The 47,828-nt window shown below is 62.3% G+C and carries 43 protein-coding genes (1 of these 43 cut by a window edge); 27 read left to right on the top strand and 16 right to left on the bottom strand.

Going from position 1 to position 47,828, the window contains the following annotated elements; genetic code table 11:
• Positions 1 to 181: 181 nt before the first annotated feature.
• Positions 182 to 1,504, top strand: a complete 1,323-nt coding sequence (locus tag RTP54_RS26200; RefSeq protein ID WP_312366595.1) for an MATE family efflux transporter — start codon at positions 182 to 184, stop codon at positions 1,502 to 1,504.
• Between the two features lie 379 nt (positions 1,505 to 1,883).
• The gene (locus tag RTP54_RS26195) at positions 1,884 to 2,999 is read left to right on the top strand and encodes a hypothetical protein (protein ID WP_312366593.1); all 1,116 of its coding nucleotides are present in this window, start codon (positions 1,884 to 1,886) and stop codon (positions 2,997 to 2,999) included.
• Between the two features lie 148 nt (positions 3,000 to 3,147).
• Here the strand turns inward: RTP54_RS26195 and RTP54_RS26190 are convergent, their stop codons facing one another.
• Positions 3,148 to 3,786, bottom strand: a complete 639-nt coding sequence (locus RTP54_RS26190) for a hypothetical protein (protein ID WP_312366591.1) — start codon at positions 3,784 to 3,786, stop codon at positions 3,148 to 3,150.
• Between the two features lie 30 nt (positions 3,787 to 3,816).
• Here RTP54_RS26190 and RTP54_RS26185 point away from each other — a divergent pair, with 30 nt between their 5' ends.
• Positions 3,817 to 5,088, top strand: a complete 1,272-nt coding sequence (locus tag RTP54_RS26185; protein ID WP_312366589.1) for a hypothetical protein — start codon at positions 3,817 to 3,819, stop codon at positions 5,086 to 5,088.
• A 26-nt stretch (positions 5,089 to 5,114) separates the two neighbouring features.
• A complete protein-coding gene (locus tag RTP54_RS26180) occupies positions 5,115 to 5,333 on the top strand; it encodes a hypothetical protein (RefSeq protein ID WP_112812319.1) in 219 nt (72 codons plus the stop codon).
• Positions 5,334 to 5,562: 229 nt separating this feature from the next.
• Here RTP54_RS26180 and RTP54_RS26175 read toward each other — a convergent pair whose 3' ends face one another.
• The 5 genes from RTP54_RS26175 to RTP54_RS26155 form a co-directional block, all read right to left on the bottom strand.
• Positions 5,563 to 6,618: a porin gene (locus RTP54_RS26175; protein ID WP_312366588.1), complete on the bottom strand. Its 1,056-nt coding sequence runs from the start codon at positions 6,616 to 6,618 to the stop codon at positions 5,563 to 5,565.
• 839 nt (positions 6,619 to 7,457) lie between these two features.
• Positions 7,458 to 7,736 (bottom strand): HU family DNA-binding protein, encoded by a 279-nt coding sequence (locus RTP54_RS26170; RefSeq protein WP_112811029.1) that lies wholly within the window; start codon positions 7,734 to 7,736, stop codon positions 7,458 to 7,460.
• A 55-nt stretch (positions 7,737 to 7,791) separates the two neighbouring features.
• Positions 7,792 to 8,085: a WGR domain-containing protein gene (locus tag RTP54_RS26165; protein WP_312366586.1), complete on the bottom strand. Its 294-nt coding sequence runs from the start codon at positions 8,083 to 8,085 to the stop codon at positions 7,792 to 7,794.
• 166 nt (positions 8,086 to 8,251) lie between these two features.
• Complete coding sequence (locus tag RTP54_RS26160) at positions 8,252 to 8,500, bottom strand: DUF982 domain-containing protein (protein ID WP_162704266.1); 249 nt, start codon at positions 8,498 to 8,500, stop codon at positions 8,252 to 8,254.
• Positions 8,501 to 8,551: 51 nt separating this feature from the next.
• A complete protein-coding gene (locus RTP54_RS26155) occupies positions 8,552 to 9,751 on the bottom strand; it encodes an MFS transporter (RefSeq protein ID WP_312366583.1) in 1,200 nt (399 codons plus the stop codon).
• 271 nt (positions 9,752 to 10,022) lie between these two features.
• On the opposite strand from RTP54_RS26155, the gene RTP54_RS26150 reads away from it, so the two are divergent.
• The gene (locus RTP54_RS26150; protein WP_312366582.1) at positions 10,023 to 11,531 is read left to right on the top strand and encodes a winged helix-turn-helix domain-containing tetratricopeptide repeat protein; all 1,509 of its coding nucleotides are present in this window, start codon (positions 10,023 to 10,025) and stop codon (positions 11,529 to 11,531) included.
• A gap of 23 nt (positions 11,532 to 11,554) precedes the next feature.
• On the opposite strand, the gene RTP54_RS26145 is transcribed toward RTP54_RS26150, so the two are convergent.
• Positions 11,555 to 12,472, bottom strand: coding sequence for a class I SAM-dependent methyltransferase (locus RTP54_RS26145; RefSeq protein ID WP_312366580.1), 918 nt, complete (start codon positions 12,470 to 12,472; stop codon positions 11,555 to 11,557).
• 162 nt (positions 12,473 to 12,634) lie between these two features.
• On the opposite strand from RTP54_RS26145, the gene RTP54_RS26140 reads away from it, so the two are divergent.
• Complete coding sequence (locus RTP54_RS26140; RefSeq protein ID WP_312366578.1) at positions 12,635 to 14,059, top strand: sensor histidine kinase; 1,425 nt, start codon at positions 12,635 to 12,637, stop codon at positions 14,057 to 14,059.
• On the top strand, positions 14,060 to 14,746 hold the full coding sequence (locus tag RTP54_RS26135; protein WP_312366576.1) for a response regulator transcription factor: 687 nt from the start codon (positions 14,060 to 14,062) through the stop codon (positions 14,744 to 14,746).
• 77 nt (positions 14,747 to 14,823) lie between these two features.
• Here the strand turns inward: RTP54_RS26135 and RTP54_RS26130 are convergent, their stop codons facing one another.
• The gene (locus RTP54_RS26130; RefSeq protein ID WP_312366615.1) at positions 14,824 to 15,039 is read right to left on the bottom strand and encodes a hypothetical protein; all 216 of its coding nucleotides are present in this window, start codon (positions 15,037 to 15,039) and stop codon (positions 14,824 to 14,826) included.
• Between the two features lie 203 nt (positions 15,040 to 15,242).
• Entirely contained in the window at positions 15,243 to 15,443 is a 201-nt protein-coding gene (locus tag RTP54_RS26125) for a hypothetical protein (RefSeq protein ID WP_112810963.1), read from the bottom strand.
• A gap of 376 nt (positions 15,444 to 15,819) precedes the next feature.
• Here RTP54_RS26125 and msrA point away from each other — a divergent pair, with 376 nt between their 5' ends.
• The gene (gene msrA / locus RTP54_RS26120; RefSeq protein ID WP_312366575.1) at positions 15,820 to 16,326 is read left to right on the top strand and encodes a peptide-methionine (S)-S-oxide reductase MsrA; all 507 of its coding nucleotides are present in this window, start codon (positions 15,820 to 15,822) and stop codon (positions 16,324 to 16,326) included.
• A 239-nt stretch (positions 16,327 to 16,565) separates the two neighbouring features.
• Here msrA and RTP54_RS26115 read toward each other — a convergent pair whose 3' ends face one another.
• From RTP54_RS26115 to RTP54_RS26095, 5 genes are all read right to left on the bottom strand, one after another.
• Positions 16,566 to 16,976, bottom strand: coding sequence for a PAS domain-containing protein (locus tag RTP54_RS26115; RefSeq protein WP_112810964.1), 411 nt, complete (start codon positions 16,974 to 16,976; stop codon positions 16,566 to 16,568).
• 274 nt (positions 16,977 to 17,250) lie between these two features.
• The gene (locus RTP54_RS26110) at positions 17,251 to 17,799 is read right to left on the bottom strand and encodes an NUDIX hydrolase (RefSeq protein ID WP_312366574.1); all 549 of its coding nucleotides are present in this window, start codon (positions 17,797 to 17,799) and stop codon (positions 17,251 to 17,253) included.
• Positions 17,800 to 17,929: 130 nt separating this feature from the next.
• Entirely contained in the window at positions 17,930 to 18,895 is a 966-nt protein-coding gene (locus RTP54_RS26105) for a magnesium and cobalt transport protein CorA (RefSeq protein WP_112810966.1), read from the bottom strand.
• A 79-nt stretch (positions 18,896 to 18,974) separates the two neighbouring features.
• Positions 18,975 to 20,873 (bottom strand): potassium transporter Kup, encoded by a 1,899-nt coding sequence (locus tag RTP54_RS26100; protein WP_312366572.1) that lies wholly within the window; start codon positions 20,871 to 20,873, stop codon positions 18,975 to 18,977.
• Between the two features lie 606 nt (positions 20,874 to 21,479).
• Complete coding sequence (locus RTP54_RS26095) at positions 21,480 to 22,502, bottom strand: LacI family DNA-binding transcriptional regulator (RefSeq protein WP_312366570.1); 1,023 nt, start codon at positions 22,500 to 22,502, stop codon at positions 21,480 to 21,482.
• A 257-nt stretch (positions 22,503 to 22,759) separates the two neighbouring features.
• Between RTP54_RS26095 and RTP54_RS26090 the strand changes: the two genes are divergently transcribed.
• The 10 genes from RTP54_RS26090 (at position 22,760) to RTP54_RS26045 (ending at position 31,679) form a co-directional block, all read left to right on the top strand.
• Positions 22,760 to 24,094 (top strand): ABC transporter substrate-binding protein, encoded by a 1,335-nt coding sequence (locus RTP54_RS26090; RefSeq protein WP_312366568.1) that lies wholly within the window; start codon positions 22,760 to 22,762, stop codon positions 24,092 to 24,094.
• Positions 24,095 to 24,199: 105 nt separating this feature from the next.
• Positions 24,200 to 25,147, top strand: coding sequence for a carbohydrate ABC transporter permease (locus RTP54_RS26085; RefSeq protein WP_112810970.1), 948 nt, complete (start codon positions 24,200 to 24,202; stop codon positions 25,145 to 25,147).
• Entirely contained in the window at positions 25,144 to 26,085 is a 942-nt protein-coding gene (locus RTP54_RS26080) for a carbohydrate ABC transporter permease (protein ID WP_112810971.1), read from the top strand. Before RTP54_RS26085 ends, RTP54_RS26080 begins: the two co-directional genes overlap by 4 nt.
• Positions 26,082 to 26,270 carry a hypothetical protein gene (locus tag RTP54_RS26075; RefSeq protein WP_112816333.1) on the top strand — a complete coding sequence of 63 codons (189 nt, stop codon included), beginning with the start codon at positions 26,082 to 26,084 and terminating at the stop codon, positions 26,268 to 26,270. The genes RTP54_RS26080 and RTP54_RS26075 overlap by 4 nt, the downstream gene beginning before the upstream one ends.
• A gap of 3 nt (positions 26,271 to 26,273) precedes the next feature.
• Complete coding sequence (locus RTP54_RS26070) at positions 26,274 to 27,371, top strand: ABC transporter ATP-binding protein (RefSeq protein ID WP_312366565.1); 1,098 nt, start codon at positions 26,274 to 26,276, stop codon at positions 27,369 to 27,371.
• Positions 27,364 to 28,359, top strand: a complete 996-nt coding sequence (locus RTP54_RS26065; protein ID WP_312366563.1) for an ABC transporter ATP-binding protein — start codon at positions 27,364 to 27,366, stop codon at positions 28,357 to 28,359. The genes RTP54_RS26070 and RTP54_RS26065 overlap by 8 nt, the downstream gene beginning before the upstream one ends.
• Positions 28,360 to 28,368: 9 nt before the next feature.
• Positions 28,369 to 30,054: a dihydroxyacetone kinase subunit DhaK gene (locus RTP54_RS26060; RefSeq protein WP_312366561.1), complete on the top strand. Its 1,686-nt coding sequence runs from the start codon at positions 28,369 to 28,371 to the stop codon at positions 30,052 to 30,054.
• A gap of 213 nt (positions 30,055 to 30,267) precedes the next feature.
• Positions 30,268 to 30,528, top strand: coding sequence for a type II toxin-antitoxin system ParD family antitoxin (locus tag RTP54_RS26055; RefSeq protein ID WP_112810976.1), 261 nt, complete (start codon positions 30,268 to 30,270; stop codon positions 30,526 to 30,528).
• On the top strand, positions 30,521 to 30,814 hold the full coding sequence (locus RTP54_RS26050) for a type II toxin-antitoxin system RelE/ParE family toxin (RefSeq protein WP_112816331.1): 294 nt from the start codon (positions 30,521 to 30,523) through the stop codon (positions 30,812 to 30,814). Before RTP54_RS26055 ends, RTP54_RS26050 begins: the two co-directional genes overlap by 8 nt.
• A 175-nt stretch (positions 30,815 to 30,989) precedes the next feature.
• A complete protein-coding gene (locus RTP54_RS26045) occupies positions 30,990 to 31,679 on the top strand; it encodes a gamma-glutamyl-gamma-aminobutyrate hydrolase family protein (protein ID WP_312366558.1) in 690 nt (229 codons plus the stop codon).
• A gap of 248 nt (positions 31,680 to 31,927) precedes the next feature.
• Here the strand turns inward: RTP54_RS26045 and RTP54_RS26040 are convergent, their stop codons facing one another.
• Positions 31,928 to 33,298: an enoyl-acyl carrier protein reductase FabMG gene (locus RTP54_RS26040; RefSeq protein ID WP_312366557.1), complete on the bottom strand. Its 1,371-nt coding sequence runs from the start codon at positions 33,296 to 33,298 to the stop codon at positions 31,928 to 31,930.
• Positions 33,299 to 33,686: 388 nt separating this feature from the next.
• Between RTP54_RS26040 and RTP54_RS26035 the strand changes: the two genes are divergently transcribed.
• The 9 genes from RTP54_RS26035 to RTP54_RS25995 all read left to right on the top strand — a co-directional run bounded on the left by RTP54_RS26035 (position 33,687) and on the right by RTP54_RS25995 (position 47,370).
• Complete coding sequence (locus RTP54_RS26035; RefSeq protein ID WP_312366555.1) at positions 33,687 to 35,804, top strand: carboxy terminal-processing peptidase; 2,118 nt, start codon at positions 33,687 to 33,689, stop codon at positions 35,802 to 35,804.
• A gap of 252 nt (positions 35,805 to 36,056) precedes the next feature.
• On the top strand, positions 36,057 to 36,659 hold the full coding sequence (locus RTP54_RS26030) for an ANTAR domain-containing response regulator (RefSeq protein ID WP_112834061.1): 603 nt from the start codon (positions 36,057 to 36,059) through the stop codon (positions 36,657 to 36,659).
• Positions 36,656 to 37,870 (top strand): CmpA/NrtA family ABC transporter substrate-binding protein, encoded by a 1,215-nt coding sequence (locus tag RTP54_RS26025; RefSeq protein WP_312366550.1) that lies wholly within the window; start codon positions 36,656 to 36,658, stop codon positions 37,868 to 37,870. Before RTP54_RS26030 ends, RTP54_RS26025 begins: the two co-directional genes overlap by 4 nt.
• Before the next feature lie 326 nt (positions 37,871 to 38,196).
• Positions 38,197 to 39,453, top strand: a complete 1,257-nt coding sequence (locus RTP54_RS26020; RefSeq protein WP_312366548.1) for a nitrate/nitrite transporter — start codon at positions 38,197 to 38,199, stop codon at positions 39,451 to 39,453.
• 17 nt (positions 39,454 to 39,470) lie between these two features.
• Positions 39,471 to 41,921: a nitrite reductase large subunit NirB gene (gene nirB / locus RTP54_RS26015; protein ID WP_312366545.1), complete on the top strand. Its 2,451-nt coding sequence runs from the start codon at positions 39,471 to 39,473 to the stop codon at positions 41,919 to 41,921.
• Between the two features lie 10 nt (positions 41,922 to 41,931).
• A complete protein-coding gene (gene nirD, locus RTP54_RS26010) occupies positions 41,932 to 42,261 on the top strand; it encodes a nitrite reductase small subunit NirD (protein ID WP_112834058.1) in 330 nt (109 codons plus the stop codon).
• Between the two features lies 1 nt (position 42,262).
• A complete protein-coding gene (locus RTP54_RS26005; protein WP_312366543.1) occupies positions 42,263 to 44,920 on the top strand; it encodes a molybdopterin-dependent oxidoreductase in 2,658 nt (885 codons plus the stop codon).
• A 13-nt stretch (positions 44,921 to 44,933) separates the two neighbouring features.
• Entirely contained in the window at positions 44,934 to 46,073 is a 1,140-nt protein-coding gene (locus tag RTP54_RS26000) for an SAM-dependent methyltransferase (RefSeq protein WP_312366541.1), read from the top strand.
• A 226-nt stretch (positions 46,074 to 46,299) separates the two neighbouring features.
• Entirely contained in the window at positions 46,300 to 47,370 is a 1,071-nt protein-coding gene (locus RTP54_RS25995) for a class I SAM-dependent methyltransferase (protein ID WP_112810987.1), read from the top strand.
• Positions 47,371 to 47,530: 160 nt separating this feature from the next.
• Here the strand turns inward: RTP54_RS25995 and RTP54_RS25990 are convergent, their stop codons facing one another.
• Positions 47,531 to 47,828: the 3' portion of a hypothetical protein gene (locus RTP54_RS25990; protein WP_312366539.1), read on the bottom strand. Its footprint extends 212 nt past the window's final position; only the last 298 of its 510 coding nucleotides appear in the window; its start codon lies beyond the right edge, outside the window — the gene reads right to left on this strand; it ends in the stop codon at positions 47,531 to 47,533.

Raw genomic sequence — 47,828 nt, 5'->3', positions numbered from 1 at the left:
TGGCTTCGAGGCCATGCGCTCCGGCAACTCCGGCAAGGTCGTCATGGACTGGTAGACGGAGCCGGATAAGGGGCGACTGCGCCAAGGCTCAGTCGAGGGGAAAGTACCAAACAGGGGCGGGAATGATGTCTAGGCAGACCAATGCAATCGCGGGCTTCATTCCAGCAGGGCCTTGCAGGCGATGAACATTTCGCCGCCTGCGGAGCTGCAGGAAAACTGGAACCGCCGCATGGTCATGCTGGCGCTTCCGATCATCCTCGCCAATCTGGCGCAGCCGGTGCTGTCGCTGGTCGATACCATGGTGGCGGGACATCTTCCCGGCGCCTGGTATCTCGGCGGCGTCGCACTCAGCGGTGTCCTGTTCAATTTTCTGTTCTGGAGTTTCAGCTTCCTGCGCATGGCGACCACCGGCCTGGTAGCCCAGGCATCGGGCGCAGACGATGCAGCCTCGATGCGCAAGCATCTGCTGCGGGCGCTGCTGATCGCCGCCGCTGCCGGCGCGATCATCATCATTCTTCAAAAGCCGATCATCGAAATCGGTCTGAACTTCCTCGGCGGCAGCCAGGCGGTCTACGAAAGTGCGGTGGCCTACGCCTCGGCTCGCATCTGGTCGGCGCCGGCAGCACTTGGGAACTTCGTGCTGCTCGGGTACCTGCTCGGCCGCCAGCGGGTGATGATATCGCTCGCGCTGCAGATCGCGCTCAATGTCATCAATCTTGCAGCGACGGTCACGCTGGTCTTCGTCTTCGACTGGGGCGTCGCCGGCATCGGTGCGGGCACCGCGCTCGCCGAATGGGTTGCGTTCATTGCCGGCCTCATGATCGTCCGCCCGTTTAGCGCAGGGCCGCCCTTGGCTTTGCGCGAACTGCTGAATGGCCCAGCCTTCAGAAGCCTGATTGCCGTCAATCGCGACATATTCCTGCGCAGCCTCTTCCTGCTCGTCTGCTTCGGCTGGTTTGCCCGCAGCGGCGCTCTGGAGGGCGATGCGATCCTGGCGGCCAATGCTGTGCTGCTGAACCTCCACGGCATCACTTCCTATGGTCTCGACGGATTTGCCCATGCGACGGAGACCCTTGTCGGCTCGGTCATCGGCGCACGCCGAAAGGACGCACTTCGGCGGGTGATCAAGGCGGCGTTCCTGTGGTCTGGGTTGGTGGCGCTGTTGTTTTCGCTCTGTTATGCGCTGGCAGGCCCCGCAATCATCTCGCTGCTGACCAACCAGGAGGATGTTCGCGCCGCGGCGATCCAGTTCCTTCCTTATGTCGTCGTGCTGCCGCTGATCTCGGTGACGAGTTACATGCTCGATGGCGTGTTCATCGGTGCAATCCGCACAAAGGAACTGCGCAACAGCATGTTCCTTTCCACGCTCGTCTTCCTGGCAGCCGCATATGTCTTTCAGCAGGCCTGGGGCAATCACGGGCTCTGGCTTGGCATGATGGTGCTGATGGTGGCACGTGCAGCCACGTTGGGCATCAGATTGAAGCGCATATTCGCACAATTCTGAGCCGCCGCACCGGGCGGTGGCGGGCGTCGCACCCTCAAGCGGTTTGCACTGCTCGCGGGATTACGGCAACTCCAATGCTTGCGAAGTACGACACTTGCCGTATGGCGTGAGCCCGCACAGTGGTTCTAGATCAAGGTTCAACACCGGTGGCGACTGCGTTCAAGTTCGGGGTGAGCAAGGGGCGTGCCGCCTCTGCGCTACGGCCAAGCGATCTAGACGTCAACATCGTCGCGGTCGCATGACCTGAAACGCTGTTCGGCCGGAAAACCGCAGGCGTATCGCACCGTTGTCTGTAGCTTCGTGACCGGCGCCCCGACGTGGTGCCGGTTTGATCGCGCATGCATGTCGCAAGTGGAGTTCATCTGGATGACCGCAGGAAATGTCAGACGAATTCGGGATGCCGGCTGTTGCGCGCCGGGACAAACCGGCAAGCGTGTCTTGCGTGATCGCGCGCGCCAGCCCACGCCGCGATCGCTTGGCCGCGTCGTGCCAAACGATGCTTGAGAAAGCGGCACGACGGAAATCTGGAGCGATCGCCGCGCTCGGATGCATGACAGCCGAGGAGATTGTCTGCCATCCGGCGCTTCATCTCGCGGATCAGAGGTTGGCAGCCCACCTGATTGAGATGCATCGGCAAGCGCCGCGGTTTGCCCGCCTCGGCGCATCGCACCGCAAATGGCTGATGACGCAGGCGATGTATGCCCTGTGTATGCGCCGGGTGCCGGGCAAGGATGCCTCCGGGCTCAATGCCACGCGCTTTGCCGAGCACATTACGTCGATCGGTGTCGCGAGCCGGAATACCGCGGATGCCTTCCTCAAGGAACTGCTTGCCTACAAGTTTCTGCAGGTAATCCCGTCGCGGCATGATCGCCGGATCCATGTCCTGGACACCACGCCGGTTGGCGACAGGGTCATGATCGGCTGGTTCGTCGGGCATATGGCCGCGCTCGACCGCATGGATGGCGGCAGCCGCGTCGACGCCTGCGTCCAGAACCCGCGGATATTCCGCAGAGCCCAACCGCGCGCGACCGCGGCGTTGATCGCGAACGCGGCGTGGCGCGTTCTGCCGGAGAGTATTGCGCACTTTCTGTCGTGCGAATCCGGGGGAATGATCGTCCATGAGTTCATGCTTCAGATCGCCGACTTCACGCCTGTCGATGGCAAGGTCGTCGTCGGCTCGGTCAACGTGCTTTCGCTGGCCGAACGCTATGGAATATCAGCCAGCAACGTCAAACGTATGTTGACGCGAGCGCAGGAAAAGGGGTGCCTCGGCTGGGAGGGATCGCGTGGCCATAAGTCCCTCTGGCTCTCGGCGCGGTTCCTCGGCGACTATGCCCTGTGGCGGGCGCAGAACTTCGCCGCGCTCGATGAAGCCTTTCACGTCTGCGCCCGCGCGGTGCCGCGTGCGAGCGCTCTTGAGGCGCAGACACGCAAACCGGTACCCGGAGGCACGGGCAGTGAAGCCCGTTTGGAGCGGCGGCCGTGTGGAGTGTGACGCAGGCTGGCATGAGAGATGGAAAGACGCCGGCTCGATTGTGGAGGCAGCCACCGCCACCCAAAACTTGAAGTTGACTTCAATATGATCTTCCCCTTACGTCAACTCAGGGTCGTGGGGGAAGCGGATAGAGGTCGATCGAGTGGATTCAGGCTGCCAACAACAGTCTACGATCTTCCGCCTTCGGACTTTCGGGGGGCTGGAGCTGCTTGACGAGAGTGGGCGCGCTGTCGCGTTCCCCGCGAAGGCGCTCGTGATCCTGGCCTATCTTTTTTCCACCGGCCGGCGGACCGCCACCAGGACGGAGGTCGCAGACCTGCTTTGGGGAGGTGGGGCGCAGGCAGCCGCCTTCACCAACCTGCGACGGTTGATCTCGCGGATCAAGGGCCGTCAGGCCGAACTCGATGCGCAGATCCTTGGCTTCTCCAGCCGCGGGATCGAGCTCAAGCCATCCTTGGTCACCTGCGATGTGTCGCTGTTTGGCATCGCCGAGCCCGAGGGCTCGTTCGATGAGATCAAGGAACTCGTCGATCAGCTTCGATCGGCCTTTCTGGACAAGACCGAGCTTCAGAATCCAGCGTTCGATCAATGGCTGGCGCATCAGCGGGAGCGTCAGCTGAGGGCGCTCGACCATGCCATGCGCATGATGGCGTCGCTGGCCAAGACTGCCGATCAGCGTGCCGCCGTCCAACAGGCGGCGCTGCTTGTCCTTCTGACGGACTCCAACGATCAGATTGCCCGAAAATTCCTGCTCCAGGCCTATGACGTCCAGGGTGAGGTCGAACATCTTCGGCGCACGTTCGAGCGGCGAAACGAGATGCTCTCCTCCTGGATGATGGAGAAAGCGGCGCCGCCACCAGCCAGGATCGCCGCGCGCGTGGCTGTCCCGGAGGCAGCCGAGCCGAGCGCTTCAACGGCGCTGCAGAGGCCATGCTTGCCGCGGCTCGCACTGCTGCTGCCAAACAATTTCAGCCGCGAACCCGCTGCCGCGATGATCGTGACCTCCCTTCTGGAGGACATCACCATCGGCTTTTGCGTGCTGAACAGTGTCCAGGTGCTGGCGCCATATTCGGCCCTGCAGATAAGCCGCAATACGGAAGACCAGTTGGCGATGCTGGAGCATCACGGTCTGACCTATGTGCTCGAGACGCGGTTGAGCGGCGCGAACGAGGCGCTTTCCCTGTTCTCGCAGCTAGTGTTTCTTCCCACGAGCGAGATCGTCTGGGCCGAACGGCTCAGCCTCGATAGTGCGCGCTTCGCGCAGAACAGACGGGACATATCCGGGCGTCTGGCTCTCTCGGTCGCAAGCGAGATCGAGCGCCACCGGATCACGCGCAACAACTTCGATCGCAACCCTGCCGCCTACCACCGCTATCTGCTCGGACGGCAGTTCTTCGATCGCCTGACGTTGCCCAACTTGCATCGAGCCCGAAAGGAGATGGAAGCGGTTCTTGCGGATAGCGCCCATTTCGCACCGGCGCTCAGCTCGCTTGCGCGAACCTACTCGGAGGAGTGGCTGCTGACGGCGCGCGGCGAAAGCAACTTGCTAAAGTCGGCTGAAGCCTACGCGCTGCAGGCCATACGCACGAGCAGCGACATGGCGGATGGCTATCGCGAACTCGGGGTCGCGAAGTTGCTCCAGGGCGCGCTCGACGAAAGCGTCGAGACGTTGCAAGTGGCCGAGACCCTCAGCCCGCATTATGCGGATATCATCGCCGATCATGCCGACGCCTTGGCGCATTGCTCGCGGTTGGACAGCGCATGCCGGACGATCGAGCGGGCCATCGAGCTCAATCCCATAAGCCCGGATTCCTACCTCTGGACGGCAGCTGGCGCTCGCTATGGCCTCGGTCATTTTGAGGAAGCGCTCGAATACATCGACAGGATGGCGGATGGCAGCCTGGCCGACAGGCTCTCCGCCGCAAGTTGGGCCATGCTCGGCCACCGCGACAAGGCCCAGACGTTCGTGGCGAGAACGCGCGAAACACATCCGGAGTTCGATGTAGAAAATTGGCTGTCCGTCGTTCCCATTAAGGAAAAATGGCACAAAGACATCTATCGTGAAGGTCTCAAGAAGGCAGGCTTCTAGAAATCGGACCGAATGGAGAAACGTGCATGGCAAAAGTTGCGATTTTAGGTTTCGTGGGCGAGGCAGGACTTTATGTCGTCGACATCGATGCAGGGACCGTCGCGCCGCTGACGGCACCGGTCAAAGGCGGACTTCAGGCTGTCGTCGACGTGCAAAATGCCGGAGGTTCGGTCATCAGGGGCGTGAATGTCGCCGTTTCAGTCGATTCGGCCGAGGATATCTCCAACGGACGGTTCGACGGCTAACGTCATCGACGGGCCTCCTGCGCAAGGCTGGCCCAAATCCTTATCTCTTGTTCCCAAGCCATTTCCTTCGGTGACGCGATCACGGCGCTGAAGTGTGTTCGCTCGACAAACACGAGCTGGACCGACGATGAAGCGCGTTCATCGCCATGACTTGCAGGAAGCACAGTCCTGAACAAAAGACCCGCGGCAAAGTCTTGCCGCGGGTCCATTAATCTGAACGACGTTCAGATTAGAAGTTGCGCTGCAGGCGAACGAAGCCCGAGACGTAGTCGCGGTCGGTCGTAGCCGTCAGGTCTTCCTGGTTGTACTGAACCGATACGCGGGTCGCCAGACCTTCGGTGACTGCGTAGTCGAGGGTAACGCCAGCGCGCCACTTGTCGAGACCGCTGTCGAAGGTGTTGCCAGAGCGCAGATCGCTCCAGTACTGACCGCCGGGGGTGATCTTCAGCTTGTCGGTTGCCTTGAAGGCATACGAAGCTGCAACGGTCCACTCGGAAGCGTTCCAGTAAGCGTTCGGGTCGGAAGCCCATACACCAGCGAGCTGGAAGACGCCCGGGCCGAGATCAGCCGAAAGCAGAGCGCGGATTGCGCCTTCTTCAACTTCAGTGTCGTAGCCGCCGAGCAGGTCGAACGATACGCCGCCGACCGAAGCCGAAACGATACCCTGAACGCCAACGCCGTTGGACTTCGTCGAAGTGCCTTCGAGTTCGTCAACTGCAACACCAGCCTGGAACGAGCCACCGTCGTAGAGGTAGGCGATCGAGTTGAACTCGGTGTTGTTGCCGAGCGAATCGGACTCGCCGTTGATGCCCTTATCCCACCAGCTGTAGAAGAAGCCGGCCTTCAGGCCGCCGAGCTGGATGTAGGCTTCGTCGACGTCGATGAAGCTGTCGCCAGCGTCGGTGTCGTTGTCGGCGTTGAATTCAGCGGCGAAGAAGCCGGTGAGCGTGCCGTACTCGGTGTCGCTCTTGGCGTCGAACGAGATGTAAGCGCGCGAGAAGGCATCCCAGTCCGAAGACGAACGGTCTGCGCCGGTCGAGTCAACCTGCTTGTAACGGCTGTCCGCTGCGTCGGGACCGAATGCGGTCTGGAAACGGATGAAGCCACCGATCTTCAGGCAGGTTTCGGTGCCCGGGATGTAGAAGTAGCCAGTGCCGAAGGCGTCGCAAACGCGAACGTATTCCATGGGCTCCGGCTCGGCTGCGACGATTGCGTCGGCTGCCTGGGCGCCGGAAGTCGCGGCCAATGCGGCTGCGGAACCGAGGAGGAGGCTTCTGATGCTCATGCGATGGTTCTCTCTTTGGTTATCAGGGTCAACAAGGGCCGATCCTGGATGTCCCCCAGAGATTCCCGGCTACCTCGCTCGCGCTGCTACGAAACAGACTCATCCGCGATTGCTCTTGGATGGACAGCGCAGCGATGACTAACACGTAGAAACGAAAAATAACCAACAAGTTTATCGGAGTTGCCGTTGTGCTTGTATTAAGAATAGGAGTGTTGCACGCCTGCAACGTCATCGCATTACAGTTTTATTGCAGATTAATGACAAGGAATTACTCAATGATCTCCTAATAATATACTGATATGCTAATATATGCTTTAGGAAGAAACTTGATGTTTCATCCATTGACGAAGATTTTTTCGTCAAATAACTAGAGGTGCCTTTGAGAAGAAGGGCTTGTGGTGAGGGGCGCCGTCAATGAGCAGTCGTTGACGGCGCTTTGCCGTTCGGACTTGGCGGATCGCGCACACGCCGCCGCCCGTTCTCCCGAAGACACTGCCGCGTTGCAGGCGCTTCCTGGCTATAAGTCATTGTTAAGATTGTCTTTAATCTACGCCTGCGAGCATAGCTCGACGGCGATCGGCCAGTCGTCATGAGGCGAGGGGACGATTTATGGCGCGATCTCATGAATTCGCGAGTATCCCCGCCCAATGTTCGACCGTCGGACCAGTGTCATCGACGGTCCTGAATTCAGCGGGAGGTGGTGATATCGCGCGTAATGGCGCTGGCGCCTTGTGGCCTCGGCCTGGCCGTCGCCAGCTTTATCGGCGGCCCGAGTAAGATGGGGCAAAGCCTGGCATGGGGAAACGGCCCCGCCGCCGGGCGGGGCCAGGTTTCGTCGCTTACTTGTTGAGGGCGTCCTTCAGTGCCTTTGCCGGCACGAAGGATACTTTTCTGGCGGCGGCGACCTTGATCGTCGCGCCCGTCGCCGGGTTGCGGGCTTCGCGCTCCGGTGTTGCCTTCACCTTGAACTTGCCGAAGCCCGGCAGGGAGGTCTCGTTGCCGGAGACCGAGGCGGCGGAGATCGCCGCGAGCACGGCCTCGACGACGGCCTTGCCCTGAACTTTCGTCAGGCCATGGTCGCTGGCGATCTTTTCCGCAATTTCGGTTGTCGTTGTCAAATGATGTTCCTCCTCGTTCTTGACGCGATGATACTTTGCGCGAATGGGCCCGATGTCATCGGGCTTGCGCCTCAACGGCGGCTTGCCCAGGGGATTTTCCACAGCTTGTCTTGGCAACATAGCCTTTCGCGCTCTTTTTGCGGGCGATGTGGCGGAACATGGTGACGGCTTCCGCCTCGGAGGCGAAGAGGTGGCGCATCTCCTGGCCGAGCGTTCCGATGCGTCCCCAGGCCCGGATCAGGGCGATTTCGCCAAAGAGCGTCGGCTGTATCGAGAGCGCATAGTAGCGCGCCATGTTTCGGCTCGGGTCTATGCGTTGAAAGTAGAGATTGGAATATTGCTCGATCATGCGCGCAGCATCGGCCAGGGGAGAATCCGCGTCCAATGAGAGTTTTGAATCGGTCGGGGCGGATCGATTCACGGCGTTGATGAGACGGTCGCCGGTTGCGAGCCGAAGCGGGGCAACGGGTGCCCTGCGCGAAAGGCTTACCCTCAAGGCCCGCGCAACTGGCAGATCAGGAAGCGATGTCGTCCTCGGCGATCGGAAACGAGCATTCGATGGCAGCGCCGATAAAGGCTGCGCGCGAAAGCCCCAGTCCCTCGCCGCGCTCCAGCGCGGCATGGCAGCGATTTCTGGCTCTTTCGTAGAACCAGCCTCCCTGCGGCCACTCGCTGAGATATTGCAGGGCATCCTGCGGGCCGTTGATGCAGCGCTCACCCATCGTTCCGACCCTGACGGGATGATCCCAGATCATGGATTGCATGTGCATGTCCTCCGGTTCGCCGCAGAACGCCGGGCGTGGACGTTTGTTCCCTCAAGTGTCGGGTCGAACGCGCTTTCGTCCCCATCCGCCCGGCCTGCGCTCCGCCATCACGAGAACCACCAGCACGCTGCACAGAAGCCCTAGTGACATCGGCAATCCCTGATGTCCGACCAGTTGCATTGCCAGACCGGTTGCAGGCGAGCCGACGATGCCGCCAAGTCCCCAGGCAAATGCGAAGGCCGCGTTGCCGGCGATCAAGGCTTGTCCGGTGAGCCGCTCGCCGAGCTGGATCAGCGACAGGGTGTAGATCCCGAACGAAACGCCGCCCCAGACGAACACGAGCGGCCAGATGAGCCACGTGTCGAAGAGCAACGGCAGCAACAAGCAGCCGGCCAGGGAAGCCAGGCAACACAACAGCAGGATCGGCCTTGAACCAAAATGCTCCGACATCCGCCCGAGGAGGATCTGCAAGGCGGCATTGCCTGCGATGAAGCAGGTGATGAGCGGAGCTATGTGCTGTTCGGCGGCACCGAGTGCGGCGCCGTAGACCGCAATCAGGGAAAGCAGGGTCTGCTCGAACGCGGCCGCCGTTGCGACCGCGAAAAGCAGGATCGGCGCCAACATAATAAAGCCGGCGACCGACGTTGCTTCGCCCACCTTCGGCATGGAAGGCAAGCGCGGAACCACGGCAAGCACGATCAGTCCGCAGACCAGAAAGGCGACGATGCCGATGGCGAACGGTGCCCAGCCTTGCGTGCCGACGAGGCCCAGCGACAATGGACCAATGCCGAACCCGGCGGAAACCACCGACGAATAAAGGCCCATGATGCGGCCCCGGCGGGACGCGGGCGTGATCTGCACCAGCCAGGTCTCGCTGATCACCGACAGCGGATTGGCGAAGCCGCCGAGCAGAAGGCGCAGCGGCATCCATGACCAGACGTCCTGCGTCCAGGCGATCGCGGCCAGCGTGAATGCCGCAAGGAGAGAACACAGGATCGCCAGGCGCGCGCCGCCTATCCGCCGCGCCAGCATTGGAATGACGGGTGCCGACAGGATGAAGCCGAGGGGCGTCATCGCCGCCGAAAGGCCGATGAGGAGGGGGGCTGTGCCCTGCCGCTCCAGGATAAAGCTCAGCAGCGGATAGGTCAGCCCTTGCGCGACGGCAAAGACGGTCACGGTCGCAATGATCCCCGCCATGGCCGCCCAGGGGGCTCGGCCCTCTCGTGCCGATGTGGTGCTTTCGGCGGTCATGGAGAAACGGCCCTGTGCTTGCCGGAAAGGCCTGGCGGTCGACGCCTCGACATGCCGGCTCGCCCTTCTGGCATCGTTGTGCATGATCCAGGCCATCCCGGAAAAATCTGGCGTGGTGCGAGGATAGCGTTCATGACGGACTCCAGTGGGCTTGCGCACTCAGCGCCCCTTTGACCTGATGGAGATTGAAGTCTGCAGGGCGCGTGCGGCGCCGTCCTTAAGTGCGGCCAAACAGTTCCAAAAACTTCCAAACCTATTAAAGATGCGCCTTATGCAGGGATCGCTTTTTGCCTTTGGTCCGTTCGTGCTTGATCCCGCTGCGGGAACGCTGCTTCGGGATGGAGTGCCCGTTGCCCTCGGCTACCGCGCGCTGAAGCTGCTTGAAGCCTTTGCCGAACGGCCGGGCGAGATTCTGGAAAAGGCCGCGCTGATGGACGCGGCGTGGCCGGGCATGGCCGTCGAGGAGGGCAACTTGACCGTCCAGATCGCGCAGCTGCGCAAGTTGCTCGGTCCGGCCGCCGACGACCGCGAATGGATCTCGACGGTCCCGCGCGTCGGCTATCGCTTCACCAATTCCGTCGAACAGTTCGGCGGCGTGACGCGAAAACCCGTGCTACCGCCCGATCGGCCATCGATTGCCGTTCTGCCCTTCGTCAGCATCAGCAACGACCCGAAGCAGGCAACCTTCGCTGACGGCCTGACCGAGGACCTGATCACCGATCTCTCGCAGATCCAGGGCCTGTCCGTCATCGCGCGCAATTCGTCTTACGCCTACAGGGGAAAAGCCGCCGATCTGCGCACGATCGCAGGCGATCTTGGCGCGCGCTACCTGGTGGAAGGCAGCGCACGCCGCGCCGGAGGGCGCGTGCGCATCAACGCCCAGCTCGTCGATACAAGCAGTGGCGAGCATCTCTGGGCCGAACGCTTCGATCGCGACCTTGACGACATTTTTGCAGTTCAGGACGAGGTCATCGGCAAGATCGTCGAAGCGCTGCAGGGCCAGCTACGCGCCCCGCCGCCGCGCAATCGGCCGAGAAACATCGAGGCTTACGATCTATGCGTTCGAGCGCGCAAGCTGATGGATGATAGCCCGCAGGCGGCGCGCGAAGCCCATCTGATGCTGAAGCGTGCCGTTTCGCTCGATCCTGATTACGCCGAGCCCTATCGTTGGCTTGCCATGAACCATTGGATGGGATGGGTGCACGCTAACGGACCAACCGAGGCAAGCCGCAAAATGGCCCTGGAACTGGCGCAAAAAGCTGTTGCGCTCGACCCCATTTCTGCCGGCTGCCGGTGGATCCTCGCCTACCTTCTTGCCTATGAGCGACACTTCGCAGAGGCGGATCGGGAGTTCGCCACGGCGATGGAACTCGATCCGAACGAGGCCGACACCTGGGCGGCGCTGTCTGATATCGCGATCCTTGCCGGGCGGGCCGAAGAAGGGCTCGCGCACATCCAGAAGGCGTTTCGACTGAACCCTTTTCCGGCGAGCTGGTATTATCTGGCGCTCGGTCAGGCGCACTATGCGGTTGGTGCGTATGAAGCCGCCGTCGAGACCCTGCGACGCGAAGAGACGTATCGAACGAGTTCACGCCGTTTCCTGGCGGCAAGCCTTGCTCAACTGGGCCGGCTGGACGAGGCGCGGGCGGAAGTGGAGCTGTTCCTTGTCGGCAATCCGCATTTTACGATCGGCCATTGGGCGGCCACCGAACCGTTTCGCGACGCCGCCACGCTCGCCCATTTCGTCGACGGTTATCGCAAGGCCGGACTGCCGGAGTGACGCGCCGACTGACGCATGCCGTCTTACCTGATCATGCTGAACTTGCGGATCTTGTGGCGCACGAACGCTGACACGGGAGAGGTGGCTTGAAGGGTGTTTTCGGTCGTGGCCTTGGCATTTCGAGCGAGGGTATCGACATCGATCCGGCCTGGGGAACGGCGGAAGACGATGCTGGTCGATGAAATCACCTTTACCGCTGCGAGCCCCGCTTTTGCTGCAGCAAGCTCCAGATTGAAGCGGTTGAACCCGACGACATGGGCGAAATGAAAACTGCCGAAACCCTTGTCGCCGAACCAGCGCAGGCTGTTCGGAACCTCGATGAAGAGCAGCCCGTCCGGCCGCAGCCACTGGCTGGCGCGCCGCAGGGCAGCCAGGGGATCGTTCAGATGTTCCAGCACATGGAAACACGTCACCAGGTCGAACTCGGCGCGATAGTCCACATCCTGCCAGCTTGCGAGTTGAACACGGCCCTGCAACTGCTCTTGCGCATACTGGCCATAGCCTTCGCCCGGCTCGAAGCCATGCGCGTCGTGCCCCGCATCCAGAAGCCTCAGGATAAATTCTCCCGAGCCCGCGCCGAAATCGAGCGTCCTTGCCTTGGATGGCAGCCAGTCCTTGATCTCCTCGTATCGCTTTTCGGCCTCGCGCTTGCGCTTGACGATGTGTCGCGGCTTGGGCGACCCCGCGTTCAGCTGATAGTCGAAGCGATAGTAGCTCTCGTAGTAGGTCGACAGTTCGTTGTCGCTCGGCATCGGGTTGGTGAAGAACAGACCGCATCCGTTGCAGACCACGGTTGGCAATCGCTTCAGTCTGCGATCGAGACTGGCGAGCTTTCTGTATTCCTGCTTCTGGCATACCGGGCAGCCGATCAGGCGGCCGCGATAGGGGTAGCCGGAAAAGGGTAAGAGGTTGCGCAGTATCCCCAACGTAAGATCGGTCATCATCGCGTTCCAGCCGTGCTTGCCCGCGGCTCCGTTCCGACAGGACCGCAAGGGGCATCTAGGCTTCCAATCGCGCCGCCGATAGCGTCCTAGGGCCAATGCGTTTTCACAGCCGGACCTTGGTCTGATCCGTATCGGACCAAAGAAGTCGAGGAGGGGCTAATGTCGTCTTTCGTCCGGCAAGGCTTGCGCATAAGCTGGGGCATGACGTTCCAAAGTTTCGCCATGCCCCTGCTTCACATGCGGTCCCGCCTGAGCCTCGCGGCGCAATTCTGTCTTGCGGGGGCTGTGGTCGTCCTGATCGCCATGGTTATCGTCGGCTCCTGGGTCACCACCCGGATCCAGGAGGCGGTGACGCACAATGCCGCCAATGCGACCGCCCTCTATGTCGAAAGCATCATCGCCCCCCTGGCCCAGCAGCTGTCGACCTCGACGGTGCTCAGCGACGACGCAAGAACGGCGCTGGATGAGGTGTTGCAGCAAGGCGCGCTCAGCCGCCGGCTGCACTCCTTCAAGATCTGGGCGCCCGACGGAACGGTGATCTACAGCACGACGGACACGATCGTCGGGCGGAAATATCCCCGCACGGAAGGATTGACGAGTGCGTTTGCAGGACGGGTCTATGGCGAGTTCGACGCGCTCGAAGGCGAAGAGGCCAGCCATGAGCGCGAAAGCGGCAGGGCGCTGCTGGAAATCTACAGTCCGGTCATCGAGCCCTGGTCGGGGAGGGTCATGGCGGTGGCGGAATTCTATGAGCTTGCGGACGGCCTGAAGGCGGAACTGACGACGACCAGCAGAAACAGCTGGCTCGTCGTCGGTGGAGTGACGTTGGCGATGTTCCTGGCGCTCTATGGCATCGTCGCGCGAGGCAGTCGCGAGATTGAGCGCCAGCGTCTTCGCCTCGGCGAGAAGGTGCAGGCCCTTTCGCAGATGCTGGCGGAGAACCGTGCGCTTCGAACGCGCGCGGATGAGGCCAACCACCGCGCGGCAACCCTCAACGAACGCTATCTGCGTCGGCTTTCGGCGGAATTGCACGACGGTCCAGCGCAGATGCTGGCCTTTGCATCTTTGCGTCTGGAGGCCTTGAGCCAGCACCGGGACGATGAGGATGCCGAGTTGATCAGGCAATCTCTGGATGAGGCGATGCGCGACATTCGCAACATTTGCCGAGGGCTGACCTTGCCTGAACTCGACGAGCTGACGACCGAGGCTGTCGTCGCGCGCGCAGTCGGTGCCCATGAGGCGCAGGCAAAGACCAAGGTCGAGCTCAATACGAACGGGCCGTTACCGGAGTTGACGCATGCGCAGAAGATCTGCGTCTTTCGGTTCATCCGCGAAACCCTGAGCAACGCCTCGCGACATGCGCAGGCAACGCGCTTGCGTATCGAGGTCGCGCGCGTGGCTGCCAACTTAACCATCGAAGTGCTCGACAACGGCATAGGCTTCGAGCGCCCTGAGAGCAGCGAAGGGCTCGGCCTGATCGGGCTCAAGGAGCGGTTGGCAGGGCTCGGGGGGCGATTCGAGCTTGTGTCGAAACCGAACTCAGGTACCAGGGTTTTCATGGAACTTCCGGGAAGGGACGCGTGAGTGTCAGGCAATCCGCTGCGAATCGTTATCGTCGACGACCACCCGATGTTTCGCCGCGGTGTGGCAAGGACGCTTTCCGAAGTGCCGGAGCTGACGGTCGTGGCGGAAGGCGCCAGCGCGGACGATGCCGTCACGCTCTTCATCGAGCATAAGCCCGATCTCATGTTGCTCGACCTTTCCATGCCCGGAGGCGGCCATGCGGCGCTGACGCGGATCCTGGACGTCGATCCGCAATTCCGCATCATCGTCCTGACCGTTTCGGAGGACGACGCCGACCTTTTTCGCGCCTTGAAGAGCGGCGCGCGGGGTTACGTTCTCAAGGGTGTCAGCGCTTCGACGCTCGTCGAGGCAATCATGGGTGTGGTTGCCGGCGAAAGTTACGTTTCTCCGACGCTGGCGGGCAAGATCCTCAGGGAAATGCGCGGACCGAGGGTGGACGAACCAGAGGTGGCCGCAGGCGTCGACCGGCCGTTTGCCCATCTCACGCAGCGAGAAGAGCAGATCCTGAAGCTGGTCGCCGATGGGCGTACCAACAAGGAAGTCGGCAACCAACTCGAGCTGCAGGAAAAGACCGTCAAACATCACATGACGCGGATCCTGCAAAAGCTGAACGCGCGCAATCGGACGGAGGCAGCGAGGCTGTTCCAGAAAGTGGCCCTCGGACAGCTGGACCCGGACGAACGCTGATCCGTCAAGGGTGGGCCGAGGTGACGTGCTGTCGACGTCGACGCTGCGTCGAGCGGGATCGCGCGGGCGCTAAGCCCTTACCAATTTCCGGGGTCGGCGGTATGGTCGACGCGGGCGAATTCATCCGCCTTGTCCCGCTCAAGGCTCAGCTCTTTCCTGGCCATTGCCTCATCGGTGACCGAATAGGTCAAGGGAGGCGGCCGTCTCGTCAGCTCCGCATACATCAGCAAAGCTGCCTCTTCGGCTGTATCGGCATCAATTTCTTGCGTGATGGTGACGACGTATCTGTGCATGGCGCTGGATCCGGTCGCTGCTGGTTTGATCATGTGCGATCGTCCGCAGTGTAAATGGTTCGGGCGGCTCCGGCAAAGCCGCTGTGCAGCGCCGGTATGCCCGCCACCGCGCTCGCCAGGCGCGGCCGAATTGTGCTGCGGGCGGGCCAAAAAAAGCCTGACGGCGATGTTCGCCGTCAGGCACGTTCATGGGATTCGAAAGCTCAGTTTGTCTTGTGTTCCGAGGCGAAGTGGCCGCACCAGTCGTTGGCCGTGACCACCGGCCAGAGCCCGCGCGCGTTTGCGTCAGGCTGGGAGACCGGCGGATTGTAGCGACAGAGACCAGCTTCGGCGGCAACGGCTGCGCTGTTGGCGACGTGGTTTTCGTAGAATGCGCAGCTGTCGCACGACACGTTGCTGGACATGGGTAGTCTCCTTCCGGTGTTGCGGCCCGTTAAAGTTGAGCCTCGAAATCATAATTTAGAATGATTCTAAACAACGATTCTGGCTGATGCAAGGGGGTGTTGCCCACAATCTCGAGTTGGCCTGCACCGGAACACCGGATGGCGCCGCTACACGGCACCGACAGCGCGCCATCCGCTTTGCAGGCCGCCGGAAGGCGTTCGATCCCACGACGCAGTGTGGGCTTGTGGACCGAGCGAGGCTGCCTCTTCGGCCGAGGACGACATCGATCGGATCACCAATGTTTGAAAATCGGCCCGCAGATTTGCCGTTCATTTTACTCGATGAAAACCGAGCCTGGGGCTATGGTGCCGATCCAGATCAAGTGGAGACCATCAAATGACCGAAAAAGCCGTTCTGGCCGGTGGCTGCTTCTGGGGCATGCAGGATCTCATCCGTGCGCTGCCCGGCGTCATCAACACTCGCGTGGGCTATACTGGCGGCGATGTGCCGAATGCGACCTATCGCAACCATGGCACCCATGCCGAAGCGATCGAGATCGTCTTCGATCCGGATGTCATCAGCTACCGCCGGATTCTCGAATACTTCTTCCAGATCCACGACCCGACCACGCTCAACCGCCAGGGCAACGACGTTGGCACCTCCTATCGCTCGGCGATCTACGTTATCAGCGAGGAGCAGCGGCGCGTTGCCAAAGACACCATCGCCGATGTGGATGCGTCTGGCCTGTGGCCGGGAAAAGCCGTGACCTCGGTCGAGCCGGCCGGGGATTTCTGGGAAGCGGAGCCGGAACACCAGGACTATCTGGAACGCTATCCGAATGGCTATACCTGCCATTTTCCGCGACCGAACTGGGTGCTGCCCAGGCGTGAGGCGGCCGCGTAGCGGCCAACGCCTTCAGTTGCGGGCGAGGCGGGGCCGATCGTTGCGCATGTCGTTGCCTGTCGTGCCGGCGGTGACGACATGAACGGTTGCGCTCCTGCTGCTCTTGGCGATTTCACATGTGGTCTCGCCCGACGAAAGCGCAGAGTGGCCACCGGCCGCAGACCATCCGGGCTGGGTCCCGTATGTTGCGCGCAGAGCCATGTTCCTCGGCGGGGCCTTGGAGTTCGGCGCCTCCTGGCTCAGTGTCGGCGGTTGTCGTTGGTCGAGGTCGCGCTTTCAAGAACAACGATGCCGGAGTAGAGCACCGGCGTATCTTCGCGATTGCGAAAGCATCGGCCGAAAGCAATGACGGAAACGTAGCGACCGCCGCGTGTCCTGACGCGATAGGTAGACTGCTGTGCCCGTCCGCCAACGATCGTCTCGGTGATTTTCCTGGCCAGCTGCGGCCGATCGTCGGGATGAACGCGCGCCAGGTAGAGTTTCAAAGGTAGTCCACGATTGGTTTCGTCGGCGGCAAGACCGAACAGTTCCGCCAGCGCGGCATCGCCGTAGACGCGGTCCTGGACGATATCCCAGGTGAAAATTCCGGAGTCCGCCGTGTCGGCATCGGGTAGATCCACGACAAACGTGCGCTCGCGATCCTCTTCCATCAATCCCCCAAATGGTCGCGCCGCGTCGCTTCGAACTGCGTTCCAGCGGTGCTCACGGTTTCGAATTCTCCAGGCATGAGCATCCATGAATTAGGGGTATCTAACAATCGCTATCCATGCCGTGCAATTGATCATTGTCAGAATATGTCACCGTTGCGACAGATATGCGAATGATCCAGGGCCCGCGCCAACAGCTGATCGCGGCGTCCACAGTACTGATCAGCGGGTGGTGACGCTCGCTTGGCGCATCTGCCCGCGCTCTGTCGTGACTGTCTCAGCCATCGCTGAGTTTCCCGTTCCTGCGGTTGGCCTCCGCGCCGGGTCTGAACTCGACCAGGAACGATTTCAGCTCGACCTCGCGCACCCGCCTTGCCGCCTCGGCGGGTGAGACCCAAGCCAATTCGCGCTGACCTTTTTCCTTGAAGCCATCGGCCATGGCCAGGACCTCCACCTCATAGATGTCGACAATGGCCGGGGCCACGTCGCCGTTCTCCAGCCATTTCAAATAGGTGTATCTGCCCACCGGGTCCTTGCGGACCTTGCCCTTGACGCCGGCTTCTTCCCAGGCTTCGATTGCCGCAACCTCATGCGCCTTTTTCTTCTTCATCGGCCATCCCTTGGGAATGACCCAACGGCCGCTGCCGCGCGATGTCATGACCAGGACCTCGACGTCCGGGCCGCCGTTGCGATAGCGGAAACACAATGCCGCATATTGTTGGCGAAACGCGCCCGAAAACAGTATCTGCGGCTCGGCGGCAAGCTGCTGCAGGAGGGTTTTGGGCTTCTGCGCGATGCTGTTTCGGTTGCTTTTATTCGCTGCCATGTTTCACGATCGAATGTGCCTTGCGTTCCCAAAGCATTCATAGACACAATTTTCCGAATGGAAACATGGAGCGATGCCGCGATTTCGCGCCCGCTGCCCGGACGCCCGTGTGTTGACCGGCGGGATGCTGCTAGAGCCAGCCGGATTTCTTGAACCGCCAGTAGAGAATGGCGCACAGCGTGGCGATGACGCCGAGGACGGCGAAGTAGCCGTAGCGCGTCGCGAGTTCCGGCATGTTCTCGAAATTCATGCCGTAGATGCCGGCAATTGCTGTCGGCACGGCGAGGATTGCCGCCCAGGCGGCAAGCTGGCGGGTGATGGTGCCCTGGCGTTGCTGCTCGAGAAGGTTCGAGGCCTCGAAGACCGAGGTCATGATTTCACGAAGGCCACTGACCAACCCTTCCACGCGCCTGACATGATCGTGCACGTCCTTGAAGAACGGCCTTGCGTTGTCGTCGATACAGGGCAGGTCGAGGTGGCTCAGCTTTCCCACCACTTCGCCCATCGGCCCAAGCACGCGCTGGAACCGGATGACGTGGCGGCGCATGCGGAAGACGCGCCTGATCTGCTCGGGCTGCAGGAAGGACATGAGCACGTGCTTTTCCAGCTCCAGGATCTTGTCCTCGAGCGTCTCGACCATCGGCAGGTAGCCGTCGACGACGAAGTCGATGATGCCGTGCAGCACATAATCGGGCCCATGCTCGAGCAGTTGCGGCGACTGTTCGAGTTGCTGGCGCAGTTCGCTGTGGGAGCGCGCCGAGCCGTGGCGCACCGAGACGAGGTGATGCTTGCCGACGAAGATGCAGGTCTCGCCATAGGCGATCTTCTCGCCTTCGAGGTGGGCCGTCTTGATGACGACGAACAACTGGTCGCCGTAGATATCGACCTTGGGAACCTGCTTGCCGTTCAGTGCGTCCTCGACCGCCAGCGGATGCAGGCCGAACATGGCCTGGAGATTGGCCATTTCGTCCGCAGTCGGGTCGCTGACCCCGATCCAGACGAATTCGCCTTCGCGGGCGTCGAGGGGTTTCGCCGCGAGCGGAACCTCGTCTGCGCGTTTGCCGGCACGGTACAGATAGGAGGCGATGACTGTCATGTGCGTGGTCCGCTGTTGGATTGCTTGCCCGGTACCGGGATGGCCGCCCCCGCCGAACGTCGCCCGGCGCTGGCTGCGCTCAGATCGTCACCTGCTCGCCGATCTCGACGACCCGGTTGGCGGGTAGCTTGAAGTAGGATGACGGATCGATGCCGAGCCCGGCGAGCGCGATGTAGAGATTGTCCTGCCAGCGGGGCAGGCCGGAGTTCGGATCGCTGATGAGCGTCCTGCGGCCGAGATAGAACGAGGTCTGCATGATCTCGAACTTGAAGCCGGCCTTCTTGCAAAGCGACAGCGCCTTGGAAACGTTGGGTTCGTCCATGAAGCCGAAGCAGAGTTCCAGTCTTGTGAACCTGTCGGAAAGCTTCGTCAGCGTTACCCGGTCTTCCTGCGCGACGTAAGGATGGTCCGACGTGCGCACGGTCAGGATGACGTTGTTTTCGTGCAGGACGTGATTGTGCTTGATGTTGTGGAGAAGGACCGCCGGCGTCTTGTCGCCCACGCTGGTGAGGAAGACCGCGGTGCCGCGCACCGTCTGCGGCGCGTGCGTCGATTTCTCGATGGAGCGGATGAAGGTCTCGAGCGGGACATCGTGGCGCGCCGTCTTCTCCCGCAGCATGCGCGACCCGCGCGTCCACGTCCACATGATGAGCATGATGGCAAGCGCCAGCGCGACGGGCACCCAGCCGCCATCGTGGATCTTGAGCAGGTTGGCGACAAGGAAGACGCTCTCGATGGCCAAAAGCGGCAGCAGCAGCAGCGCCGCTAGAAGCGTGGAATATCCCCACACGGAGCGCAGGAACTGGAACGCCATGATCGTCGTCACCACCATCGCGCCGGTGACCGATATGCCGTAGGCGGTGGCAAGCGATTCCGAATCGCCAAAGGAGAAGATCAGCACGATCACACCGACGAACAGCAGGACGTTCACGGCGGGCACGTAGATCTGCCCGGTGTTGGTCTCGGATGTGAACTTGATCAGCAGGCGTGGCAGGAAACCGAGATGGACCGCCTGTCTTGCGAGCGAGAAAGCGCCGGTGATGACGGCCTGGCTGGCGATGATGGTCGCCATCGTCGCGAGGATCACCATCGGCAACAGCGACCATTCCGGGTAGAGAAGGAAGAACGGGTTTTCGACGGCCTCGGGCCGGCTGAGCACGAGCGCACCCTGGCCGAGATAGTTGAGCGCCAAGGCAGGAAAGACGAGCGAGAACCAGGCGGTGCTGATCGGCTTTCGCCCGAAATGGCCGAGGTCGGCGTAGAGCGCTTCTGCCCCGGTCACGGTCAGGAACACGGCGCCGAGCACGACCAGCCCCGCCCAGCCGGCATGGGTGATGAACCAGAGGGCGTTGACCGGATTGAGCGCCTGGAGGATCGTCCAGTCGTCGCCGATGTGGATGAGGCCGCCCCATGCCATGGCAAGAAACCACACCACGGTAATCGGCCCGAAGAACTTGGCAACCGCCTGGGTGCCCTTCGACTGGACAGAGAACAGCACGACCATGATCGCGGCCGACAGCGGCAGCACGTAGCCGGAAAAGGCCGGGGTGACGAGCTTCATGCCCTCCAGCGCCGACATCACGGACAGCGCCGGAGTGATCATGGCGTCGCCGATGAACAGGGCCGCCCCGATCAGTCCGGCAAAAAACAGCACGGGCATGAAGTTGCCCGTCTTTTTCATCAGGAGTGCGAGAAGCGACAGCGTTCCGCCTTCGCCGTCGTTGTCTGCGCGCAAGAGAAACAGCACGTACTTGAACGTCACGATGATCGTCAGCGTCCAGACCATCAGCGAGATGAGGCCGATCACCTCGTTATCGTGCACGCCATCGGCGGAAAACGGGCGCAGCGCCTCGCGAAACGCGTAGAGCGGGCTCGTTCCGATGTCGCCGTAGACGACGCCGACGCAGCCAAGCAACAGGACAAGAAATTTGCGCGTTTCGGTCTGTGGGGCCGAAGCTTCGTTACGCACGGTGGTCATCTGTACTCCGGATGCTGTGCCTTGGTGTTTTGATGGGACTATATGGTGCAATGCATCATGCGAGGCAATCCACCTCGTGCGCGTGTTGCGGAGGAGCGGTCGGGCGCGAATTCGTCCGGCAACGGGATTTGCAGCTGGCAGCGGTCGCTCTTGTGCCGCCGACGTCGCGTGCGCCGGCCCTTAACGGGTGAAATAGGGAGAGGTGTTGATCGTCAGCGGGGGGCAAAACATTGCGGACGACGGGCAAGCAGGCAAGGTCGGCGGCGTTAAAGGGCTTTGGTCACGACCTGTGCAGCGACAGCAACGAGCAGACCTGCCAATGCCACCGCAGTGCCGTATCTGGCCATTCTGACGCGTCGCCAGCGGGCGCCATTCCAATCATAGCCCATGTGCTGCTCCGAAGGGGGGAAACCGCAATCCAGGGTTTGGATTGCGGTTTTGAGTTGCCGGCGGGGGCAGGGGTGTCGGCAACTGGCGGGAGCATGCCTTTCATTCGTTAACTGATGATTGCCCGGCGGCGGCGGCTTTTCGCCTCTCAAAACTACCGGGTTCCTTGCGCGCAAAGGACGGCGCGTGGCCATGCCAGAGGGGGCGTTGAAATCTCGATCAGAGATTTTCCTTGAGAAGGACCTCGATGCGGATCTTGTCCTGTGCGGCGTAGGGTTCGCGCGCGTCGGCACGCGCGCGCATGATACGGATCGCGCTCCTGACGGCATGGCCGGGGTCCTGGGCAATGACAGCATCGATGCGATCATCGCGCAGCGCATTTTCGCTGAAGGGGGTGCGCTCGTGAACGACGACCGTCAGCGGGCGAAGATCGGTGAAGGCGGCTGCTCCCTCCAGCGGGATGCGGGCTTCTGCGCTGAGCACGTAGATCGAGACAATGTCCTGGTTTCTTTCCAGGATCCGACTGACCACCTGTGCGGCCCTGCGTTCATCGCCATGGGTCTCGATGGACGGCAGACACTGGAGATGGGGAAACTGCCGGTTGATCGTGTTGTCAAAACCGAAGCGGCGCTGGATGCTGTCCAGCGACTGCATCGTCTCAGCGACGACCAAAACCTTGCCCGGCTTGCCGCCGACGAAACGACCGATGATCTTGGCAGCGGTTGCCCCGGCGGCGAAGTTGTCGACACCGACGAAATCGGCGGTCGGCAGTTTTTCCTGTCCGGACAGAAACTGCACGAACTTGATGCCGCGCTCGATGAGGCGGCCGATCGCGTCGCGGACCTGTGGCGATTCCGGTGCCATCAGGGCGATGCCGTCAAAGACGTCCTCGTCGATTTCCGACAGGTACTTCGCCACCCTGTGAGGGTCGTCGACCGATATCTGCACGACGTCGATATCGACGAGGTCGCCCTTCATGAGGGCCTGCGCTTCCTCAACCCGCTGGATCAGTTCGGCCAGGTAGAGATCGCCGGTCGTGGGAAGAATGAAGCGGAAGCGATAGCTCTTGTTGCGGGCAAGGCTGACTGCGGCCGGATTGCGAATAAAGCCAATTCTTTCAATGGCCTCGTTCACCTTGCGAACGGCCTTCTCACTGACGTTCGGCCGGTCGTTGAGGACGCGGTCGACGGTTGCAAGGCTTAACCCTGCAGCCTCAGCGAGATCTTTGGCCGTTGGCCGCATGCGGAACTCCCGGTGTGAACGTCTTGCAATCTACTCCACTAATTCAGGCGTGAAATCAACAATTGATGTGCGCACCTCAAAAATCACTTGCGTTGAGGTGCGCACCTCAGTTATGAATCATCCTGCTAGGGACGCGGGCTCCGATCGTCAATGCGTGAGCCGCAAGCCACAAAGGATTTCGATGCGCCAACCGCCCGGCTCGGGCGTTTTGATCCTTCCGATGGAGGTCGGAAGGCACTGGGAGGAGGAACCCCACAATGAAATCGATACTCTTGAGCTCCACACTCATCGTGGGAGCCTACGTCTCCATTGCAGGCGCTGCCGGCACGCAGGCTTCGGCTGCGGAGCTGACCCTTTGCTGGGCGGCCTGGGATCCGGCCAACGCGCTCGTCGAGTTGAGCAAGGACTTCGAAGCCAAGAGCGGCAACACGATGAAGTTCGAATTCGTGCCATGGCCGAACTTCGCAGACCGGATGCTGAACGAGCTGAACTCCGGCGGCAAGCTGTGCGATCTCATGATTGGCGACAGCCAGTGGATCGGCGGCGCGGCCGAAAACGGTCAATACATCAAGCTCAACGATTTCTTCGACAAGGAAGGGATCAAGATGAGCGATTTCATTCCGGCAACCGTCGTCGGTTACGCGGAGTGGCCGAAGAACACGCCGAACTATTGGGCGTTGCCGGCGTTCGGCGACGTGGTCGGCTGGACCTATCGCAAGGACTGGTTCTCCCGCCCCGAGTTGCAGGCCGAGTTCAAGCAGAAATACGGCCGTGACCTGGGCGTGCCGAAGACCTTCGCGGAACTGAAAGATATCGCCGAATTCTTCCAGGGCCGGAAAATCGACGGCAAGACCGTCTACGGCGCCGCGATCTACACTGAGCGCGGCTCGGAAGGCATCACCATGGGTGCCATGGATGTGCTTTACAGTTTCGGCTTCGAATACGGAAACCCGAAGAAAGCCTATGAGCTCGACGGGTTCGTAAACTCTCCCGACGCGATCAAGGGACTGGAGTTCTACAAGGCGCTTTACGATTGCTGCACGCCTCCTGGCCATTCCGACGCGTACATGTCGGAGGACATCGACGCCTACAAGTCGGGCCAGGTCGCCCTGCAGATGAACTTCGCCTTCACGTGGCCGGGCATTCACGTCGATGCCAATGTCGGCGGCGACAAGTCCGGCTACTTCGCCAACCCCGCCGGCCCGACCGGCATCCAGTTCGCCCAGCTCGGCGGGCAGGGGATCTCGGTCGTTGCCGCCTCCGACAAGCAGCAGGAAGCGCTCGACTACATCAAGTGGTTCGCGCAGCCCGAAATCCAGAAGAAGTGGTGGTCGCTCGGCGGCTATTCGGCCCTGCGTTCGGTCGTCGAGGATCCGGGCTTTGCGACGAGCCAGCCCTATGCGCAGACGTTCCTCGATTCGATGGCGATCGTGAAGGACTTCTGGGCGGAACCGTCCTACGCGTCCCTGCTCCAGGCGTCCCAGAAGCGCTTCCACGATTATGTCGTGGCGAAACAGGGCACCGCAAAGGATGCGCTCGACGGTCTGGCCGAGGACTGGAAGGACATCTTCGAAGACGAAGGCAAGTACTGACGCGAATGGCCCGCCGCCTCCCGGCGGGCAGCGTCCATGCAGGGCCGGAACCGGTGCTCGGAGCCGGCCCTGCACGCCATCGTCTCAATGCCCAAGGGGAATAGAATGCTCCATTCATCGATCGATCGCGCTGCGCAAGCGACGCCGCCGCCGGTCGCGCAACGCATCAAGGGGCTGTCGGACCGCGCCATCGCCTGGATTTTCGTGGCGCCGTCCATCGTGTTGCTGCTGGCTATCAACATCTTTCCGCTGATCTGGACGATCCGGCTGAGCTTCACCAATTTTCGCGTGAACCGCCCGAACGAGCCGGTCCAGTTTGTCGGCCTTCGCAACTATCTCAACATCCTGACCGACGAAGACATCTGGCTGACGATGCAAGCCACGGCCCATTTCCTGATCTGGACGATCGTCCTTCAGGTGCTGATCGGCTTTTCGCTCGCCTATCTCATCAACAAGAAGTTTCGCGGCAACGATCTATGGACGACGATCATCGTGCTGCCGATGATGCTGAGCCCCGCCGTCGTCGGAAACTTCTGGACCTTCCTCTACCAGCCGCAGATCGGTCTCTTCAATTACGCGGTCGGATTCCTGACGGGTGCCGATCCCTCGAGCTTCTCGATGATCGGCGACACCGCGCTGGCGCCCTGGTCGATCATCATCGTCGATACCTGGATGTGGACGCCGTTCGTTATGCTCATCTGCCTTGCAGGACTTCGTTCCATCCCAAGCAGCATCTATGAGGCTGCGGAATGCGACCGCGCCAGCAGCTGGCGGCAGTTCTGGACCATCACCATTCCCATGGTGCTGCCGTTCCTGATGCTCGCCATCCTTTTCCGCGGCATCGAGAATTTCAAGATGTTCGATCTCGTGGTGCAACTGACGGGGGGCGGGCCGGGCTCGATCACCGAGCTGACGTCGATCAACCTGAAGCGTGAAGCCTTCGAGAAATGGCGCACCGGCTATGCCTCCGCCTATGCCGTCATCCTGTTCGTGACCGTCTTCGGCCTGGCGTCGATCTATGTCAAAGCCCTCAACAAGGTGAAACAGAGATGAGCAGCTATTCAGTAACGGAGCCGTCCGCACGGCAGAAGTGGTTCGCCGGCTCCCTCGTCGTGCTTTATGCCATCATCACCCTTCTGCCTCTGATCTGGATCATCGGGACAGGTTTCAAATCGCCTTCGGACGCGATCGCCTATCCCCCCAAGACCTTCTTCCAGCCGACGCTCGAGGGCTACGTGAACCTGTTCACGACGCGCACCCGCGTGACGGAAGAACAGCTGAAGCAGATGGGCGAACCGACGACCTGGTACGATCGCCTCGTGCGCAAGGATGGGTTGATCATCGCCGGTCCGTCGCGTTTCAGTGAACGCTTCTACAATTCCGTCATCATCGGTTTCGGTTCGACGGTGCTGTGCATCGTGCTCGGGACGGCGGCCGCCTATGCCTTCTCGCGCTTCAAGGTGCCGCTGAAGGACGACCTGCTGTTCTTCATTCTCTCGACCCGGATGATGCCGCCGATCGCGGTTGCGATCCCGATCTTCCTGATGTTCCGCTCGCTCGGGCTGAACGACACCCACGCCGGCATGATCCTGCTCTATACCGCCGTGAACCTGTCGCTGTCGGTCTGGCTGCTGAAGGGCTTCATCGACGAGATCCCGATCGAATACGAAGAGGCCGCGCTGATCGATGGCTACACGCGGTTTCAGGCCTTCTACAAGGTGGTCCTGCCCCAGGCGGCGACCGGCATCGCGTCGACGGCGATCTTCTGCCTGATCTTCGCCTGGAACGAGTACGCCTTTGCCGTGCTGCTGACATCCGGCAACGCGCAGACCGCACCGCCCTTCATCCCGACGATCATCGGCGTCGGCGGGCAGGACTGGCCGGCAGTCGCCGCCGGCGCAACCCTCTTCCTCGTCCCCGTGATGGTGTTCACGATCCTTCTTCGCAAGCACCTGCTGCGCGGCATCACCTTCGGAGCGGTTCGAAAATGACAGCTTTCCTCAACCAGTTGCTTCGCCTTCGCCGCGGCGCGTGGGAGATGGTGGCATCGGTGCTGATCGCGCTGGGCGTGATCATGCTGATGCAGCCGCTGTCGCTGACGCTCTACTCCTTCTCGTTCCTCGTCACCCTGCTTGGAACGGTCATGTTCATCATCGTCAGCCACTTCCCGGAGTAACCGATGGCACAGATCAGAATTGAGAACGTGCGCAAGGAATTCGGGGCGTTCACCGCGGTCCAGTCGTCGACGTTCACCGTGGAAGACGGCGAGTTCTTCATGCTGCTCGGGCCATCCGGCTGTGGCAAGACGACGACCTTGCGCATGATGGCGGGGCTCGAATTGCCGACCAGCGGCCGGATCTATATCGGCGGCGAGGAAGTCGGCATGAAGCGGGCGCGCGAGCGCGACATCGCCTTCGTCTTTCAGATGTTCGCGCTCTATCCGCATATGAACGTGCGCAAGAACATTTCCTATCCTCTCGTCAGCCAGGGGATGAAGAAGGCGGAAGTCGCCACGCGCGTTGCCGAGGTCGCAAGGATCCTGAGGATCGAGGGCATTCTCGACAAGCCGGTCGGCGGGCTTTCCGGCGGCGATCGCCAGCGCGTAGCACTCGGCCGCGCGATCGTGCGCAACCCAAAGGCATTCTTCATGGACGAACCGCTCGGGGCGCTCGACGCGGAATTCCGCGAACATATGGCGGGGGAATTGCGCGCGCTGCACGACCGCATGGGCGCCACCACCGTCTACGTTACCCACGACCAGCTCGAGGCTATGCAGATGGGCGACAAGATCGTGGTGATGAACCACGGCGTCACCGAGCAGTTCGGACGCCCGCAGCAGATCTACGACTGGCCGGCGACGAAGTTCGTCGCCAAATTCATCGGCTCGCCGCCGATGAATTTCCTGGAGTTCGACGGCATGATCGGTATCGGCGGCGACAGCATCGATCTCACCGGCAAGCGCGTGACGGTGCCGGCCTCGAGGGAGGGCCGTGCCGGTGCGCTGACCCTTGGGGTGCGGCCGGAACATGTTCAATTCATCGACGGCTCCGCCTATCGCGGCCGTGTCGTTGCGGTCGAATATCTCGGCACGACGCAGATCGTCACGCTCGATACGCCCAACGGCGAGATCAAGGCGCGCACGCCCTCCAACCAGTCAGCCCGCACCGACGAGCTCATCGGTCTCGATTTCGATGCCCGCACACTGACGCTCTTCAACGCGGAGACCGGTCGTGCTCTGGTCTCTGAAGCCAACGAGGGAGTGCTGCGCCGTGGCTGAAGTCGTATTGCAAAACGTGACGAAGACCTTCGGCGGTCATTCGGCACTCGACGATGTCTCGATGACCGTGCCGAACGGGTCGTTCGTGGTGTTGCTGGGGCCGACAGGGGCCGGCAAAACGACGACGCTACGCATGGTTTCGGGCCTCGACAATCCCGACAGCGGCGAGGTCTTCATCGGCGGACAGGCGATGCGCGGATTGACCCCGGCGCAGCGCAATGTCGCGATGGTGTTCCAGCAGTATTCGCTCTATCCGCATCTGTCGGTGCGGCAGAACCTGGAATTCCCGCTGAAATCGCCGCTTTTGAAGACGCCGCAGAAGGCGATCGACGAAAAGGTGAACGCGATCGCCGAGGTCCTGCAGATCTCGCACAAGCTCGACAACAAGGCGACCGCGCTTTCGGGCGGCGAGATGCAGCGCGTGTCGATCGGACGAGCGCTGGTGCGCAATCCGCAGATCTATCTCATGGACGAGCCGTTGAGTTCGCTCGACGCGAAATTGCGGGCGGATCTACGCGTCGAACTCAAGAACATCCAGGCGAAATCCGGGGCAACGCTGCTCTACGTCACGCACGACCAGATCGAGGCGATGACCATGGCGACGCATATCGGCGTGCTGGAGGAGGGCAGGCTGGTGCAGTTCGGCTCGCCGCGGGAGATCTACGAGGCTCCGGTCAGCGTCTATGCCGCGAGCCGCCTCGGCCAGCCGCGCATCAACGTCCTGCCGGCGAACCTGTTTGCGGGGTCTCCGGAAAGGGCAAAGTCGATCGGCCTGCGTCCCGAGCACATCGTTCAGGGAAGTGGCGACGATGCCCTTGTCACGCGGGTCGAGCACCTCGGCGACCAGACCCGTCTGCACATCTCGTTCAAACATCATGATCTCGTGACGGTGACGGACCCACATACCGGGTTCCGCGGTGGCGAGACCATCAAGATCCAGCCACACAAGCCGCTGTTCTTCGACGCGGCCGGAATGCGCATCGCTTAGGAGGCGAACATGAGCCAATTCATCAACCGCAAGGAAAATGCGGTGACCGAAGCAATCGACGGCGTGATTGCCGTATCGGGCGGGGCGCTCAGCCGCCTCGACGGATATCCGCACATTCGCGTCGTCCTGCGCTCTGACTGGGACAAGAGCAAGGGTAAGGTCGCGCTGGTCTCCGGTGGTGGGTCGGGGCACGAGCCCGCTCATATCGGGTTCGTCGGCAGGGGCATGCTGACGGCGGCCGTCTGCGGCGACGTCTTCGCCTCGCCCAGCGTGGATGCGATCCTCGCCGGCATTCTGGCGGTGACGGGGCCGGCGGGCTGCCTGCTGATCGTGAAGAACTACACCGGTGACCGCCTGAACTTCGGCCTGGCGGCAGAACGCGCCCGGGCCTACGGCCTGAGCGTGAGCATGGTCGTCGTCGACGACGACATTGCGCTGCCCGAGCTTCCGCAGCCGCGCGGCGTCGCCGGCACCCTGTTCGTGCACAAGATCGCCGGGGCGCTTGCCGAACGCGGTGCGGACCTCGAGACGATTGCCGCGGCCGCGCGCAAGGTCATTTCCGCCACCAACACAATCGGCATGTCGCTCGATACCTGCACGGTTCCCGGTTCGCCGAAGGAGCATCGCATTCCCGAAGGCCACGCCGAGCTCGGGCTCGGCATTCATGGCGAGGCGGGTGTCGAGCAGATCCTTTATTCGGACGCGAAGCAGGCGGTCGCCGCCATGGTCGAGCGGCTGCAGGCCGCCATGGACGACAGGCCGCATGTCGCGCTCGTCAACAATCTCGGCGGCACGTCCATCCTCGAAATGTCGGTTCTGGCGCATGAGCTCGTCCATTCGGCCATTGGCGGGAGGATCGCGCATCTGGTCGGGCCGTCATCGATGATGACCTCGCTCGACATGCGCGGCTTCTCCATCTCGCTTTATCCGGCCGACAAGGCCGAGCTGGAGCTTCTGTCCGCCCCGGTCGCTCTTCCCGCCTGGCCGGGCGTGACGGCGGTCAAGCCGGTTTCGGTTCTGGCGCTGCCCGACGGTCTGACCCCGATCGCCCCTCTGCCATCGCGCCATGAGCCGACGCGGCGGTTTCTGCTCGCCTGCTGCAACCTCCTGATTGGCGCGGAGAAGCCTCTGAACGCGCTCGACGCCAAGTCCGGGGACGGCGACACGGGCTCGACCTTGGCCGGCGCGGCACGCGCGCTGATCGACGCTCTCGACCGCCTGCCGCTTTCGGACCACACACAGCTCTTCCGCGCCATCGGACAGGAACTGAGCCAGACGATGGGCGGATCGTCCGGCGTGCTGCTTGCGATCTTCTTTGCGGCGGCCGGCGACGGCGCATCGAGCGGGCTCTCCATCCGGGAGGCGCTGAAAGCCGGCCTGGCGCGCATGCAGGAAATCGGCGGCGCCAGGATCGGCGACCGCACCATGGTGGACGCGCTGTCGCCGGCGCTGGACGCGCTCGATGAAAGCATGGTCAAGGCGGCCGACGCTGCCCGGGCCGGTGCCGACCTGACGGCGACGCTCGTGCGCGCAAAGGCGGGGCGGGCGGCCTATATCAACGCCAAGCAGCTCGAAGGGCACACCGACCCCGGAGCGGAAGCGGTGGCGCTTCTTTTCGAATACCTGGCGCAGAACCCCGATATCGACACAGTCGAGCCGGAACCGGCGGCGCTCGGCCAGCGCGTCAGCGGCTGACGATCGAAGCGGGATCGAAGGAAAGATCCGCCAAGGCGGATCGTCGGTTCAGGGGAGGCGGGACCAGCCTGCCTCCTGCTCCAGCGCGGGTTCAGCCTCGTGTAGAGCGCCCGGAGTGCCGGGCAGAGATGTCATCTGCCTGGACGGCTGGCCGCTGCGGTTCATTTACAAAGATTGTCAATCCTTGTAAAATCGGTCGGGAAAGGATGCGCCATGCATGTCTCTTTGACTGACAAACTCGACGAGTACGTCCGCGACAAGGTTGCTTCGGGACTTTACAACAATGCGTCGGAAGTGATCCGCGAGGCGTTGCGCCAGAAGATCGCAACGGAGCAATCCGATGCGGACAAGCTGCGGCAGTTGCGCGAGGCGTTGGACCCGGCATGGGCCCAGGCCGATGCGGGCGCCTGTGTCCCCTTCGATCTGACCGCAATCCTGAGCGAACTCGATCAGGAAACGGCGGCGCATGCCTAACCTGGCAGTCACGCCGCTCGCCCGGGAAGACATCAAGGAAATCGGGCGCTATACTCAACGGATCTGGGGCGTCGCCCAGCGCGACCTCTATCTTCGCGGGCTCGCCGCCCTGTTCGAGCGCCTTCAGGCGGGCGTGATTTCCGGGCGGGCCCGTCCGGAAATCCGGCAGGGACTTTTGTGCTACCCCTACAATCGGCATCTGGTGTTTTTTCGACGCGAAGCGCATGGCGGCGTGATCGTCCTTCGTGTGCTGCACGAGCGGATGGATTTCGAGCGGTATCTGTAGAGCGGCCTTCATCTTGGAAGTTGCGCCATGCGCACGGATCGGAACGCGCGCCGTCAATCTGCAGCGACACGGCATGTCCCCGGCAGAAGCGTCACCGCCAACACTGTCGACGCCATAGACGACGGCCGGCGATCCCAATAGCGTATCGACGACATCAGGCGAAAGGACAGGTTTCGTGCGCAAACCTCGCATAGCGATCATTCTCGACGAAAACACAAGCACTGGCGGGAACCGCTATGAGGCGGCCAAGGGATATTTTCTTGCCGTCAGCAACGCCGGCGGGCTCCCCCTCGGAATCCCCTATCTGACTGACGTGGTCGATGTCGTGTTGAACGAGTTCGACGGCCTGGTGGTTGTCGGCGGCCGCTTCGCCTATCCCGATGACTGGTACATTTCCGGGGAAACGTCGAGATCCCCGGCATCGGAGCGCTTCGATATCGAAAGGGCGATCATGGAGGGGTATCTTGAAAAGGATAAACCGATCCTCGGCATATGCGCTGGCATGCAGTCGCTCGCGTGCCTCAACGGCTGTCGCCTCACGCCTGATCTGCGCATGTCCTTTCCGACCGCCGACGAACACGACAAGCGAGACCACGTCCACGCTGTCGACATTCTGCCCGGCACGCGCCTCGCCGGAATGGTCGGCAGACCGCGCATCGACGTCAATACCTTCCACCGTGAGGCTATCGCACAATTGTCGCCTGCCGTTCTCGCGAGCGCGCACGCGGACGACGGCATCGTCGAAGCGATCGAAGTCGTTTCGAGCGCGTTTGCGGTTGGCCTTCAATGGCATCAGGAGCTGTTTGCCGAGACGAACCATCCCGGCAACGGGGTGTTTCGCGGGCTCGTGCAGGCGGCTTCGTAGCAACGGACGCAGTCGCGGAGGCGGTCAATCTCGACACGGTCGGAACCGTCGCCTCTGGCAGCCGTGACCTGACCTTGCCTCAACGCTTGACGGCAAGCCCTGGTTATCCCCTCGTCGCGCGTCACTCACGGGAAGATGTGACGCAAAGCCGTGACGACGATCGCCTTCGCGGAGCCGATCGCCCTTTCGCCTTGCCTGTGACGTTTGCCGATTACTTAATCGACGGTCGAAGCGATGGGGGGTGGCTGTCAGGCCACCTTGAGGTGCGCGTCTTTCGCCGCTTCTGCGGCACGCGGCTCGGCAGCGTGATGCGATGCATTCAGCCGTCGCGCGACGATATCGTGGTTGAGCCACTGTACCGGGCCTGCGGGATCCGACGTCTCGCCGAAGATCAGCTTGCCGGTCGCCTCGACCACAAGAGCGCTCAAGTGATCGCTGACGAGCGCCTTGCCGTCGCGATGCATCTGCGTGATCTCGTTGGACGTGCCGATGGTCAGGTCGGACTGTGCCTGGCTGTTGGCCATCGGCCACGCCGAGAAATCGTAGAACGGCCGCATGACGGTATTGGCCTGCATGTCGGTGATTTTTCCGATCACGTCGTTCATCGTGACGCCATCCAGGAGAAGCTGCTCACAGGCCTGCCATTGCGCCTCTGCCCATTGGCCGCCGTCTTCCTTCTTCAAGGCGAGCAGCAGCGGTATCAGGGGAAGCTCGATGCCGGTGAACACGTCGGACGAATTGGTGCGGATCTCCGGGCAGTTATAGACGGTTGCCTTGATGCCCGACGCCCAGGCCTTTTGCGCGATGCCCTCGAGCCGCATCTTGGCGTAGCCCTGGGTGTAGTTGGTGTAGGTCTGCCAACGATAGCTGCCGTCAATCAGGACGGCGGTGCCATGGTATCCATAGGCCGTATAGCGGACCTGGCCACCGGCTGCCTCGACGCGCGCGCGGATCGTGGCGCTGGCTTCGATCAGGTGCTGAAAGGTGATGGCCGAGACTTCGTCGAAATTCTGCAGGATGAGCTTGCCCATGTCGCTGTCGAGCAGCGCCTGCGACGGCATGTGACGCGCGCCGCGTCCCTTGTAGATGCGGTTGGCAAGAACCAGGAACACCTTGGCCTTCGGAATGCCGCCGGCCATCGTGTGGGCGAAGAACACATTGCGGCCGTCGGCGATCATTCCGTCGAGAACGGCCATGACCTGCGACAGCGCGCCGGTGAACCGCGCCGTAGCGATATCCCGGCACTGGGCGATGTAGTCCCAATCGAGCGTGTCCCGTTCCCAGCTCTCCAGCGTCATCGCCGCCAGCAGGTCCGTCGGGGTGGGGCCACCCGCCGGTGCGTCGAGATCGAAGCCGGCCATGACGGGTATGTTGATGATCCGGCCACCCAGCCGCTCTTCGGCGGCTGCGAGCTCGTCGGCGTCCAGTGGCCGCAACGCGTTGTTTTCGTCGCGTCGCCCGACCGTGATCCCGACGATCTCCATTCCGGCGCGCCGCGCTTCATCGAGCAGGCCGGTCGCATATCCGCGACCGAACAGTTCGCCGAAGAGGACGAAGACGTCACCTTTGCGAAAGACGGTGTTTTCGGCGATGCGGTTCAATGCAACCGGGTTTTTCATAGTGTCAGCTCTTTGGTCCGTTTGTCGTCGAGCGATGACTCGAGCGACCTTCAATGGTTACATGACCGGACTGACCGGGAATAGGAAGTCATATTACGTGACGGTTTTTTTCAAAGCGTGAAGACAGGGCTGGGTTTCCTATTGTCGAGAGCGGACAAAACAGGGAAACTGGAGGACGAAGCTTCAGGCAATTCGGGGTGGCGTCGGCAGGCCGATTCTCGAAAAAGGGCTTGGCTAACCGGCGGCGCCGTGAATTGGGCACTGGCCAGCCACCGTCAACCGAAAGGTCACTCGACGCGTCTATGAGCCAGCCGGTTGCCAAAAAACCATAATTGCTCCACCTAGATCGCGGATCGACACTGGGCACTTAGAATTGGATCGACGTTGAATGCGCATATCATATGTTTTCCTTGGTGCATTTCTCGCATTCGCGCAGTCCGCATCTGCTGACGTCGCCGCACCGCCGGTTTTGAAACCGATCAAGCAGCAGGCACAGGCCGCTGATCTGAGCGCGAAATTTCTCTCGCGCTACAGCTACAAGCCGGTGCCGCTCGACGACGAGCTGTCGGCCAAGGTACTGGATCGGTTCATAAAATCACTGGATCCGGACCGCGTGATCTTCCTGCAGGCAGATATCGACGGGTTCATGTCGCACCGCAACGAGATCGATGATGCGATCGAACGGCAGGACTTGAAGATTCCGTTTGCGATCTTCAACGCCTACGGCAAGCGCATCACTGATCGCATGACCTACGCGCGCAGCATCGTGAAGCAGGACTTCGATTTCAGCACGCAGGAAACCTACCCGGTCATGCGCGAAAACGCGCCTTGGCCGCAGTCGGAGGCCGAGAGCGACGCGCTTTGGCGCAAGCGCGTGAAGGCCGACTGGTTGCGGTTGAAGCTGGGCGGCAAGACTGATGAAATCATTCGCCAGACGCTGGACAAACGATACGCGAACGCACTCGAGCGCGCGTACAAATACAAGAGCGACGATGTTTTCCAGTCGTTCATGAATGCCTACACCACGTCCGTCGATCCGCACACGGATTATTTCGGGGCGAGCGCCTCGGCCAACTTCAACATGGCGATGAAGCTGTCGCTGGTCGGCATCGGAGCGGTGTTGCAGGACCGCGACGACTACACGACGATTCGCGAGCTGGTGCCCGGCGGCCCGGCGCAATTGTCCGGACAGCTTTCGGTCGGAGACCGAATCACGGGCGTCGGTCAAGGCAAGGACGGGGCGATAAAGGAAGTCGTGGGCACGCGCCTCGACGAGGTCGTGCAACTGATCCGAGGGGAAAAAGGATCGGTGGTGCGCCTCGATATCCTGCCCGCGGATGCCGGTGCCGATGCCACCCACAGGATTGTCAGCCTGGTGCGCGACAAGATCAGCCTCGAAAAGCAGGCCGCCCAGAAGGCGGTGCTTTCGGTGAAAATGGGTGAGGCCACGCGCAAGGTCGGCGTGATCACGCTGCCGGCCTTCTACGAGGACTTCGAGGCCCGGCGCAAGGGAGACAAGGATTTCCGAAGCGCCAGCCGCGATGTCGAAAAGCTGCTCGGCGAACTGAAAAAGGAGAAGGTTGACAGCGTTCTCCTTGATCTGCGCAACAATGGCGGCGGTTCACTGGACGAGGCGATCGATCTGACGGGCCTGTTCATCGGCACCGGACCGGTCGTCCAGCAGCGCGACAGCGACGGTAAGGTGGTGATCAGAAGCGCTGATTTCCCCGGTCCCGTCTGGACAGGCCCGGTGGGTGTCCTGATCAATCGCGGCTCCGCCTCGGCTTCGGAGATCGTCGCGGCGGCGATCCAGGACTACGGTCGGGGCCTTGTCATCGGCGAGCCCAGTTTCGGCAAGGGCACCGTTCAGACGGTTGTCAGCCTCGACCAGATGGTCCGCAACAAGAAACCCGAATTCGGCGAGCTGAAAGTGACGGTTGCGCAGTTTTTCCGCATCAACGGCGGCACGACGCAGTTGCACGGCGTAACGCCAGACGTCGTCTTGCCGGGACTGTCCGATCCGAAAACCTTTGGCGAGACCAGCTATGACAACGCGCTGCCTTGGGCCGCGATCAAGGCTGCGAAGTATAAGCCCATGGGCTCTGTCGCCGCCTTGCTGCCGACGCTTCAGGACCGCCATGACGTGCGCGTTGCAGGCAATGCCGACTACCAGCGCTTGCTGGAAGACATCGCCGATCTGAAGGTGCAGCGCGAAAAAGGCGTCGTCTCCCTCAATGAAGCCGAACGCCGCAAGGAAATGACTGAGCGGGAAAACCGGCAGAAGGCTCGGGCGGAGGCTGGCGCCGGTGACGAACTCGGCGCGGATGATGGCCTCAATGCAAACGAGCGTAGCCTGAGTGCCGAACTTGCCATGGAGAACGCGCGCAAGAACGCAAAGGATGCATTGCTGGACGAGGCGGCGGCCATTCTTGCCGATGCGGCTGATCTGGGCGAAGGCAAGCCGATGGCGACCCAAAAACAGTCGGCAAAAACGGACGGAAAATGATCGTCGCTGGTCAACGCTGAACCGCGCGCCGCCTGGGATCGCATCTTGGGTCATTCAAGCGGCATGATCGGCTTTGGCCACACATCCATTCCAGCCGGAAGAATGCTGGCAACGATTGCGCCATGGAAGCTGGCGGGCGGGAAAACCGGGCATCGTATGCCCTAAAATCCCGCTTGCTTTCGGACAGGTCATGTCGCATGTCGGATTGATCCAGTGCGGGCACTTCAAGTTCGATCGGAATGCGGTCGCGGCATGCAGCAAAGCAGACTAAACGTCCTTGTCATCGACGAGAACCGCATCCGCGTCGCCATCATCGAAGAGGGGCTGCGTGACGCGGGCTATGACCAGGTCACCGTGATCGACAACATGCATGGGCTGGCACGGCGCATTGCCGACCTCAATCCCGACGTCATCGTAATCGATCTCGAAAATCCCAACCGCGACATGCTGGAAAGCATGTTCCAGCTGTCGCGCGCGGTCAGGCGCCCCATCGCCATGTTCGTCGACCAGTCCGACGAAGCCTCCATCGAGGCCGCGGTGGAGGCCGGCGTGTCGGCCTATATCGTCGACGGCCTGAAGCAGGAGCGGGTCCGCCCGATCCTGAAGATGGCGATCAGCCGCTTCAATGCCTTCGCGCGCCTCAACCGCGAGCTGGAGGAAACACGCGGCGAACTGGAGGGCCGCAAGATCATCGATCGCGCCAAGGGTCTCATCATGCGCTCGCGCGGGCTCTCCGAGGACGAGGCCTATGCGCTGCTGCGGAAAACGGCGATGAACCAGAACCGCAAGATCATCGACATCGCCCAGGGCCTCGTCACGGCGGCCAGTCTGCTCGATCCCGGAGGCAAGGAATGACGACGCGCCACGCCATCACCGCCGGTTTCGTGCCGCTACTCGACAGCGCGCTTTTGGTCGTTGCCTGCGAAATGGGCTTTGCCGAGGAGCAGGCCATTGACCTGACGCTGCTGCGGGAACGGTCCTGGGCAAGCATCCGCGATCGGCTTGCCGTAAGGCATATCGATGTCGCGCATATTCTCGGCCCCATGCCGATCGCGTGCAACCTTGGCCTCAACGTGCCGGCGCCCGAAATGATCGTCCCTATGGCACTGGGGTTGGGCGGCAACGCCGTGACCGTCTCGTCGGCACTCTGGCAGGCGATGGTGGAAAGCGGCGCGACCGCCGACCTTGACGCACGCGCCAACGGCGTCGCCCTTCGCAAGGTCATCGAGACCCGAGCAGGTCCGCCGCTACGCTTTGCGGTCGTGCACCCCTATTCGGGACACAATTACGAACTGCGTTACTGGCTGGCCGCGAGCGGCATCGATCCGGACGGTCATCTCGAGATCGTCGTTCTGCCGCCCCCGGATATGGGAGATGCGCTGGCCGAAGGCGTGATCGACGGCTATTGCGCCGGCGAACCCTGGAACACCTTCGGCGTGCTCAGGCGCGGTGGACACCTTGCCACCGTCAAGGCTGCGATCTGGCGGTCGAGCCCGGAGAAGGTTCTCGGCGTCAATGCGCAATGGGGCAGGGCCCATCCGGAGGCGATGGCCGCGCTGCTCGTAGCACTGCATCAGGCTTCGCTCTGGTGCGCCCGGCCCGACAACCACGAGGCCCTTGCCGCGCTGCTTTCGAAACAGGCTTATGTTGGGCGGGATGCCGAACTGCTCTTGCCCGCTCTTGCCGGCAATCTTCCGGTCGGCGGCGGGGTCGTCCATGCCGTCAGGGATTTCTTCGTGCCGAACGCCAAGGCCGCGACCTTCCCGTGGAAGAGCCATGCCCTGTGGTTCTACACCCAGATGGTGCGCTGGAAGCAGATCGAACACACGGTCGAGCGTCAACGGATCGCCGCGGAAACCTACCGACCGGATATCTATCGCGCCGCCCTGAAGGACCTCGGCCTCGCCATGCCTTCGGCTAGCGCCAAGGTCGAGGGTGCCTTGCTCACCGAAACGCCGGTCGGCTCCTCGGGTGCCTTGACGCTGGGGCCGGATGGTTTTTTCGACGGTGGACGGTTCGATCCGGACGATGTGGATGCCTATATCGCAAGCCAGTCATCGCGATGAATGCGCAGCGCCTAATTTATGCGCGGTGCACAAAAAATAGCGTTTGCACTGCACAGGTCGAAGGCCAACCACGCCGCCACAGGATACTATCACGTATCTTTTCACGTTAAATCAATCGCTTGCTGAAACTGGCACGATGATTGCTTTCTAATTCTCAGGCCTAAGGGCCACGAATTTGGTGTCCAACGACGGGCACCGCACCAGCAAAGCCGCTGATCAGGATGACGCACGCACGGAGTTTCCGTGTCGGGTGAGCCTGACCAGCGGCTTTTTGTTTTTCAACCCCGAGATGGAGCGGCACGACGTTGTCGGGCCCCGGAGAAGCCATGTCCGAGAACAAGAAGCCTCTATCCGCCGGTGAACCCGCCACCGCGTTGTGGATGTCCACCTTCGCCTTCACCATCTGTTTCGCCGTCTGGACGATCTTTGCCATCATCGGCATCCGCATCAAGCAGGACCTGGGATTGAGTGAGACGCAGTTCGGCCTGCTCGTCGGCACGCCGATCCTGACCGGCTCGCTGGTGCGCATGCTGCTCGGCGTCTGGACCGGACGTTATGGCGGCCGCCTCGTCTACACGCTCACCATGCTGGCGGCGGCGCTTGCCACCTTCCTGCTCGCCTATGCGACCACGTATCCGCAGATGCTGCTCGCCGGGCTCGGCATCGGGCTTGCCGGCGGGTCCTTCGCCGTCGGCGTCGCCTATGTCTCGCCGTTCTTTCCGCCGGAAAAACAGGGCACGGCGCTCGGCATCTTCGGCGCCGGCAATGTCGGGGCGGCGGTGACCAAGTTCCTGGCGCCGTTCGTCATGCTTGCCTTCGGCTGGCAGGCCGTTGCCGTGATCTGGGCGGCCGCGTTGGTGGTGACGGCGCTCGTCTTCTGGTTCACGACCAGCGACGACCCGGCGTTCCGTAGCCGCCGCGAGCGCCAGCTGCCGCAGCGCAGCCTGCTCCAGGAGTTCGCGCCCTTGAAGAACGCGCAGGTCTGGCGCTTCTCGCTCTACTACTTCTTCGCTTTCGGCGGCTTCGTAGCGCTTTCCCTTTGGCTGCCGCGTTACCTGGTCGGCGTCTACGGTTTCGACATCGCAGCCGCCGGCATGATTGCTGCCGCCTATTCCATTCCCGGCAGCATCTTCCGCGCCTTCGGCGGCGTGCTTTCGGATCGCAAGGGCGCGCGCAGCGTCATGTACTGGATGCTCGGCGTTTCCGCCGTCGCAACGCTGATCCTGTCGCTGCCGGCGGCGGGCGAAGGACGCGCCTTCGGCATCACGCCTGCCGTCTTCATCGTCGTCGTCTTCGTGCTCGGTTTCGTCATGAGCCTCGGCAAGGCCGCCGTCTACAAACATATCCCGGCCTACTATCCGGACAATGTCGGCGCGGTCGGCGGCATCGTCGGCATGGTCGGCGGGCTCGGCGGCTTCGTCCTGCCGATTGCCTTCGGGCTCCTAAAGGACGCGACCGGGCTCTGGTCGAGCTGTTTCCTGCTCCTCTTCGCCGTCGTCGCCGCGTCGCTCATCTGGATGCACCTCTCGATCCGCCAGATGGAACGCCGCGCACCTTCGCTGCCGACCGCTGCCGCCGCCTGAACAGACAAGGACAGACCATGACCGAGAAACTCGTCATCATCGGCAATGGCATGGCGCCGGGGCGCATGCTGGAGCATCTCTTCGAAAAGGCGCCCGACCGTTACGAGGTCACCATTTTCAACGCCGAGCCGCGCGTCAACTACGACCGCATCATGCTCTCGCCGGTGCTGTCGGGCGAGAAAGACTATGAAGAAATCATCATCCATGGCGATGGCTGGTACATCAAGCACGGTATTACCCTCTACAAGGGCCATCGCATCGTTGCGATCGACCGTGATGCGAGAACCGTGACCTCCGATCATGGCGTCACCGAAAGCTACGACAGGCTGGTGATCGCCACTGGTTCCGTGCCCTTCATCCTGCCGGTGCCGGGCCACGACATGCCTGGCGTCATCACTTATCGCGATCTCGACGACGTGCAGGCGATGCTGCTCGCCGCCCAGTCGCGCGAGAAGGCCATTGTCATCGGCGGCGGCCTGCTCGGCCTTGAAGCGGCCGCCGGCCTTGCCGGCCGCGGCATGGATGTCACGGTCCTCCATGTGATGCCGACCCTGATGGACCGCCAGCTCGATCCTGCTGCCGGCTATCTCCTGCAAAAAGAGCTCGAAAGTCGCGGCATCAAGATCATCTGCAAGGCCAACACCAAGGCGATCGTCGGCAACGGCAGGGTCGAGGGTATCGAACTCGACGATGGCCGCATCATTCCGGCAACGCTGGTGGTCATGGCTGTCGGCATTCGCCCAAGCGTCGGGCTTGCGAAGGAGGCTGGCCTTGCCGTCAATCGCGGCATCGTCGTCGACCAGGGCATGCAGACGTCGGACGGCCGCATCTGGGCGCTCGGCGAATGCGCGGAAGTGGGCGGCATGGTCTATGGGCTGGTCGCGCCGCTCTACGAGATGGCCCGCGTCGCCGCCTCGCACCTAGCCGGCGAGCGTGCTGCCGCCTTCGTGCATTCCGACACGCCGACCAAGCTCAAGGTCACCGGCATCGAGCTCTTTTCGCTGGGGGATTTTGCCGATGGCGACGACCGCGAGGAGATCGTGCTGCGCGACGCCACGGCCGGCGTCTACAAGCGGCTGGTGCTGAAGGAAAACCGCATCATCGGCACGGTGCTCTATGGCGAGACCGCCGATGGCGCCTGGTTCAACGACCTGAAGAAGAAGGAGACCGACATCTCCGACATGCGCCAGACCCTGATTTTCGGTCAGGGTTACCAGGGGGGTGCTCCGCTGGACCCTATGGCGGCCGTTGCAGCCTTGCCGGATGATGCGGAAATCTGCGGCTGCAACGGCGTGTGCAAGGGCAAGATCACCTCGACGATTGCCGACAAGGGCCTGACATCGCTTGACGAGGTGCGCGCCCATACCAAGGCGTCCGCCTCCTGCGGCTCGTGCACCGGCCTCGTCGAGCAACTGATGACGCTGACGCTCGGCGAGAGTTACAGTCCCGCCGCGGTCCAGCCGATGTGCGGTTGCACGGACCTTGGCCATGACGACGTGCGCCGGCTGATCAAGGCCAAGGGGCTTAAGACCATTCCGGCTGTCATGCAGGAGCTCGAATGGAAGACGTCCTGCGGCTGCGCCAAGTGCCGCCCGGCGCTCAACTATTACCTCGTCTGCGATTTCCCGGATGAATATGCCGACGATTACCAGTCGCGCTTCATCAACGAGCGTGTCCACGCCAACATCCAGAAGGACGGCACCTATTCCGTCGTGCCGCGCATGTGGGGTGGGGTCACCAATTCAGGTGAATTGCGGGCGATCGCCGACGTGGTCGACAAGTTCGAAATCCCGCTTGTGAAGGTGACGGGCGGCCAGCGCATCGATCTGCTCGGCATCGAGAAGGAGGACCTGCCGGCGGTCTGGGCAGATCTCGGCAAGGCCGGCTTCATCTCCGGCCAGGCCTACGCCAAGGGCCTGCGCACGGTGAAGACCTGCGTCGGCTCGGACTGGTGCCGCTTCGGAACGCAGGATTCCACCGGTTTCGGCATCCGCATCGAAAAGTTCATGTGGGGGTCCTGGACGCCGGCCAAGCTGAAGCTGGCCGTCTCGGGCTGTCCGCGCAACTGCGCGGAGGCGACCTGCAAGGATATCGGCGTCATCTGCGTCGACAGCGGTTTCGAGATCCATTTCGCCGGCGCGGCTGGCCTCGACATCAAGGGTACCGAGGTGCTCGGGCTGGTGAAGACCGAGGACGAGGCGCTGGAGCATATCGTGGCGCTGACGCAGATGTACCGCGAGCAGGGACGCTATCTCGAGCGCATCTACAAATGGGCGAAACGCATCGGCCTGGAAGAGATCCGCCGGCAGATCGTCGGCGATCAGGACAAGCGCAAGGCCTACTACGACCGATTCGTCTTCAGCCAGAAGTTTGCCCAGGTCGACCCCTGGTCGGAGCGCGTCTCCGGCAAGGACAAACATGAATTCAGGCCGATGGCGACCATCGGCTATCCCCAGGCCGCGGAATAGGAGGTCTCCCATGAACTGGTTTCCCATTGGAGACATTTCCGACATCCCGCTGCGCGGTGCGCGCTGCGTCAAAACCCCTCAAGGCAAGATCGCCGTGTTCCGCACCGCGGAAAACGAGGTCTTTGCCATCGAGGATCACTGCCCGCACAAGGGCGGGCCGCTGTCGCAGGGTATCGTCCATGCCAAGGCCGTGACCTGCCCGCTGCACAATTGGGTGATATCGCTTGAGACCGGCAAGGCGCTCGGTGCAGACGAGGGGGCGGTGAAGACGATTGCGCTGCGCAACGACGACGGCGCCCTCTTCGTCGCGCTCGAAAGCCTGATGATGGCGGCCGAATAGGATGGAAGGGGCCGTCAAGACAACCTGTCCCTATTGCGGCGTCGGTTGCGGCGTCATTGCGACGGTTGCCGATAACGGTGCCGTTTCCGTCAGGGGCGATCCGGACCATCCCGCGAACTACGGCCGGCTGTGTTCGAAGGGCTCTGCGCTCGCCGAGACGCTCGATCTCGACGGTCGCCTCCTGCATCCCGAAATCGGCGGACAACGGGCGTCGTGGGACGAGGCGCTCGATCTCGTCGCCGAGCGCTTTTCCCGAACGATCGCCGAACATGGGCCGGATTCGGTCGCCTTCTATGTGTCCGGCCAGCTCCTGACCGAGGACTATTACGTCGCCAACAAGCTGATGAAGGGGTTTGTCGGTTCGGCCAACATCGATACCAACTCGCGGCTTTGCATGTCCTCATCCGTCGCCGGTCACCGCCGCGCCTTCGGGTCGGATACGGTGCCGGGATGCTACGAGGATCTGGAACTGGCGGATCTCGTGGTGCTCACCGGCTCCAATCTCGCCTGGTGCCATCCCGTGCTCTACCAACGGCTTGCCGCGGCCAAGGCGAAACGGCCTGAAATGAAGGTGGTCGTCATCGATCCGCGCCGAACCATGACGGCCGACATCGCCGACCTGCACCTCGCAATCCGTCCGGATGCGGATGTGGCGCTGTTCGTCGGCCTGTTCGCACATCTCGTTTCCAGCAACGCCATCGACCAGAACTATGTAGCGGCGCACACAGCCGGCTTCGCGGAGGCCTTCGTCGCCGCCGGCGCCGTCTCCTTCGACGAGGTGCTCGAGCGCACCGGACTTCCGGCCATGCAGTTGCGCGAGTTCTTTCGCCTGTTCGCCGCGACGGAAAAGGTCGTGACCTGCTACAGCCAGGGCGTCAACCAATCCTCCTCGGGAACCGACAAGGTCAATGCGATCCTCAACTGCCACCTTGCCACCGGCCGTATCGGTCGGCCGGGCATGGGGCCGTTCTCGCTGACAGGCCAGCCGAACGCCATGGGCGGGCGCGAGGTCGGTGGCCTTGCCAACATGCTTGCCGCTCATATGGCGATCGAGAACGCCGACGACCGCGATCGCGTGCAGCGTTTCTGGCGCTCGCCGGCCATTGCCGAAAAGCCCGGCCTCAAGGCCGTCGACCTGTTCCAGGCGGTGGCGGAAGGGCGCGTGAAGGCGCTCTGGATCATGGCGACGAACCCGGTCGTCTCGATGCCGGATGCCGACGCCGTCGAGGCAGCGATCAGGGCCTGCCCCTTCGTCGTCGTTTCGGACATTTTGAAGGAGACGGATACGGCCCGCCACGCCCACGTGTTGTTGCCTTCGCTGGGCTGGGGGGAAAAGAGCGGCACGGTCACCAATTCAGAGCGCCGTATCTCCCGCCAGCGCCCGTTCCTCGATGCACCGGGGCAAGCGCGGGCTGATTGGTGGCAACTGGCCGAAGTCGGCCGCCGCTTGGGTTTTGCCGAGGCGTTTACCTACGCTGCCCCGGCGGAGATCTTTTCGGAACACGCAGCGCTTTCGGCATTCGAGAACGCCGGCAGTCGCGATTTTGACATCGGTGCTCATGCCCGCCTCATCGGACAAGCTTACGAAGCGCTTGCGCCGTTCCAATGGCCGCAACCGGCGGGGCAGGCGCGCGCGGAAAGCCGGTTCTTTGCGGATGGCGGTTTCTACCACGCTGACGGCAAGGCCCGATTTGTCGCGGTGCGGCCAGTGGACGCCGATCGTACCTGCGCAGACTATCCCTTTACCCTCAACACCGGGCGCATCCGCGACCAGTGGCACACCATGACGCGGACCGGCAAAAGCGCGCGCCTTTCCGCCCACATCGCCGAACCCTTCGCCGAGCTGCATCCGCGCGACGCGATCGAGCTCGGCGTCGGCAATGCCGGCCTCGTCGAGATCGAAAGCCCCAGGGGGAAGGCGGTCGTGCGTGCGCTGATCACCGAGCGACAGGCGCGCGGCAGCATCTTTGTACCCATGCACTGGACCGACCAGTTCGCGGCCAACGCGCGCATCGACGCGGTCGTGCCGGCAATCACGGATCGCGTATCCGGCCAGCCCGCTTCCAAGAACGTCGCCGTTGCCGCGCGTAGGTTCAAGGTGGCGCACTACGCCTTTGCCGTATCTCACGCGAAGCCGACCGAGGCGGACGCAGCCTATTGGGCGCTTGCGAAGGCTGACGGCGGCTGGCGGCTGGAACTGGCCTTTGCCGGGCCGGTCGAAAACTGGGCCGACTGGTGCCGCCGTGTCTTTTCCATCCCGAAGACTGTCGAACCGCTCGGTTACGCCGATGCGCAAACCGGCGACGTCCGCCTCGCTTTCTTCGACGGCACGCGCCTTCTGGCGGCATTTTTCCTCGCGTGTGAGCCGGTCGCCGTCGCCCGAAACTGGGCGATCGCGCAGCTCGGTGCTGAGCACACCAACATGCGCAAACGCTTCGGCCTCGTCGCCGGCCGTCCCGGCGCGGACAAGCCGGATCCCGGCGCCACCATCTGCGCCTGCTTCGGTGTTGGTGTGAACCAGATCGTCGCTGCCGTGCGTAGCGGTTGCCACAGCGTCGAGGCTGTGGGCGTCGCGCTCAATGCCGGGACCAATTGCGGCTCGTGCCGCGCGGAGATCAGGGGGATCGTCGATGGATGTCTTGCAACGGCCGCGGAATGATGCGCCCGCCCGCATGGAACCGCTCGCCAAGCTGCCCGTCTTCTTTGCACTCGAAGGCGAACGCGTCGTCGTCGTCGGAGGCACGGACGGGGCGCTCTGGAAGGCGGAGTTGCTGGCCGCCTGCGGCGCGCGTGTCGATATCTATGCCGAGGTGATGGGCGAGGCTTTCGAGGCGCTTTTCGTCCGCATGCCGGCGCATCCGGCAGCCCGCCTCGTGCCGCATCGTCGGCGGTGGACCCCGGCGGATCTTGACGGCGCCGTGCTTGCCGTCGGCGATTGCGAGGACGATGCGGAAGCGCTGGCGTTCTCGACCGCCGCCCAAAAGGCAGGCGTTCCCGTCAACGTCATCGACAAGCCGGAATTCTGCCGGTTCCAGTTCGGCTCGATCGTCAACCGCTCGCCTGTCATTGTTTCGATATCGACGGATGGCGCAGCTCCGATCCTGGCGCAGACGATCCGCCGCAAGATCGAGACGCTGTTACCGCTGGGCTTGAAAGCCTGGGCAGAACTGGCGCAATCCCTGCGGCTGGAGGTCAACCGCCGCCTTGAGCCCGGCCTGCCGCGCCGGAGCTTCTGGGAGCGCTTTTGCGACCGTGTCTTTTCGACAATGGATACGCCGGAGGAGGGCGTGGGCGGGGTGCTTCTTGCTGATGCCGAACGGCTCGCGGAAGCCCCCGCCATCGGTCGCGTGACGTTGGTCGGCGCCGGGCCGGGCGATGCCGAATTGCTGACGCTGAAGGCGGTGCGGTCGCTGCAGTCGGCCGATGTCATCCTGTTCGACGACCTCGTCGGCGCCGATGTGCTCGAACTCGCCCGACGGGAAGCCCGCCGCATGCGTCTGGGAAAAGGCGGGGGCAGAACCGGCCATGACGAGATCCATGCCATGATGATCGGGCTCGTGAAGGCGGGAAAACACGTGGTGCTGTTGAAATCCGGCAATGCCACGTTTTTCGGCCGTGCCGGCAAGGAGATCGACGATCTCGTTCAGGCGGGCATTGCGGTAGAACGCATTCCCGGCATCGCCGCGCCAGGTGCGCCGGTCTCTCGCTTGGGTCCGCCGCTCAACCGTTGCGAGCGCGCGCAATCGCGACACCTCGACACTGCAATGCCCCAGCGGGACAGCCCGGCGATGAGGATTGCCGACCGATATTGACTGGACGCGTATCGCGGGTCACGGCGCCCATCGCGGTTTAGGCATCCGTGTCTGTAAACTGCGCAGCCGATGGCGAAAAAACGCGGGCCGCCATGCCGCGCGCCGGGGTGCCGACATGACAGAAGGCGGCCTTTCAGGTATATTTCGCGGTGTCGGAGCGTGCGTTGGTACGCCATGCGCGGCCAGCGTTCTTCCCGCCAAACATATGATTTTGGGAGGGAATGAGATGGTACAGCTCGATGAAGCCAAGCTTCATTCATTTATCGGCAAGATGCTGGGCGATCTCGGCGGCGCGTTCAGCGTTCCGACCGTCAGGCTCGGCCTGAGACTGGGTCTGTTCGCAACACTTGATCGCGACGGGCCGTTGACGGCCGCGGGGCTTGCAGCTGCCGCCGGTGGGCTGACGGAGCGATACGTCAGGGAGTGGGCCTTGGCACAGGCGGCCAATGGATACATCGACTATGATAGCCGTTCCGAGACATTCAGCCTCTCGCCCGAGCAGGCGATGATATTCGTCAACCGGGACAGTCCCGTCTACCTCGAAGGCGCATTCGACATCGCTGCCGCGATGATCGAAGGGGAACAAAAGGTCGAGCACGCCTTTCGCACCGGCGCGGGGGTCCGGTGGGGCGATTCGGCGGGTTGCCTGTTCTGCGCGACCGGGGCGTTCTTCCGCCCCGGCTACGTCAACAATATCGTCCAGAGCTGGCTGCCAGCCCTTCAGGGCATCGAAGATAAGCTCGCGAGCGGCGCCAAGGTTGCAGACGTCGGCTGCGGCGTCGGTTTCTCGACGATCCTGATGGCGCAAGCCTATCCCAAGTCCAGCTTCGTTGGTTACGACTTTCACGAGCCGTCTGTCAGGGAGGCGCAGAGCCATGCCCGCACCCACGGGGTCGAGGGCCGGGTCAAGTTCGTCGCGGCAACCGCCAAGGACATCAAGGAGACGGACTTCGACCTGGTGACGAGTTTCGACTGTCTTCATGACATGGGCGATCCCAGGGGATGCGCCGATCATATGCGCCGCATTTTGAAGAAGGACGGTTCCTGGATGGTCGTCGAGCCTGTGGCCGGCGATCGCCCGGAAGACAACATGAACCCGGTCGGGCGCCTCTATTACAATGCCTCGACGATGATCTGCGTGCCGACCTCCCTCGATCAGGAGGTGGGCGAGGGGCTGGGGGCGCAGGCCGGCGAAGCGAAGCTTTCCGAAGTCATCCGCTCGGGCGGTTTCAAACAGGTGAAAAGGGTGGTGACCGGCCCGTTCAACATGGTTCTGGAAGCGCGACTGTCGGCCTGAAGAGGGGGCAGCGCTCGACAGGCACGGTTTAGGGCCGAGCACCGACGCCTGGTGGTGCGGCATTGGCCTTTGAGCGGTGGAGCGCTGATGGGCCGAAGCCGGGCAGGGCTCTCCGCCGCGACCGCTCGATGGCGGAAGTCTTCTTGCGTTCGGCGCGTGGTCAGGCCAGGCGGCCGACATCTCGCAGAATCTGGTAGAGATCGTCTGCGGCCTGGATTTCGTTGTCCGCGTAGAGCCAGATTGGCCCGACCGCCAGTTCGATGTCTTCGGCATAGATCTCGCCGAGAACGAGGCTGACGGTGTGAAGGCCGACCGCTTTCGACGTCTGCGGATTGATTGCAAGGTGGAAATGCCCGCACTCGACGTCACCTGGCATGGCATAGACGTGAGCGTGGTAACCGGCAAAGCCTCCGGCATCGGCTCGCAATGCGACAGCTGCGCGTAGCGACGGATGAAGC

Source organism: Ensifer sp., from assembly GCF_031989085.1.
In the GTDB taxonomy this organism is placed as follows: Bacteria; Pseudomonadota; Alphaproteobacteria; order Rhizobiales; family Rhizobiaceae; genus Ensifer.
The sequence above is the reverse complement of the archived record's forward strand: the minus strand, read 5'-3'. Positions and strand labels throughout refer to the sequence as shown.

Bases quoted from the DNA above. Each gene is read 5' to 3' on its own strand.
- RTP54_RS26085 (WP_112810970.1), top strand. From the start codon at position 24,200: ATGCTCCATTCATCGATCGATCGCGCTGCGCAAGCGACGCCGCCGCCG.
- RTP54_RS26005 (WP_312366543.1), top strand. From the start codon at position 42,263: ATGGAAGGGGCCGTCAAGACAACCTGTCCCTATTGCGGCGTCGGTTGC.
- RTP54_RS26180 (WP_112812319.1), top strand. From the start codon at position 5,115: ATGGCAAAAGTTGCGATTTTAGGTTTCGTGGGCGAGGCAGGACTTTAT.
- RTP54_RS26050 (WP_112816331.1), top strand. From the start codon at position 30,521: ATGCCTAACCTGGCAGTCACGCCGCTCGCCCGGGAAGACATCAAGGAA.
- nirB (WP_312366545.1), top strand. From the start codon at position 39,471: ATGACCGAGAAACTCGTCATCATCGGCAATGGCATGGCGCCGGGGCGC.
- RTP54_RS26035 (WP_312366555.1), top strand. From the start codon at position 33,687: ATGCGCATATCATATGTTTTCCTTGGTGCATTTCTCGCATTCGCGCAG.
- RTP54_RS26055 (WP_112810976.1), top strand. From the start codon at position 30,268: ATGCATGTCTCTTTGACTGACAAACTCGACGAGTACGTCCGCGACAAG.
- RTP54_RS26200 (WP_312366595.1), top strand. From the start codon at position 182: ATGAACATTTCGCCGCCTGCGGAGCTGCAGGAAAACTGGAACCGCCGC.
- RTP54_RS26095 (WP_312366570.1), bottom strand. From the start codon at position 22,502: ATGCGGCCAACGGCCAAAGATCTCGCTGAGGCTGCAGGGTTAAGCCTT.
- RTP54_RS26100 (WP_312366572.1), bottom strand. From the start codon at position 20,873: ATGACCACCGTGCGTAACGAAGCTTCGGCCCCACAGACCGAAACGCGC.
- RTP54_RS26190 (WP_312366591.1), bottom strand. From the start codon at position 3,786: ATGTTCGACCTCACCCTGGACGTCATAGGCCTGGAGCAGGAATTTTCG.
- RTP54_RS26130 (WP_312366615.1), bottom strand. From the start codon at position 15,039: ATGCACAGATACGTCGTCACCATCACGCAAGAAATTGATGCCGATACA.
- RTP54_RS26075 (WP_112816333.1), top strand. From the start codon at position 26,082: ATGACAGCTTTCCTCAACCAGTTGCTTCGCCTTCGCCGCGGCGCGTGG.
- RTP54_RS26090 (WP_312366568.1), top strand. From the start codon at position 22,760: ATGAAATCGATACTCTTGAGCTCCACACTCATCGTGGGAGCCTACGTC.
- RTP54_RS26185 (WP_312366589.1), top strand. From the start codon at position 3,817: ATGCTCTCCTCCTGGATGATGGAGAAAGCGGCGCCGCCACCAGCCAGG.
- RTP54_RS26105 (WP_112810966.1), bottom strand. From the start codon at position 18,895: ATGACAGTCATCGCCTCCTATCTGTACCGTGCCGGCAAACGCGCAGAC.
- RTP54_RS26080 (WP_112810971.1), top strand. From the start codon at position 25,144: ATGAGCAGCTATTCAGTAACGGAGCCGTCCGCACGGCAGAAGTGGTTC.
- RTP54_RS26115 (WP_112810964.1), bottom strand. From the start codon at position 16,976: ATGGAAGAGGATCGCGAGCGCACGTTTGTCGTGGATCTACCCGATGCC.
- RTP54_RS26165 (WP_312366586.1), bottom strand. From the start codon at position 8,085: ATGATCGAGCAATATTCCAATCTCTACTTTCAACGCATAGACCCGAGC.
- RTP54_RS26160 (WP_162704266.1), bottom strand. From the start codon at position 8,500: ATGCAATCCATGATCTGGGATCATCCCGTCAGGGTCGGAACGATGGGT.
- RTP54_RS26030 (WP_112834061.1), top strand. From the start codon at position 36,057: ATGCAGCAAAGCAGACTAAACGTCCTTGTCATCGACGAGAACCGCATC.
- RTP54_RS25995 (WP_112810987.1), top strand. From the start codon at position 46,300: ATGGTACAGCTCGATGAAGCCAAGCTTCATTCATTTATCGGCAAGATG.
- RTP54_RS26195 (WP_312366593.1), top strand. From the start codon at position 1,884: ATGTCAGACGAATTCGGGATGCCGGCTGTTGCGCGCCGGGACAAACCG.
- RTP54_RS26110 (WP_312366574.1), bottom strand. From the start codon at position 17,799: ATGGCAGCGAATAAAAGCAACCGAAACAGCATCGCGCAGAAGCCCAAA.
- RTP54_RS26155 (WP_312366583.1), bottom strand. From the start codon at position 9,751: ATGACCGCCGAAAGCACCACATCGGCACGAGAGGGCCGAGCCCCCTGG.
- RTP54_RS26060 (WP_312366561.1), top strand. From the start codon at position 28,369: ATGAGCCAATTCATCAACCGCAAGGAAAATGCGGTGACCGAAGCAATC.
- RTP54_RS26040 (WP_312366557.1), bottom strand. From the start codon at position 33,298: ATGAAAAACCCGGTTGCATTGAACCGCATCGCCGAAAACACCGTCTTT.
- RTP54_RS26175 (WP_312366588.1), bottom strand. From the start codon at position 6,618: ATGAGCATCAGAAGCCTCCTCCTCGGTTCCGCAGCCGCATTGGCCGCG.
- RTP54_RS26020 (WP_312366548.1), top strand. From the start codon at position 38,197: ATGTCCGAGAACAAGAAGCCTCTATCCGCCGGTGAACCCGCCACCGCG.
- RTP54_RS26070 (WP_312366565.1), top strand. From the start codon at position 26,274: ATGGCACAGATCAGAATTGAGAACGTGCGCAAGGAATTCGGGGCGTTC.
- RTP54_RS26150 (WP_312366582.1), top strand. From the start codon at position 10,023: ATGCAGGGATCGCTTTTTGCCTTTGGTCCGTTCGTGCTTGATCCCGCT.
- msrA (WP_312366575.1), top strand. From the start codon at position 15,820: ATGACCGAAAAAGCCGTTCTGGCCGGTGGCTGCTTCTGGGGCATGCAG.
- RTP54_RS26125 (WP_112810963.1), bottom strand. From the start codon at position 15,443: ATGTCCAGCAACGTGTCGTGCGACAGCTGCGCATTCTACGAAAACCAC.
- RTP54_RS26025 (WP_312366550.1), top strand. From the start codon at position 36,656: ATGACGACGCGCCACGCCATCACCGCCGGTTTCGTGCCGCTACTCGAC.
- nirD (WP_112834058.1), top strand. From the start codon at position 41,932: ATGAACTGGTTTCCCATTGGAGACATTTCCGACATCCCGCTGCGCGGT.
- RTP54_RS26145 (WP_312366580.1), bottom strand. From the start codon at position 12,472: ATGACCGATCTTACGTTGGGGATACTGCGCAACCTCTTACCCTTTTCC.
- RTP54_RS26000 (WP_312366541.1), top strand. From the start codon at position 44,934: ATGGAACCGCTCGCCAAGCTGCCCGTCTTCTTTGCACTCGAAGGCGAA.
- RTP54_RS26140 (WP_312366578.1), top strand. From the start codon at position 12,635: ATGTCGTCTTTCGTCCGGCAAGGCTTGCGCATAAGCTGGGGCATGACG.